Raw genomic sequence first — 55,563 nt, 5'->3', positions numbered from 1 at the left:
GGCCGCGACGATCAAAGACGCGCTTCGACCCAGCCCTTGACGCCCGCGAGCGCGCCCGGCAGGTTCGCCGGTTCCGTGCCGCCTGCCTGCGCCATGTCCGGACGGCCGCCGCCCTTGCCGCCGACCTGCTGCGCGACGAAGTTCACGAGCTCGCCGGCCTTGACCTTCTTGCTCGCGTCGGGCGTGACGCCCGCGATCAGGCTGACCTTGCCGCTTTCGACGGCCGCCAGCACGATCGCCGCGCTCTTCAGCTTGTCCTTCAGCTTATCGACCGTTTCGCGCAGCGTCTTCGCATCCGCGCCGTCGAGCGTCGCGGCCAGCACGTACACACCGCCGACTTCGACGGCCTGCTGGGCGAGCTCGTCGCCCTGGCTCGATGCGAGCTTCGACTTCAGCGCGCCCAGTTCCTTCTCGAGCGACTTCACCTGATCCTGCACCTGCGCGATACGCTGCGCGAGTTCCGACGGCTGAGCCTTCAGCGCGGCGGCCGCTTCGTTCACGCGCGCGTCGAGTTCCTGCACGTAGCGCACCGCGTTGTCGCCGGTGATCGCCTCGATACGGCGGATGCCGGCCGCGACGCCGCCTTCGACGACGATCTTGAAGAAGCCGATGTCGCCGGTGCGATGCACGTGCGTGCCGCCGCACAGTTCGCGCGAGAAGCCGAGATCGAGCACGCGCACTTCGTCGCCGTACTTCTCGCCGAACAGCGCCATCGCGCCGCCCTTCACCGCTTCGTCGTACGGCATCACGCGCACGATGCCCGGCGCGTTCGCGAGGATTTCGTCGTTGACGATCTGCTCGACGCGACGGATTTCGTCGTCGGTCATCGGTGCGTTGTGCGCGAAGTCGAAGCGGGTTTTCTCCGCGTCGACGAGCGAGCCCTTCTGCTGCACGTGCGCGCCCAGCACCTCGCGCAGCGCCTTGTGCATCAGGTGGGTCGCCGAATGGTTGCGCTGCGTGCGGGCGCGGCGGTGCGCGTCGATTTCCGCGCGCAGCACGTCGCCGAGCTTCAGCGTGCCCTGCTCCAGCGTGCCGTGATGGCCGATCACGTCGGCCTGCACCTTCAGCGTGTCGGCCACCGCGAAGCGCGTCGCGGCGTTCGCGAGCACGCCCTGGTCGCCGACCTGGCCGCCCGACTCCGCATAGAACGGCGTGTGGTCGAGCACGACGACCGCATTCTGGCCGGCCTTCACTTCGTTGACCGACGCGCCGTCGACGTACAGCGCGACGACCTTCGCGTCGTCGAACGCGATTTCCTCGTAACCGTGGAAGGTGGTCTTCGCGCCCGTGTATTCGAGGCCCTGCGCGGCCTTGAACTTGCCGGCCGCGCGCGCCTGCTCGCGCTGACGCGCCATCGCGTCGTCGAACGCCGGCTCGTCGACCGTCATCCCGCGCTCACGGCACACGTCGGCCGTCAGATCCAGCGGGAAGCCGTACGTGTCGTGCAGCTTGAACGCGAGCTCGCCGTCGAGCACCTTGCCGCCCTTCGCCTCGACGTCGGCCAGCGCGGCTTCGAGGATCGACATCCCGTGCTCGATCGTCTCGAAGAAGCGCTCTTCTTCCTGGCGCAGCACGTCGGTCACGCGTTGTTCGGCTTCCTTCAGTTCCGGGTACGCCGCGCCCATCTCGGCGACGAGATCGGCCACCAGCTTGTGGAAGAACGAACCCTTGCGGCCGAGCTTGTAGCCGTGGCGGATCGCGCGGCGCACGATGCGGCGCAACACGTAGCCGCGGCCTTCATTGCCGGGGATCACGCCGTCGACGATCAGGAACGAGCATGCGCGGATGTGATCGGCGATCACCTTCAGCGAGTTGTTCGTGAGGTCGCTGATCTCGGTCACGCGCGCGGCGGCCTTGATCAGGTTCTGGAACAGGTCGATCTCGTAGTTGCTGTGCACGTGCTGCAGCACCGCGGCCAGGCGCTCGAGGCCCATGCCGGTGTCGACCGACTGCTTCGGCAGGCGCGTCATGTTGCCCTGCGCGTCGCGGTTGAACTGCATGAACACGAGGTTCCAGATCTCGATGTAGCGATCGCCGTCTTCCTCGGCAGATCCCGGCGGGCCGCCCCACACTTCCGGGCCGTGGTCGTAGAAGATTTCGGTACACGGGCCGCACGGGCCGGTATCGCCCATCGTCCAGAAGTTGTCCGACGCGTAGCGCGCGCCCTTGTTGTCGCCGATCCGGATGATCCGCTCGGTCGGCACGCCGACTTCCTTCGCCCAGATGTCGTACGCTTCGTCGTCTTCCTGGTAGACGGTGACCCACAGCTTTTCCTTCGGCAGCTGGTAGACCGTGGTCAGCAGTTCCCACGCGAAGCGGATCGCGTCGTGCTTGAAGTAGTCGCCGAACGAGAAGTTGCCGAGCATCTCGAAGAACGTGTGGTGGCGCGCCGTATAGCCGACGTTCTCGAGGTCGTTGTGCTTGCCGCCCGCGCGCACGCTGCGCTGCGCCGTGGTGGCGCGCGAGTACGGACGCGGGTCCGTGCCGAGGAACACGTCCTTGAACTGGACCATGCCCGAGTTCGTGAACATCAGCGTGGGGTCGTTACCGGGCACGAGGCTCGACGAGCGGACGATCGTGTGGCCCTTCGATTCGAAGAATTTAAGGAATTTCTCGCGGATTTCGGCAGCTTTCATGGCGTGCGGGGAATGTCTGGCTGAGCGGCTTCAAACGCCGGCCGTCCTCGCGGACGCACGGCGGGCAAATATCGTAAACGATCGATTATACGATAGAGACTGCCGCCCCAGACGGCAGCGGCCCGCCCGGCCGGACGAGCGGCCTGGGCCACCTGCGCGGCCGATTCGCCTTAAGATGCTCGGCATGCCAATCCGCCCCGCTCCGGCCGGGCGAGCCACGAAAGGAGACGATTCGACGATGGGTGCCCTGAGCCATATCCGCGTGCTGGACCTCACCCGCGTGCTCGCGGGCCCGTGGTGCGCGCAGACGCTTGCCGATTTCGGCGCCGACGTGATCAAGGTCGAGCGCCCCGGCGCCGGCGACGACACGCGCCACTGGGGGCCGCCGTACCTGAAGGACGCGGCGGGCGCCGATACGGCCGAGGCCGCGTACTACCTCGCCGCGAACCGCAACAAGCGCTCGGTGACGGTCGACATCGCGACGCCCGAGGGCCAGCAGATCGTGCGCGAACTCGCCGCGCAGAGCGACGTCGTGCTCGAGAACTACAAGGTCGGGCAACTGAAGAAGTACGGGCTCGATTACGAATCGCTGCGCGCGGTGAAGCCCGATCTCGTCTACTGCTCGGTCACGGGCTTCGGCCAGACCGGCCCGTACGCGCACCGCGCGGGCTACGACTTCATCGTGCAGGGGATCGGCGGCTTCATGAGCATCACCGGCGAGCGCGACAGCGAGCCGGGCGGCGGCCCGCAAAAGGCCGGCGTTGCGATCGCCGATCTCGCGACGGGCCTCTATTCGACGATCGCCGTGCTCGCCGCGCTCGCGCACCGCGACCGCACGGGCGAAGGCCAGTATATCGACATGGCGCTGCTCGACGTGCAGGTCGCGTTGCTCGCGAACATGAACACCAACTTCCTCGCGAGCGGCAAGGCGCCGGTGCGCTGGGGCAACGCGCATCCGAACATCGTGCCGTACCAGACGTTCCAGACGAGCGACGGGTGGATCATCGTCGCGGTCGGCAACGACGGGCAATTCCGCAAGTTCGTCGAAGCCGGCGGCCGCCCCGAGTTGGCGGACGACGAGCGGTTCGCGACGAACCCGGCGCGCGTGCGTCATCGCGACACGCTGGTGCCGATACTCGCGGCGATGGTGAAGACCCTCGGCAAGGCGCACTGGATCGCCGCCCTCGAAGCGGCCGGCGTGCCGTGCGGGCCGATCAACGCACTCGACGAGGTGTTCGACAACGAACAGGTGATTGCGCGCGGGATGCAGGTGTCGTTGCCGCACCCGTGCGGCGCGGACGTGAAGCTCGTACGCAATCCGATCCGGATGAGCGCGACGCCGCCCGACGCGCGCACCGCCCCGCCGCTGCTCGGCGCGCAGACGGAAGACGTGCTGCGCGACATGCTCGGCTACGACGATGCGCGGATCGCCGCGTTGAAGGCGAAGCAGGCAATCTGATCGCACCGGCACGGCAGCCGCGCGGCGCCTGTCGGGCACGCGCGGTGATGTGCGCGGACGTCGCCGGCGACGAGCGGACCGGTTTGCTGACTGGTCGACGCGAACTCACGCCGACTCGCCGACGCCGACTAATCGTGACGAATACCGACTTCCACAGGCTAACGCGCAAGCGCGTCGAGCCAGTCGCGCGCGGCCGGCCAGTCGCCGAGCCCGCTGTCCGCGTTGATGTGGCCGTGCGGGCCGAGGTCGCGGAAGGTGCTGCCCCAGGCATGCGCGCAGCCGCGCGCGAACGCGATCGAACCGTACGGATCGTCGCTGCTCGCGACGACGCAGGTCGGAAACGGCAGTCGTTCGTGCGGCACCGGCCCGAAGCCGTGCGCGTCGGTCGGAAACGCCGGCCCCGCAGGATCGGGCAACGCGACGAGCAGCGCGCCGCGCACCTTCGCGAGCGCGGCCGGCCGCGCATAGCGGGTCGCCCACCACGCGGCGGTCAGCGTGCCGAGGCTGTGCGCGGCGATCGTCACGGGCCCCGGTGCGGCTTGGACCGCGCGGTCGAGCGCGAGGCACCAGCCGTTGCGCGACGCATGGTCCCAGTCGGGCATCGCGACGCGCACGAAGCGCGCGTCGGCGCGCTCCCAGCGGCTTTGCCAGTGGAGCGGGCCGGAGTTGCCGTAGCCCGGCAGCACGAAAACGAGAGAATCGCTCATGGAAGATTCGTCGACCAAGGGTATCGTTATGTGAGGTCGACGAAGTGTCGCACACCCGCCCTCCCTGAGGCTGCCTGTCGAATCGCGGAAGAATCGCAGAATGGGTGTGCGGGGAATGAACGGGTCGCGATGGGCCGCAAACGCCATCACGACCGGCCGGCGCTCATGCGCGCCGGCTTCGGTCAGCGCACGCCGGCGCCGACCAGGCCGCCTGCTGCCGCGCCGGCGACCGTGCCGACCGGGCCGCCCGTGATCAGGTAGCCGAGCGCGCCGCCCGCGGCCGCGCCGATACCGGCATTACGCTGCGTATGCGTCATCGCGCATGCGCCGAGTTGCGACAAGGCCGCGACGATTACCGCGGTACGAACGAGAAAAGTGGTCTTCTTCATCATGATTGTTGGCTTCCTCCCGCCAGGCAAAAATTACGAATGGCGGCATTGAATCGGTAAGGCCATCATAGGAAAACCCGAACGGCGACGGCAATCCGATTTACGTCGTGTTACAGCCGACACACTATCGAGATATTGCGCCACACCTCCCCGCGCGGCTCGCGCCATGCCGCAACCCGCGCGGGACGGACCCCGGTCAGGTAGAATTGCAGGATTAAACCGGCGCGACGCGCCGACACAACCTGACGCCAACCGCATGAGCACCGAACGCAACGACGCCCCCGCGGCTTCCAACTTCATCCGCAACATCATCGACGACGACAACCGCACCGGCAAATGGGGCGGGCGTGTCGAGACGCGCTTCCCGCCCGAGCCGAACGGCTATCTGCACATCGGCCACGCGAAGAGCATCTGCCTGAACTTCAGCGTCGCGCGCGACTACGGCGGCGTGTGCCACCTGCGCTTCGACGACACGAACCCCGAAAAGGAAAGCGTCGAATACGTCGACTCGATCGTCGACGCGGTACGCTGGCTCGGCTTCGACTGGCGCAAGGACGCGGTCGATCACCAGTATTTCGCGAGCGACTACTACGACAAGCTGTACGAGTTCGCCGAGCTGCTGATCCAGCGCGGCAAGGCGTACGTCGACAGCCAGAGCGCCGAAGAAATGCGCGCGAACCGCGGCTCGCTGACCGAAGGCGGCAAGCCGTCACCGTTCCGCGAGCGCTCGCCCGAGGAAAACCTCGACCTGTTCCGCCGGATGAAGGCCGGCGAGTTCAAGGAAGGCGAACACGTGCTGCGCGCGAAGATCGACATGGCTTCGCCGAACATGAACATGCGCGACCCGGTGATCTACCGGATCCGCTACGCGCACCACTACCGCACCGGCGACGCGTGGTGCGTGTATCCGATGTACGACTACACGCACTGCATCTCGGATGCGCTCGAAGGCATCACGCATTCGCTGTGCACGCTCGAGTTCGAGGATCACCGCCCGCTGTACGACTGGGTGCTGAACGAGCTTGCGGAAGCCGGCATGTTCACGCGTCCGCTGCCGCAACAGATCGAATTCTCGCGACTGAACCTCACGTACGCGATCACCAGCAAGCGCAAGCTGCTGCAGCTCGTGACCGAAGGCCACGTCGAAGGCTGGGACGACCCGCGCATGCCGACGATCGTCGGGATCCGCCGCCGCGGCTTCACGCCGGAGAGCATCCATCTGTTCTGCGAGCGTATTGGCGTGACGAAGGTCGATTCGTGGATCGACATGAGCGTGTTCGAAGGCGCGCTGCGCGACGACCTCGACGACAAGGCCGCGCGCACGGTCGCCGTGCTCGATCCGCTGAAGCTCGTGATCGACAACTATCCGGAGGACCTCGAGGAAGCGTGCACGGCCCCCGTGCATCCGCACCATCCGGAGCGCGGCGTGCGCACGTTCCCGATCTCGCGCGAGCTGTGGATCGAGCGCGAGGACTTCGTCGAGAACCCGCCGAAGGGCTATTTCCGCCTGTTCCCGGGCAACAAGGTGCGTCTGCGCTACGGCTACGTGATCGAATGCACGGGCTTCGACAAGGACGCCGACGGCAACGTGACGGCCGTGCACTGCAACTACTTCCCGGACAGCAAATCGGGCACCGAAGGCGCGAACAACTACAAGGTCAAGGGCAACATCCACTGGGTCAGCGCGAAGCATGCGCAGGCGGCCGAAGTGCGAATCTACGACCGGCTGTTCAAGGAGCCGCATCCGGACGCGGGCGGCGCGAACTTCCTCGATGCGCTGAACCCGGACTCGAAGAAGGTCACGCAGGCCTATGTCGAACCGGGCGCCGGCGACATCGCACCGGAAACGCGTCTGCAGTTCGAGCGTCACGGCTATTTCGTCGCCGACCGCGTCGATTCGAAGCCAGGCAAGCCGGTGTTCAACCGGATCGTCGGGCTGCGCGACAGCTGGGGCAAGCCGGCCTGACGGCCTGCTCCGCGCGCGACGCGGGCCACGAGGCTCCCGGTGCGCGACAATAAGAAACCGGCCTGCGGGCCGGTTTTTTATTGCGTGCCGACGATCGCGGCGGCAGCGAGCATCCGGCGCTCAAGCGCCGGTCAACTGCCGATGCAACTCCGCGAGTGGCAACGTCGTACGAAACAGCCGCGCGAGGCTACGGCTCGCATACGCATCGACGTCGCCCGGCGCGGTCCAGCGATACGCGTCCATCTCCGGGATCAGCGAGCCGTCGCGACGGCTTGGAAACAGCGACGTGCATGTGCAGTGCGCAGGGTCGATTTCGTCGTCCGCGACCCGCACCGCGAACAGGTGCAGATCCTTGTCGTGACGATAGGCGAAGCGGCCGAGATCGAGCAGCCGCGCGGGCGCGAATTCGATGCCGGTTTCCTCGCGCAGCTCCCGTAGCGCGGCATCGACCGGCGCCTCGCCGGGCTCGCCCTGCCCCTTCGGGATGTCCCAGTGCGTGGTATCCGTCGCATGCGCGAGGAACACACGTCCGGCCGCATCGAGAATCACGACGCCGCACGATACCGTACGCGGCGTGCGCGGCGCACCGCTGCGCGTCATTGCACGTGCGCTCAGCGCTTCTGCAACTGCCACTTGCCCGCGGCGGTCTTGCAGAAGACCGGCTTGAGCGTCATCGTCTGGCCCTTCGCAGCGATTTCGGTGGCGATCTCGCGGCAGGTCTTGCCGTCGCTCTCGGACGTCGAGGGCGTGAGCTTCGCATCGATCTGCGTGCCGCGGCCGCTGCTCTGCCACGTCGTGGTCTCGCCGTCCTTGCCTTCGTCTCGCACCTGCGCGACGGCCTGGGTCAGCGACGCACGGTCGGTCTTGCTGAAGTACGTCAGGGGCGTGTCGTTCAGGAAGCCCAGGTTGCTTTGCGCATGAACGGGCAGCATCGCGGCTGCAAGCGCGGCGCCGGCCAGCACGCGCGTAACGACGGAAACGGATGCACGCATCGACATGTGTTGTTCTCCTTGGATGTTCGATCGAACGGCGTGGCGCACGGCCGGCGAACCGGGGGCCGGCCCTCCGGCACGCGCCACGCCTGTCAGCCAGCGAGCATAGCATGCGTGCCGCAAGGGCCGTGTTCTAGTGCGCAGCCGACGCGGCCGCCGGTTGATATCCGTCAGTCAGCGTGTCAAGGAACGCGATCACGTCCTTGATCTCGGCCGCATTCAGCGCGGGTGCATCGCCGCGCTTGCGGTCGAACGGCGGCTCGCGGTTGATGTTGGGCCAGTAGCGCTTCGGCAGGTCGTCGTAGATCTGCACCTTGCCGTGCACCACCGGATAGAACTTCTCCGGGTGGATATCGCGCTCGACGTAGAAGCGCATCACGTCCTCGAGCGAGTGATACACGCCGTTGTGGAAGAACGTCTTGCGCAGCGCGACATTGCGCAGCGACGGCGTGCGGAACAGCCCGCAGAATTCGTCGCGGCCCTTCAGGTCGGTACGCTCGGGGCCGCATGCGCCGAGATCGTGGAAGCGCGGATCGCGATTGACCGGCAATGCGCGGTTGCGTGGCACCGCAATCGCGATCAGGCCGAAGTCGCTGAACTGCGGCGGCGTGCCGTCGAGCGCGCGCTGGCTGATGTGGCAGCTCGCGCAATTGCCCTTCTTCTCGTCGTTGAAAAGCCGCAGCCCGCGCAATTCGGCCGGCGTGAGCGGTGCTCGGCCCGCGAGGTACGCGTCGTACTTGCTCGTATAGGGCGAGAACAGCTCGGGCGTCTGCTCGAACGTCTCGAGCGCGCGCAGCACGGCCTTGAACGTGCTGGCGTCGTCGTCGAGCACCTTCACGCCGAACACCGCGCGAAACTCGTCCGCATACGGCGCGGCCTTCACGGCCTGCGCGACCTTCGCGGGCGTGCTGTTCATCTCGAATGGCGATGTGAGCGGAATGCGCGCCTGCTCGGCGCCCGTGTCGACGCGGCCGTCCCACGTGAGGCCGCCGGTCGGGCCGGCATCGACGCTCTCGTCGCCTTCGTCGTCGGAGTCGTGGAAGTGCTCGGTGAATTGCGGCACGCCCTGCAGGTACTTGAGCGACGGCACCGCGCGGAAACCCGAACGCTTCATGTCGTCGCCGCCCAGTTGCACGGCCAGCCCGTTCGGCGGCCCGAACGCGTGCTCGGGGCTGTGACACGACGCGCATGCAAGCTTGCCGGAACCTGACAGCGTAGGGTCGAAGAAAAGTTGCTTGCCGAGCGCCGTCATCCGGCGCACGCCTTCGTAAACTTGCGCACGGGTCTGCGGCTGATTCACGGCGACCACCGGGCCGCTCGCATCGATCGTTGCGGACGCAACCGGTTGTACGGCACCCGATGCGCTGGATGCGCTCGCAACCGGTGCGGCCGGCGTGCCGGCACCCGGCTGCGCGTCACAGCCGGCAAGGGTTACGAGCGCGGTGGCCAGCACGAGCGCGCCGGTCAGATGCAGCCGCGAGCGCGCAAATGCGCCGGCTGCCGGTTGGCGAGGCTTCATCGATTCGAAGGAAAGTGGGTTCATGAGCGGCCGGAGTTTATGTCAGCCGCATGACCATTCCATGACGCCACACCGACAGCAAATCGAAAGGACGCCTACACTCGCCTGTCAAATCGCGCCCTCAAAATGCTTACAGCCGGACACGCGACGGTCATCTTCGAGAACCGGCCGCACACCGATGCTCCGGTCCCCCACGCGACAAGAGAGATGAGAGTACAACGCATGAAAACCCACGCCTGGATTCGCTTTACGCCGATCGCCGTTGCCGCGGCGGCGGCCCTCACCGCCTGCGGCGGCGACGACGTGCAGCCGCAAGGCCTGTCGACGGTGAAGAACGTCGTCGTGATCTATGCGGAAAACCGCAGCTTCGACAACCTGTACGGCAACTTCCCGGGCGCGAACGGCCTGCAGAACGTGACGGCTGCCAGCGCGCAGCAAAAAGACCGTAACGGCCAGCCGCTCGCGACGCTGCCGAAGGTCTGGGGCGGCCTGACCGCGAAGGGCGTGACGCCGGCCGTGACCGAAGCGATGACGGCCAACCTGCCGAACGCACCGTTCGCGATCGACGACCCGAACGGGTTCAACACGTCGATGAGCGTGACGACGCGCGACCTGTATCACCGCTTCTACGAGAACCAGATGCAGATCAACGGCGGCAAGAACGACATGTTCGCCGCATGGGCCGACTCCGGCGGCCTCGTGATGGGCCACTACACGCCCGACGCGACGAAGCTGCCACTGTGGAAGATCGCGCAGCAATACACGCTCGCCGACAACTTCTTCATGGGCGCGTTCGGCGGCTCGTTCCTGAACCACCAGTACCTGATCTGCGCGTGCGCGCCGTTCTATGCGAACGCCGACAAGAGCCCGGCGTCCGGCTCGATCTCGGCCGTCGCGGCAGACGGCAAGTCGCTGCAGCTCGCGAGCAATTCGCCGGCGTCCGCGCTCGACGGCATTCCGAAGTTCGTGAACTCGGGCAACCTGACGCCGGACTTCTACGCGATCAACACGATGCAGCCGCCGTACCAGCCGAGCGGCAACAAGGCCGCATCGGGCGGCGACCCGAACCTCGCCGACCCGTCGGCCGCGACGACGCTGCCGCCGCAGACGCAACAGAACATCGGCGACCTGCTGACCAATGCGGGCGTGTCGTGGGCATGGTACGGCGGCGCGTGGAACCAGGCGCTGCAGGCCGCGCAAAGCGGCACGGCGAACGTGATCTACGGCCCGAACATGACGGCGCCGAACTTCCAGCCGCACCACCAGCCGTTCAACTACTACGCGAACCAGGCGCCGGGCAGCACGAGCCGCGCGCAGCACCTGCTCGACGGCGGCACCGACGGCAGCGAATTCATCAAGGCGATCGACGCGGGCACGCTGCCGCAAGTCGCGTTCTACAAGCCGCAGGGCAACCTAAACGAACACCCGGGCTATACGGACGTCGCGAGCGGCGACCAGCACATCGCGACCGTGCTCGCGCACCTGCAGGCAAGCCCGCAGTGGAAGAACATGGTCGTGGTCGTCACCTACGACGAAAACGGCGGCTTCTGGGATCACGTGTCGCCGCCGAAGGGCGATCGCTGGGGCCCGGGCACACGGATTCCGGCGCTGATCGTGTCGCCGTACGCGAAGAAGGGCTTCGTCGACCACACGCAATACGACACGGCGTCGATCCTGCGCTTCATCACGCGCCGCTTCTCGCTGCCGCGCCTCGCGGGCCTGCAGCAGCGCGACGACGCGCTGAAGGCAAACGGCGCGCAACCGATGGGCGACCTGACGAACGCGCTCACGCTGTCGCCGAACCCGTAACGGTACGGCCAGGAACGGCCGGCGCGACGCCGGCCGCCAATGACGAAGGGCGGCTTGGGCCGCCCTTCGTTCGTTCTGCAAGCGCGCTTCACCCCGGCATGTTCGGCGTCGTGCCCGCGCCCCGCTCAGGCAGGCGCGAAGTCGGCGCCATCGAGTGCGACGGCCAGAATCATCGCGCCGGAATTCGGTGGCATCGGCCGTCCGCTCGGGCGGAACACGTCATCCCCGCATGCAATCCGCGCCCCCGTCAGCGCGCAGACACCCGCATGCCGCGCGCGTCCGGGCTTCCAGTGCTGCTCGCCGAAGTGCGCACGCCCCGGTTCGACCCAGCGCACGACCAGCAACTGCGCCGAGCGCTCCAGCACCTGCACCTGCGGACGCACCGTCGGCGCGCGCAGACTGCCGAGCGCCGCGGCCAGGATCATCGCATTCGGATCGACCGGCGCACGCCCGCGCGGGCTGAAGACGGCGTCGCCGCACACGATCTTTTCGCCGGACAGCGCGCAGTGGCCCGAACGGCATGCCCGCCCGGACGTCCAGCGCTGTTCCGCGCCGCCCGGCGCCAGCCAGCGCACGATCAGCACCTCGTCAGAATAGGCGAGCACCTGCACGCGCGCATTCATCCGACACCCTGCATCGGGCGCGCATTCGACGGCGCACGCGCTGCGGCCCGCGCGCTACCACCCATACTTCAGCTCGACGCCCGCATAGTCGGCGTTGTGTCCGCCCGCCTGCCGGATCGCGTCGCCGACCTGGAAATGCACGGCCTCGATCGATCCGATCAGGTTCGCGGCGATGGTCCAGTCCGCGCGCAACTGCACGTACATGCCCGTCCACAGACCGCCCTTGCCCGCCGTGCCCGGGACCGGTATGTTCGGCTGCTGATAGACGGCATCGCCGGTCGTCTCGCGCCACTGGAAGCCCAGCGCGCCGAGCAGCGACAGGTTCGCCGACGGTTTCAGCGTCACGGACGGCTTCACGTGAATCAGGTTCGCGTAACTCGTATAGCCGGCGAGCGTGAAGTAGTAGCCGTTCGGGAACAGCGGGTTGAACGTGCCGACGCGGCCGTCTCCCGGGTGCCGGTCGCCCGACGCCGCATCGACCTGCAGCGCGATGTGCGGCGACCACGGCGCATCGAGCTTGTAGCCCGCGATCGAACCGACGGCCCACGCGCCGATCGTGCTGTTGCCGACGGTGCCGGACTGCAGCATCGTTTCGAGATCCCAGTCGAAGCGCCCCTGCGTGCCGCTGTAGCGCAGGTCCCATACGTCGCGACGCTCTGGGCCGCTCGCATCGAGGTAACGCGCGTTGGTGCGGTTGTAGCGCGACCAGTAGCCGGACAGGTCGCCGGGCCCGACCGACTGCCGCTCGAAGCGCAGGCCGCTGAACGTGAGATCGCGATTCGACACGTCGTCGAAATCGGACGCGTTGCGGTTCTGCACCGGCTGCGTCGCATAGCCGATGAAGCGCCATTTCCCGTATTCGTAGTCGGCCCAGACCGCATCGAACGCCTGCCGCACGTTCGGACCGTCGCGCGCGGCAATGAAGCGCTGCAGGTCGAACGCCATTTCCTGCCGGCCGACGCGGAACTTGACCGTGCCGCCGCCGAGCGCGCCCGTGTAGGCCGCGAACGCCTGTTCGAGATCGAGCGGGTTCCGGTCGACCGGCGACACCGTGTTCTTGCCGTAAGCACGCGCGTCCTGCAACTGCGCGAAGAACTGCCAGTGCTGGCCGAGATGCGCATCGGCATGCACTTCGACGCGCTGGATCAGATACGTATCCGATTGCGCGGAGCCGATCCCGAACAGCTGCGCGTTGTTGGTTTCCAGCCGCTCGCGCAGGTTCATGCCAAGCGACAGATAGGATGCCGGATCGTTGCCGAGCGGCATGTATTTCAGCCCGTCGAGCGGCTGGCGCGGCACGCACGGATTCGCGAGCGCCGACCAGTCTTCCTGCCAGCGGTTGAACAGCACGGTCGGCCGCCTGGCGGTGCAGGTCGAAACCGTGCCGTCGGCCGCGGATGCCGGTGTGGACGTCGATGTCGACGTTGCCACCGCTTGCGCGAACGCCGCGTCGGCGCCTGCGAACAGCAGCCCCACGACGATCGACAGGCCTGCGGCCCGATCGGCGTGGCGGCTGCGGTATCTTCCCTGTGTCAACGGGATCATGCGTGCTCCTGCTTGACGGTGCCGGCCGCTTGCGCCGCGCACGTCGCGAGCAGCGCAAGCGCGCCGACGGGCACGAGCAGCGCCCAGAATCCGACCTGACGAAACCCGAGTGCACCACCTGCCGCACCGAGCGCGAACGCGACGATGGCCGGCAGCATCTTGCCGAAGCGCGCGCGCGCGGCCGCACGCGCGCTGTCGGCCGTGCCGGCCGACAGCATGTCGACGACGTCGAGGATCGCCTGCGTCACGTTGCCGGTCATCACGGTGTTCGGCACGCCGGCACGCGGGATCACGCGCGGGTGCGCATTCTGCACGCCCATCGCGAACGTGCCGACGATGCCGGCCACGAGCGCCGGCAGGCTGTCGGGCTGCGTGACGGGCGACGCCCATACGCCGGCCGCGCAGAAACCGAGCAGCAGCACGGCCTGCACCGCGTGCAGCGCGCGCGTGCCCTGCCACGCCGGCCGCGCGGACATCGAGCGCGCGATCAGGCTGCTGGCGATCACGCCGCACACGAACGCCGGAAACACGCTCAGTTTCAGCACGACGCCCTGGCCGAACCCCGCGATGCCCGCGCCGATCAACACGAAGTTGCCGGTCACGTGCGCGGTGAACAGCCCGAACAGCGCGACGAAGCTCAGCGTGTCGACGAAGCCGGCCACCGCGGCAAGGAGCGTGTCCTCGTGCTTCATCGTGCCGCGCTCGCGTGGATCTCGGCGACGTAGCCCCCCGGGAACTGCACGAGCGCCGCTTCGCGGCCGTCCGACGCGAACGGCGGCACGAGCACGGTCACGCCCGCGGCTTCGGCCTGCTTCAGCGTCGCGGCGAGATCGGCCACTTCGTAGCCCGTCATCTCGCGGCCGAACGGGTAAGGCAGATGGCCGTCGGTCACGAGCACCGTCAGCTTGCCGAAGCCCGACTCGATGCGGATGCGGCGATACGTATCGTCCGGCCGGCCGATTTCGACGCCGGGCGCCTTGCGCGCGTCCGACACGACCTTGCCGTGCGAGAACGCGACGAAGTCGCGCACCAGCACGTCCGCGCGTTCCGGCGACACGTACACGCGGTTCTCCGGCACCGTCTGCAGCGCGTCGTAGTTCGGCGCCTGCGTATGCCAGTAGAGCTGCATGTTCACGCCGCCCGGCCAGCGGATGATCGCGTCGCGGCCGATCGGATCGGGAAACGTGTCGACGACCACGTCCGCGCCGTGCGCACGCGCCGACTTCATCGCGACGTCGAGGTCGGTGACGAGGTAGCCGGTGCGCTCCGAGCAGAACGGATACGGAATCGGCGTCTTGAAGCCGAACACCGACACCGTGCCGACCGGCGTGAGCACGAGCTGCGACATCGTCTGGCTCGGCGTCGGCGTGACCTGGAACACGCCCTGCTTCGACTTCTTGCCGCCGAACGTCGCGACGAAGCTGTCGGTGAAGCGGTCGAAATCTTCCGGCGCGACGCACACGTGCGTCGTGTCGTACTGCGGGCCGACCGCGATCGCGGGCGTCGCGACGGCCTTCGCGACCGGCGGCTTCGCGAAAGCCGCCGGCGCGACGGCGAGGCCGCCCGCGATCATCGCGGCAAGCAGCACTGAACGAATGGATTTCATCACGGGATTCCCTGGTTGTTGCATCGTCATCGAATGGAGCAGCCGTCGTCGGCCGCGTGCTGCGCATCGTCGAGCACGGTCGCCAGCACGAGTGCCGCGATCAGCCCGAGATGCTCGAAAAAGCTGTTAAGCGCCATGAAATGCCCGGCGCCCGAGCGATTCCAGAAATCATTTGCCACGACCATCGCGACGAGCGTCAGCATGCCGAGGCTGCCGGCGCCGAGCCACGTGAAGCGGCGAAACACTACGCAAAGCGAGCCGCCGATCTCGACCGCGATTGCGAGCACCGCCCACAGCGCGGCCGGATGCAGGCCGAAGTGCGCCTGCTCCGCAACCGCGCCGTCGAAATCGAGCGCCTTCGCGACGCCGCCGATCAGAAAGGCGGACACCAGCGCCAGGCGCGCGAGCGGCAAGGCCCACGGCTGCGACAGCAGCGCACGAACCCATGCCGGGTTGCCGTAGACGGTGCGCGTCGTCATGTCAGACCGCCCAGCACGAACAGCCGAACGCGCCCCAGAAGCCCTTCGCGTCCGAGGTCGGCAACGCGCGGCCCCACGCGCCCGCATGTGCGTGGCCGTGCACGTTGCACGCGCTTGCGCAGCCGCACATCGCGGCGGCCGCGGCCCGTTGGAGCGGTGCGCCGTCGCGTTGCGTCGCGCCCCAGCCGCCGTAACCGCCGTACGCGCGCACCGGCGACCAGTCCGGCATCGCGGGCGGAATCGGCGCGTCGTGCGACGAAAACGGCCCGGCGCCCCACACGATCCGGCCGCCCACGATCGTCAGCAATGCAGTCGTGTCGACGATATCGTCCTCCGCACATGTGAAGAAATCGCGATCCGGGACGACCAGGTCGGCGAGCTGCCCGACCGCGATGCGCCCTTTCTTGCCTTCCTCGTTCGAGAACCAGGTCACGTACTCGGTCCACATGCGCAACGCGGTTTCGCGATCGAGCAGGTTGCGCTGCGGATACATGCGCATCCCGCCGACCGTCTTGCCCGTCACGAGCCATGCGAGCGACACCCACGGGTTGTACGACGCGACGCGAGTCGCGTCGGTGCCGGCCGATACCTTGAGCCCCTTGCCGAGCATCTTCGCGACAGGCGGCGTCGCTTCCGCTGCCTGCGCGCCGTAGCGCTCGACGAAGTACTCGCCCTGGTACGCCATCCGGTGCTGCACCGCAACGCCGCCGCCGAGCGCGGCGATCCGGTCCATCGACTTCTCGGAGATCGTTTCCGCATGATCGAAGAACCAGTTCAGCCCGTCGAGCGGAATATCGCGGTTCACTTTCTCGAACACGTCGAGCGCGCGGCTGATCGTTTCGTCGTAGGTGGCATGCATGCGCCACGGCCAGCGGTTCTGCGCGAGCACGCGCACGACGCCTTCGAGATCGTCTTCCATCTGCGCGGGCAGGTCCGGACGCGCGACGCGGAAGTCCTCGAAATCGGCCGCGGAAAACACCAGCATCTCGCCCGCGCCGTTGTTGCGGAAATAGTCGGTGCCGTCGTGATACTTGACGCTCTTCGTCCAGTTCACGAAGTCTTCCTTCTCCGCGTTCGGCTTCTGCGTGAACAGGTTGTATGCGATGCGCACCGTCATCTCGCCCGCATCGTGCAGCTTGCGGATCACTTCGTAATCGTCGGGATAGTTCTGCGAGCCGCCGCCGGCGTCGATCACGCCGGTCACGCCGAGCCGGTTCAGCTCGCGCATGAAGTGACGCGTCGAGTTGTACTGATATTCGAACGGCAGCTTCGGCCCCTTCGCCAGCGTCGCATAGAGGATTGACGCGTTCGGGTTCGCGAGCAGCAGGCCCGTCGGGTTGCCCGTCTCGTCGCGCAGGATCGTGCCGCCCGGCGGCTCCGGCGTGTCCTTCGTATAGCCGACGACGCGCAGCGCGGCCGCGTTCAGCAGCGCACGGTCATACAGGTGCAGGATGAACACCGGCGTATCGGGCGCGACCGCATTGAGTTCGTCGATCGTCGGCAGGCGCTTCTCCGCGAACTGATGCTCGGCGAAGCCGCCGACCACGCGCACCCATTGCGGCGCCGGCGTGATCGCGACCTGCTGCTCGAGCATCTCCATCGCGACCGCGAGCGAGCGCACGCCGTCCCAGCGCAGCTCGAGGTTGTAGTTCAGCCCGCCGCGAATCACGTGCGTGTGGTTGTCGATCAGGCCCGGCAGCACCGGGCGCCCGTCGAGATCGATCACCTTCGTCGCGCGGCCCGCGAGCGGCATGATGTCGGTGTTGCTGCCGACCGCGACGAAGCGGCCGTCCTTGATCGCGACGGCAGTCGCGACGGGGTTCGCACGATCGAGCGTCGTGATGCGCCCGCTGTGCAGGATGAGATCCGGTTGAGTATCGGTTGCGTTCATGGTGTGTCCTCGATGTGGTCAGAAGCCGAGCCAGTGACGGACGGGGCCGATGGCCTGTGCGCCGATCAACATGCCGGCGAGGCCGATCAGCGCGATCAGCGGCGGCGCAGGCGAGCGCACCCTGATCACGCTGTACACGACGCCGATCAGCATGCCGGCGGACAGTGACAATAGATAAGATTCCATAACGATTTTTCCTCCCGGCCGGATTAGAATGATCCGCATCGCAACGGCTGCTCGATTCGCTGCCGCCACATTCACTTCGCATTCCTGCCACTCTGTCCGACCATGCAAACCCTTCCTGACCTCGAAGCCTGGGCCATCTTTGCGCGCGTCGCGGAGACGGGCTCGTTCGCGAAAGCCGCGGAACTGCTCGGCATATCGCAACCGACCGTATCGAAGGCGATCGCGCGCCTCGAAAAGCGCCTCGGCGCGATGCTGCTGTACCGCACGTCGCGCAAGCTGTCGCTCACGCCCACCGGCGAACTGCTGCGCGACCGCGCGATCCGCCTGCTCGCCGACGCCGAGCTGATCGAGAGCGAAGCGACCGCGCAAGCACTCGAACCGCACGGCCTCGTGCGCGTGAACGCGCCGATGTCGTTCGGGCTGCGCCATCTGTCGCCGCTGCTGCCCGCGTTTCTCGAGCGCTATCCGCGCGTCGACATCGACCTCGTGCTGACCGATCACATCGTCGACATCGTGTCCGGCGGCTTCGACGTCGCGATCCGCATCGCCGAGCTCAGCGATTCGTCGCTGCGCTCGCGCCGGCTGTGCGCGGTACGCCGCCCGCTCGTCGCGTCGCCCTCGTATCTCGACCGGCACGGCCGGCCCACGCATCCGCGCGACATCGAACAGCACGTTTGCCTCACCTACACGAACCTGCCGACGCCCGAACACTGGCGCTTTCGCCTCCCGGCCTCGGGCGAGGACTTCGGCGTGAACGTGCACGGACGCATCCGCACCAACAACGCCGACGTGATCGTCCCCGCGCTCGTCGCCGGCCACGGCCTCGCGCTGCAGCCCGAGTTCCTGGTGTGGGACGCGATGCAGCGCGGCGAACTCGAGGAAGTGATGCGTGACTGGAAGATCGCGGACATCAACGTCAACCTCGTCACGCCGCCCGGCATGCTGCGCGCCGCTCGCGTGACGGTGCTGCTCGACTTCCTCGCCGAACATTTCGCGCATGCACCATGGGCGCTGCCCGCGACCTGAGCGGGCGGCGGTCTTCGGATTCCGCAGTCCGTCGCGGACATCGATCGGGTCGATCGTTCGTTACTTCGCCGGAACCGCCGGAACCGACTCGTGCGGCGTCGCGGTACGTTGCGCGGCCTTGTGGACCATCGTGTACGCGTAGTCGACGCCCATCCCGTACGCGCCCGAGTGCTCCCTGACGACGTTCATCACTGCGTCGTACGTATCGCGGCGCGCCCAGTCGCGCTGCCATTCGAGGATGACCTGCTGCCAGGTGACAGGCACCGCGCCCGCCTGCACCATCCGCTGCATCGCGAAATCGTGCGCGGCCTGCGACGTGCCGCCCGATGCATCGGCCACCATGTAGATCTCGTAATCGCCTTCGAGCATTGCGCACAGTGCGAACGTCGTATTGCAGACCTCGGTCCACAGGCCCGACACGATCACCTTCTTGCGGCCGTTCGCGGCCAGCGCGTCGCGCACCTTCTGGTCGTCCCACGAGTTCATCGACGTGCGTTCGAGCGTCTTCTGGTTCGGGAACACGTCGAGCAATTCCGGATAGGTATGCCCCGAGAAACTCTCGGTCTCGACCGTCGTGATCGTGGTCGGCACGTTGAACGCCTTCGCGGCTTTCGCGAGACCGACGACGTTGTTCTTCAGCGTCTGGCGATCGATCGACTGCACACCGAATGCCATCTGCGGCTGCTGGTCGATGAAGATCAGCTGGCTGTTCTGCGGAGTAAGTACTTCAAGCTTCGGATTGCTCATGGCGCATCGCGTCCTGTGAACGAGAAAAAGAGGGCCTGCCTCGACCGTGAAAACGGAAGGAGCCGGAGATACGTCGCGCCGGATCGTCATCCGGCTCGAAATATTTAATCCTCAAACGCACGGCGCGAACACCCAAGAAATGGAATCGATGCAATTCCGGAAACGACGTCCGTTCGGGGCCGCCCGTGCTTTTTTTCTTCACGCAAACCCGATACGCTTTCAAGACTTTGACGGCGCCGTTGCGGTGCCGCTCGGCCATCACGAGGCGCTCGACCATGAAACCGTATATCTTCTCGCTGCTCGCCGGCATCCTCGCCGGCGTCGTCTACGGCGCGATCGGCGTGAACTCGCCCGCGCCGCCGGTCATCGCGCTCACCGGCCTGCTCGGTATGCTGGCCGGCGAACAGATCCTGCCCGTCGCACGGCGCATGCTCGCGGGGCATCGGCTGAATACGGCGTGGCGCGACGCGAAGTGCAGCCAGCACATGTTCGGCGCACTGCCGGGCGGCAGCACGAACGAACGCAAGCCGTCGTGATGCCGCGCGTCGCGAACCGCCGCGCATGAGCAATGTCGAGCTGTTCCATTACCTGCTGCTGTTGATCTGCGGCGCGGGTGCGCTCACGTGGCTCGCCGAACGGATCTCGATTCCGCCGGCCGTGGTGCTGCTGCTCGGCGGCTGCGCGGTGGCCGTCGCCGGCAAGCGCGTGCCGGACATGGACCCGGCGCTGCTGCTCGCGGCCGTGCTGCCGCCGCTGCTGATGTCGAGCGGTTTCTACACGGCGTGGAAGGAATTCCGGCGCGAGCTCGCGTCGATCACCTCGCTCGCGCTCGGCGCGGTGGCATTCACGACCGTCGCGGTCGCACTCGCCGTGCACGCGGTGAATCCCGCGCTGCCGTGGGCCGCCTGCTTCACGCTCGGCGCGATCGTGTCGCCGCCCGATGCGATCGCCGCGGAGGCGATCCTGAAACGTCATCCGCTGCCCGCACGGCTCGTCGCGGTGCTCGAAGGCGAAAGCCTCGTCAACGACGCGTCGGGTCTGCTGCTCTATCAGATGGCCGTATCGGCCGCGCTCGCGGTCACGATCACGACGGCCAGCGCCACCAGCCTGTTCTTCTCGCTCACGCTGATCGGCATCGCGGTCGGCCTCGCATGCAGTCATGCGATGTGCTGGGTACTGCAGCGCCTGCGCGAGCCGATGCTCGGCATTGTCGTGACCTTCGCGATGGCATGGGGCAGCTACGGGATCGCGGAAGCCGTGCACGGCTCGGGCGTGCTGTCGGTCGTCACCTGCGGGCTCGTGCTCGGCGTGCGCCAGCATCGCGTGTTCGGGGCCGACATGCGGATCAAGGCGAAGGCGACGTGGGAAGCGATCGTGTTCGTGCTCGACGCGCTCGTGTTCATCCTGATCGGCCTCGCGCTGCACGCGATCCTCGCGCGCGTGAACCACGAAGGCGCGGTGCTGATGGATGGCTTGCGCGTGGCGCTGCCGGCCACCGCCGCCGCGATCGCTGCGCGCGTCGTATGGGTGTTCGTCGCGATGTGGCTGCCGGGCCGCCTGCGCGCGGCGCGGGCGGGCCATCCGGCGTGGTCGTGGCGCGAGGCCGTCGTGCTCGGCTGGTCCGGCATGCGCGGCGTGGTGAGCCTCGCCGCCGCGATCGCGCTGCCGGGCAACTTCCCCGGCCGAGACCTGATCCTGTTCAGCACGTTCCTGCTGATCATCGCGACACTCGTCGTGCAGGGCGGCACGCTCGCGCCGCTGATCCGCGTGCTGAAACTGCAGCCGGCCGCGCGGCACACGATGTCCGAGCACGCGGCGCGCGCACACACGTTCGGCGCGGCGCTCGCCGAGCTCGACGCACGCGGGCAGCACGGCTCGGGCCTCGAGCGCGCATCGCTCGACCGGCTGCTGACCGAATACCGCAGCCGCGTCGCGTTCAACGAGCGCGCGCACCGGGATGGCGCCGAACCGGCGGACGTGCGCGCACGCATGCTGCGCGTGGAGCTCGAACTGGTCGGCGTGTCACGCGATGCGCTGCTCGGACTGCATCGCGATGGCCGGGTCGACGACGCGGTGCTGCACCGCATAGAATCCGAACTGGACTTCGAGGAACTGCGGCTGCAGCGCCTGCTCGAACCGTAACGACCGGCCGTGCCCGGACGGTCGCCGGCCCACCCCCTTCCCCACATGGAATTGCAATGAGCGAACTGTCCGTCGAAGCGAGCATCGGCTCGGTCGATTACCTGGTCCATTTCACCGACGGCGTCCATCAGTGGCGCGCCGACGAGCCGGCGTCGCTCGGCGGCGGCGACGCGGCACCGACACCCGTCGCGCTGCTGCTGTCGAGCCTCGGCGCATGCACCGCGATCACGCTGAAGATGTATGCGCAACGCAAGGGCTGGCCGCTCGCCGAAGTGCACGTGAAGCTCGCGCACGAATCGGGCAGCGCGGGCAGTACGATCGTGCGCCGCATCACGCTCGACGGCGACCTGTCCGACGAGCAGCGCGAGCGCCTGCTGCAGATCGCGAACGCGTGCCCGGTGCACAAGATCCTCTCGCACCCGATCGCGATCGACACCGCGATCGCCTGACGCGCCGCCCCCCCGAACCCGAAGCCCTCACCATGTCCGCATCGATCAAGACCCTGCTCACGCCGCGCGAGAGCGACATCGGCAACCTCGTCGTGCGCCGCGTGCTGCCCGCGCGCGCCGCGCGCCTCGTCGGCCCGTTCATCTTCTTCGACGAGATGGGGCCGGCCGTGCTGCCGGCCGGCAGCGGCATCGACGTGCTGCCACATCCGCACATCGGTCTCGCAACCGTCACCTACCTGTTCGACGGCACGCTGATGCATCACGACAGCCTCGGCTTCCGGCAGAAGATCGTGCCCGGCGACGTGAACTGGATGACGGCCGGACGCGGCATCGTGCACTCGGAGCGTTCGCCCGACGAAGACCGGCCGCTCGCGCAGCCGGTCCACGGGATCCAGACCTGGGTTGCGCTGCCGGTCGAGCACGAGGACACCGAGCCCGCATTCGCGCATCACGCGGCCGACACGCTGCCGTCGTTCACGCGCGACGGCACGAACGTGCGCGTGATCGCAGGCACGGCGTTCGGGCTCACGTCGCCAGTCGAGGTGTTCTCGCCGACGCTCTATGCGTACGCGGCATTCACGGTGGGCGGAACCCTTGCGCTCGACGCGGAACACGACGAGCGCGGCGTGTATCTCGTCGACGGCGACCTCACGATCGACGGCACGCCGCTCGCCCCCGCGACGATGGCCGTGCTCGAACCCGGCACGGGCGTCGCACTCGCGAGCGCGAACGGCGCGCGCGTGATGCTGCTCGGCGGCGCTCATCTGCCGGGCGAGCGGTTCATCGAATGGAATTTCGTGTCGAGCGCGCGCGCGAAGATCGAAGCGGCCCGCAACGCGTGGGCCGCGCAGACCTTCGGCAAGGTACCCGGCGAAGAAGACCAGTGGACGCGCCAGCCGGAACGCAAGGCGCACTGACACTTCATCGGTCGATCGACGCAACGCGGCCGGCATTCACGCCGGCCGCGTTGCGTTTACCGCGTCAATCCCATCAGCTTCGCAAGTACCGGCCAGCGCTCGAGCGATTCGACGAACGCGCGCCGCGCCTGCTCGTCGACATAGTGGGCCGGGTCCAGCGCGGGTAGGTGCCGCGCGAGGCCGAGCACGTCGTTCGGTTGCGACAGGCGGCCCTCGTCGCCTTCGCCGATGTTTATTGTTCGTCGATCCATACGCCGTCCGGAGTCTTGACCGCATAGCCCGCGGGCGTCTGCATCGTCACCGTGCCCTCGTTCTCGCCGACCATCCGCGTGCGCGGCAGATCGGCCGCATATTGCGCGAGGGTCACGCCGGGCTTGAACGGACTGTTCGACACGAGGTTCGACAGGAGTTGCGCGAGCGCGAGGAAGCTCGTCGGCTGGTCGATCACGGTGGTCGTGCCGTGATTGCCGGTGAAACCGACGAGCCGAACGCCGACCGGCCCGTGAATGATGCGCGGCGTCGGAATCTCGCGCAGGCCCGCGACCTGGTTCTTGTCGCCGCGCAGCGCGGCGCCGTGCTCGGGCACGAACACGATCACCGCGCGCCGGCCCGACTGCGCGACCAGATCGGCGAGCCGGTCGAAGTCGTCCATCAGCTTGGTCGCGCGCTGCGGATACGAGTCGATGCTGTTCAGCGAACTGCCGATCACGCGGTTGCCGTCGTGCATGCTGATCGTGTTGTAGTACAGCGCGACCGGCCCCGGCACCGATGCGCGCTGCGCGTACCAGTTCGCGAGCGTCTGGTAGTCGTCCTTGATCGCCGAGCCGTCGAACGCGTGCATCGCGACAGGTGCGGCCGCGTTCGAGATCATCGGCGCGTCGGGCACGCCGAGGTTGTCGTGCACGACCTGCAGGAAGTTGTCGAAGTGGCCGTCGTGGTTCAGCAGCGACTGCACCGTGTAGCCGGCGGCCGCCAGCTGCGAGAACAGGTAGCACTGCTGCGGCGCGGGCTTGTACAGGTCCGCGTGCGCTTCCTGGCCGCAGGTCGCGCGCAGCACGCGGATCGCGGCCGGGCCGCTGTAGCTCGCGGCCGTGCTGAAGTTGTTGAACAGGTAATCGAAGTGGCTCAGCATCGGGTGGTTGCGCACCTTCGCGGCGTCGAGGTCGTCCCACGACAGCGAGCAGATATGCAGCACGATCACGTCGAACTGCGTGGACGGATCGTTGCCGAGATGGCCGAACGTGACCTGCCGCTGCGACTCCTGCGCGCGGAACGTCGCGAGCGCCGCGTTGTGATCCTCGGGCTGGTCGGAGCGCCCGCCGTTGCCGTTGGCGAGCTGCTGCGCGGGCGGTGCGACGACGCGCGCCATCAGTCCGTTGCCGGCCTGCCATAGCGGCATCACGATCAGCACGGCGAGCACGAAGGTCGCGACGCGCAGCCAGCGGTTCACGATGAAATAGACGATCAGCGCGCCCGCCACCGTCAGCACCAGCATCGGCGGCAGCAGGCGCGGCAGCAGTTCCATCCAGTAGTCGAGGCGGAACGTGCTGACCTCGCGCGCGGCTTCGGCGAGACGCGCGAGCGGCGGCGCATGCAGCTCGCGCGCGAGCAGCGGCACCGCGATCGCGATCGCCACGATCTGCCGCACGATGCGCCACACGCGCTGCCGGATCGGCGCGCTCGCGACGAGCGCCAGCGCGAACGCGAGGTTCGCGAGCCACATCGGCTGCAGGTGGCCGGTCGCGAACAGCGCGAACTTCAGGATGAAATACAGATTCCAGAACGTCATCTAAACCACTCCGTCATGAGCGCCGCGTCAGTCGCGCGCCCGATCGAGCTTCGGCGCCAGCATGGTCTGCACGCTGCGCGCCGCGCCCTTCCACATCCGTACGTACCCGTCGACGCCCACCTGCAGCACTTCCTTCAGCCCGCGCAGCGGCGTGTCGGGGCGCGAGCCCGCGTGCCAGTCGAGCCACGCGTCCGCGCGGCCGAACGTGCACTGCACGAGCTGGCGCTCCTGTTCGAGCGTGAGCGCCTCGAAGCTCACGCCGACGTGGGTCGGCGTCACGCGGCTCACACGCACCGGAAACGGGAACGGCCGGTCGCCGCGTGTCACGCACACCGTCAGCGTGTCGCCGACCGCAAGCGGCAGCCCCGGCACCGCTTCGAGACCGAGCCCGCCTGTCGAGTAGTCGCTCGTGAAGCAGGCGGCCGTCGAGCCGTCGGCGAGCAGCAGCGTCGCCGGCACCCGCATCGCGATCCGGTGCGTGACGCGTACCTGCTTCGTCTCGCGCGCAACCGCCAGCGCCGCGCCGAGCATCGCGAGGTTGTAGACGGTCCAGCCGAGCGTGATCAGGATCGTCGCCGCCTCGTCGCCCTGCTCGGCCACGAGCCGCCAGAGCCCCGCGACGACCGCGAGCACATTCAGCGCGAACAGCACGAGGTACGGCTTCGACGTCGACCAGTCGACGTAGCCTTCGTCGATCTTGCCGCCCTTGTCGGTCACGTTGAACTTGCCGTGCTTCGGGCTGAAGAACGCGACGGTGGTCGGCAGTGCGATGTACCACGCGAGCACCGATTCGTAGACCTCGGCCCAGAACGAATGGCGGTAACGCCCCTGCATCCGCGAGTTCGCGACGTTCGCGAGCACCAGGTACGGAATCACGTAGCTCGCGAGCGCGACCGACGATGCATTGATGAAGTACAGGTGGAAGAACAGGTACGCGAGCGGGATCGTCAGGAACACGAGCCGCGGAATCCCGTAGAAAAAATGCAGCATCGCGTTGCCGTAGCAGATCCGCTGCACGAAGCCGAGCCCGCGCCCGAGGAACGGGTTGTCGATGCGGAAGATCTGCGCCATTCCGCGCGCCCAGCGCGTGCGCTGCTTCACGTGGCCCGCAAGGCTTTCCGTCGCGAGGCCGGCTGCCTGCACGGTCGGCAGGTACGCCGACGTGTAGCCGCGGCGATGCAGCTTGAGCGCCGTGTGCGCGTCCTCGGTCACGGTTTCGACCGCGACGCCGCCCACCTCCTCCAGCGCGCTGCGCTTGAGCACAGCGCACGATCCGCAGAAGAACGTCGCGTTCCACAGGTCGTTGCCCGACTGCACGAGCCCGTAGAACAGGTTGCCCTCGTTCGGAATCTCGCGGAACGTGCCGAGGTTGCGTTCGAACGGATCGGGCGAGAAGAAATGGTGCGGCGTCTGCACCAGCGCGCACTTCGGGTCGCGCAGGAACACGCCCATCGTGGTCTGCAGGAACGAGCGCGTCGGCACGTGATCGCAGTCGAAGATCGCGATGTACTCGCCGTGCGTCTTCGGCAGCGCGCGGTTGATGTTGCCGGCCTTCGCGTGACGGTTGTCGTCGCGTGTCAGGTAGCCGATGCCCGCCTCTTTCGCGAACGCCTCGAACTCGGGACGCCGGCCGTCGTCGAGCAGGTACACGCGCAGTTTGTCGGTCGGCCAGTCGATGCTCTGCGCGGCGAACGCGGTCGGCTTCACGACCGACAGCGGTTCGTTGTAGGTCGGAATGTAGAGATCGACGCTCGGCCATTCGTCGGGATCGTCGGGCAGCGGCACGATCGGGCGATCGAGCGGCCACGCGGTCTGCACGAAGCCGAGCAGCAGGATCATCCACGTATAGGCTTCGGCGCCGTACAGGAGATAGCCGGCCACGGCCTCGACGGGGCTGCGGAAGTCGAGCGTCTGCGTCGTGCGCCACCACACGTAGCGCACCGTCGCGAGCAGCGCGAGCGATGCGAGCGCGAGGGTCGGCAGATGTCCGGGCAGGCGGCGCAGCGCGAGCGCGAGCATCGCGACGATCGCGAAGAACGCGAACTGCGCGTTGGGCATCAGCGGCGACATGCCGGCCGCGGCCCACAGCACCGCGCCGGCGATCAGCAGCAGAGGCGCCAGCCAGCGGTGCCGGCCGACGCCGTTCGCGCGCGCATCGAGCCAGCCGCCCCAGCGTGCCCACGGCAGGCGCTCGAACTGCATATTGACGCGCCGCGCGAGCGCGCGCGCCGCGACGTAGACGGGCACGACGAACGTGTCGAACCACGCAAGCGGATCGCGCGCGGGCCGGCCGTCGGCGCCGCGCGGCGCACGCACGATCGCGCGCCACAGCCATTCGCGCGGGCTCAACGGCTGCAGCACGCCCCAGTCGCGCGCGAGCCGCAGGAAGCCGGTGCGCGCCCAGCGGCGCACGGGGTCGGGCCGCCCGGGCGGCGGCGCATGGAAGAACAGCCGCACGAGCCAGTCGAGCAGCGTGCGCTGCACCGGCAGCCCGATGCCGCGCGCGCACCAGTCCGTCACGCGGCGGCGGGCCACGCGCCAGCGCGACGCGGATGCGCCCTTCATCGCGACGCTCCCGCACGGTCGGCCACGGCCGCCGGGAGCCACGTATCGACCCAGTTCGCGACGCCGTTCAGGTCGTGCGACGCCTGAGAATAAGGCGCGTCGTCGAAAATCCAGCTGCCCCGCGCAAGCGTTTCGGGCACGGCTGCATCGACGTGGATGCGTTGTTCGAGCATCGACGCCGGCCCCGCGACCGCGCGGAGCATCCCGAGCGCGTCGCGCTGCATGTCGCGCGCCGGGTTCAGCCGGTTCACGACGATCTGCAGCTCGCCGCCACCGGCGCGCAGCGCGTCCAGACGCGCGGCGAGCGTCGCGCATGCCGCCGGTTCGGGCGGCACGACGACGAGCGTCAGGTCCGCGCGGCGAATCGCTTGCTCGGCCTGTGGCGACGGATAGCGTGCGGTGTCGACCAGCACGACCCCGTCGGCCGGCAGCGCGATCTCGTCGAGCGCGCGCGACAACCAGGCGGAATCGGCCACGAGCCGCGCGTCGCACGCGGCGGCGCCCGCCGCGTCGACCTGCCCATACGGCACGAACAGCACGCCGTCTGCATTGCGCCATGTCTGCGCGTGCCACGGCGCGGCGTCGCCGAGCAGGCTGTGCGCGAGACCGTGTTCGGGCAGCGTGTCGAGCCCGAGCGACGCGCCCATCAGGTTCTGCGCGTCGAATTCGACGGCGACGACCGGCCGGCCGCGGCGCGCGAGCAGCACCGCGAGCGCGGCGGCGAGCGTCGTGCGGCCCGCGCCGCCCGTCGTCGACGTAATGGCGATCGTCTTCATCGCGACGCCTCGCCGGTGCGGCCCGCATCGGGCAGCAGGCGACCGCGCAGCGCCACCGGCACGAGTTCGCACGGCACCGCTTCGCGCCGGTTGATCCCGCGCGGCGCATGGAAACCGCGGCCGATGCCCAGGTGCTGAGCGACAATCCACACCGGCACCGCGATCGCGAGGCCGACGATGAAACCGATGACGAGTTCGGCGATCATGCGCCCTCCGGCTTGCGCAGCGGCATCGCACTGCGAATGGCGCCGCGCGCACGCGCGGCGGGAAATACGGAAACCTGCGCCGGCGCATCGGCGGCCGGCACGGCGTCGGCATCGGCCCGCGCGAGCGGCCGCGCCGCATCGATCGGCCTGTCGGCCGCGCCCGGCATATCGCTCGCGCCACCCGGTTCCGCGCGCCGTGCGACCTCGCCCGCGCGTCCGGCCGGCACCTGCGGCGCGGCAGCGGGTCGCGCCACTGCAAACAGGTCGCTGTAGTCGGCGATCGGCGCGCGCCGGTTCTCGGTCTTCAGCGCATCGAGTTCCTTGTCGATGCTTTCGTGCCCGAGACACACGACGCGATCCGACAGCGTATCGACCGGCACGTCGAAGATCCGCGCGAGTGCGTCGCTCGCATCGGCCGGCTCGCATGCGAACAGGAACACGTACAGGTGTCCGGCATCGGCCGTCACGACATCGCCCGCGCGGCGCGGCCGGCAGCGCCGCAACGCATCGACGTGCGACACGCCGGGCAGCAGCGCGATCTTCGCGAGCGTGTGCGGCAGCGACAGCACGGCGCCGCGATCGAGCACCGCGCGGATGCGCAGGCAGAACGCGCCGACCGGCAGGTAGCCGAGCACCGAATCGCCGAGCGCGGCCGCGAGCGCCGCACGATAGTCGGGCGCGACGGGCCGCGCATAGAGTTGCCCGCGCAGCGCGTGCACGGCGGCCTGCAGGCGCGACATTGGCAGGTCGCGCGCGACGACGCGATTCGCGCCGACGCTCAGCAGCAGCATCTCGAACTGCTGGCGCAGCACCTCGTCGCGTTCGACGATCGCGATCTTGAGTGCGCCACCGCACTGCCGGCGCAGCGCGTGAACCGCCGCGCACAGCGCTTCGAGCTGCGCATGCGAGCGGAATGCCAGCACCGCGGTCGCGGCCTGTGCGTGTGCGCAGGCGGTGACGACTGCCGCGTTGTCGTCGACGATCTCCCAGTCGGCGGGCACGCGGCTCGCGTCGTCGAGTATCGCGCGGCTGACGACGACACGGTCCTCGTCGGTCGCGAGCTTCATCCTGCGTGCGGGCTCGGTCGCGTCGCCGTCGGCGATCGCGGCGAGCCGGCCGCTCGGCGCAAAGCGCAGCGGCCGCACTTCGCCGGCCGCGAGCATGTCGCCCGCGCGCCAGAAATCGACGACCCACAGCAGCTCGCCGTGGGTGCGCTGCAACTGCGCGACACCGGAGCACACGCCGTGGAATTCGCCCCGCGGCGCGCGGCCCGCATCGCGCACGAGCGGCGGATCGTCGGTGGTCGAATCGGCATCGGCACGGGCGATCTCCGGATCGAGCAGCAACACGAGCGCGATCCGGTGCGTGCGGCACCAGTCGGCAAGCGCGTGCCCCTCTTCCGCGAGCGCGGACGGATCGTCCCAGCTTAACCAGCGCTGCGCGCCTTCGATGAAATACACCGAGCGCGCACGAAAACCGTAGCGCTTCATCGCACGCAAGCCGCCCGTGAGTCGCGCGAACGGTCCGGGCGCCGCGCGGCGCGGCGCGTCCGGTTCCGTCGCGGCGTCGCCGTCTGCCGGCCCGGTGGCCGGCGGCATCGCCAGCACGTTCAGGTTGCGCGGCCAGCCGGCCGGATGTGCGCCGCCCGCGAAGCCGCACGCCTGCATCCGCGCGGCGACGCGCGCGGCGTCCCGTGCGAGCACCACCGTCACGTCGCGCGTGCGCGACTGCCGTGCGCTTTCCCAGACGAGCGCGTCACAGGCCGGCGTGCCGGCGGCCGCATACACGGCATACAGGCCGCCCGCTTCGAGCGGCGTCCACGCATCGGGCAGCCCGTCGATCGCGAGCCGGCTCAGCGGGCCGGCGCGACCGCCGGCCGGGCCCGTGCGCAGCAGCAGGCGCAGGCGACCCAGCAGGCCGGCGGCGCCGAGCGCGGGACGAGTCGCATCGATTTCGGTATTCACGCGTTCCCCTAGTAATCCGAATAAAGCTGCACTGGCGTCGGCGTGACGAGCCAGTTGCGCTCGGCGCGCGCATCGAATGCGTAGCGCAGATACACGAGCGCCGAGCTCGGCGCATAGTCGTGCGAACGGTCCACATGCAGTTGCGCACCGACGCTCAGGTGTGGATTCACGCGGTACTCGACGATGCCGTTCACGCCGTACGAGAACGACACGCCACGCGTCGAGCTGCCCGCATAGACCAGGCCGGCCGCCTCCTGCGCGGCGCGCTGATCCGCAAAGGTCGGGTAGAACAGCGAGTCCTTCTCGTAGCTGTTCGAGATCCCGGCCGTGACGGTCAGGTCCCACGACAGCGCGTCGCGCCGCCCGGCCCATTCGATCGGCACGCCGAGCGACAGATAGCGCTGCGGGCTGTAGTAGCCGCCCTGCCCGTACGTGTAGTAGCGCAGGTTCTGCGCGTAGTGCCACGCATTGCCGACGAGCCCGGTGCTGACCTTCATCGTCGCGCGTTCGTACACGGGCACCGTGAAGCCCGAGCGCAGCGTGACTTCCGCGTTGCGCTCGACGTTGTTGCCCGACAGCACGCCCGCGCCGAGTTCCGCGAACAGGTTCACGCGGCCGATGTCGACCGACCCGCGCAGGTTCACGCCGTCGCGGCGCACGCCGCCCCACACCGCGCCGGTCCAAGGATCGCGCATTCCCGCATACGACAGCACGCTGCTCGTTTCCGGCCGCCGCGACGCATTCACGGTGAAGCTCGCCGGGCCTGCGTCGAAGCGATAGCGCACGCCGCCGACCAGGTAATGCACCGGGAACCCGAGCGGCGACGTGCCGAGATCGAAGCGCCACGCGTCGGTGCGATAGCCGGCGCCGATCGCGACGCCCGTCGTCGGCTGGTGCAGGTCGCCCTGCCGATTCGCGATCGCCCCGGCGGCCAGCAGATTCCACGGAAACATTGACGAGCCGGCCAGGGCCTTGAGCCCCCCGTAGGTCCCGAAGGTTTTCAGCGAATACGCGTCCGGGTCGCTCGTATCGAGCGTGCCGGCGTCCAGATGCACGGTGTCGAGCTGCAGGAACGCATGCCCGTCGTAACGCACCGGCATCTGCATGTAGACCGGCACCTGCTGCGCGCGGTACGCGGAAATCCCTTCGTCGCCCGACTTGTACGCGGGCAGCCAGCCGATCTCGATCTCCGGGTTGCGCCGCTGCTCGAGATCCGCGAAGGCGGCCTGCGCGGGCGTGCGGCCGTCGCGGCCCGGGCTCACGCCGCTCGTGCGTTCCTGCGACTGCGACAGCCGGTACAGCGACGCGGCATCGTCGTAGCGGCCCTGCGCTTCGGCCACGCGCCCGGCCGCGACCGTTACGTCGGCGCGCGCCGGGTAGGCGGCCTGCAACCGGTCGGTCACCTGCGCGGCTTCGTCCGGGCGGCGCAGCGCATTCAGGCGGCGCACGACCGACAGCCGCGTATCGACGTCGTCGTCCGGCGTGCGGCCAAGCACGGCCTGCACGCGTGCGAGCGCGGCCGCGCGATGGCCGCTGTCCTCGTCGATCCGCGCGAGCGCGAGCTGCGTATCGGCATCTTCCGGCATGCGCGCGACGACCGGCGCGAGCGCATCGCGCGCCGCATCGTAGTGGCCCTGCGCGCGTTCGAGATCGGCCAGTTCGAGCGCGTAGCGCTTGTCCTCGCGGCCAGCCGGGCTCGCGCGAGAAAGCAGCGTGCGGGCACGCGCATAGTCCTGTTGCGCGATCGCTTCGTCGGTCTGTCGCAGCACGAGACGCAGCGACTGATCCTCGATCCTCGCGGTCTGCGCGGGCGTCAGTCCGGGTTCGCGGCGCAGCGTGTCGAGCCACGCGGCGAGCGCATCGTCGCGCCCCGCGCTGCCGAGCAGGTCGCCGTAGCGCAATCGCACGTCCACATCGGCGTCCTTCGGATGCGCGGCGATCCAGTCGTGCAGCGGCGCAAGGCCGCGCCCGGGTTCGCCCGCGTCGATCCACTGCGCGCCGATCGCGGCGAGCATGTCGGGATCGTCCGGCGCGCTCGCCTGCGCATGCGCGAGCGACGCGGCGAACGCCGCGCGATCGCCGCGACCGAGCGCGCCGCGCGCGTCGGCCAGCGCACTTTCGGCGTCGAGCTTGCGCGCGAGCGCATGCATGCCGTCCGTGCGGTGCGGATCGTCGACGCCGGCAAGCGCCGCCCGTGCGCCGGCGACGTCGTCGATCGAATTGCGATACAGCGCGCTCGCATAATGCATCTCGGGCGTGTCGCCTTGCGCGAGCCCGTCGTCCATCACCGTGCCGCCGAGCTGCGGCAGCCCCATGTCGCGGTAGAGCCGCGCGAGCGCGAAGCGCGTCCACGCCGCGTCGGGCGCCGCGCGCACCGCCGCTTCGTAGCGCTGCGCGGCCGGCCCGCGTTCGCCCTTGTCCGCCAGGGCCTTCGCCTGGCTCGCGAGCAGATCGGCGCGCAGGCCGTCGAGCGCGTGGCGATCGTCGCGGCCCGTCACGCGGCCTTGCAGCGCATCGAGCAGCGGGCCGATGCGATCGGCACGGCCGGTGTTTTCATACAGCGTCGCGGTCCCGCGCACGGCCGACAGGCTCGGCGAGCGCGCGGCCAGCAATTCGCGCAGCAACGGCTCCGCACGCGCCCAGTCGCGCTGCGCGAGCAGCGCATCGGCGAGCTGCAGCTTCGCGTCCGGGCTGTCGGGCTGCATCGCGAGCGCGGCGCGCGCCGCCTGTTCGGCATCCTGCGCACGCCCTGCCGACGCCGCCGCGCGGCCTTGCGCGAGCAGCCCCCAGAACTGCGCGGTGCGCGCGAGGCTCTGCCATTTGCCGCGCTGGTCGGTCGCGAGCGTCGCCGCCCGCGCGAACAGCGCGCGCGCTTCGTCGTGCCGGCCTTCGCGCAGACGCAGCATGCCGAGGCCGCCCACCGCATCCGCGTCGTCGGAGCGCGCCCGCGCGGCGCGCGTGAGCAGCGGCTCGGCCGCCGCCAGATCGCCGCGCGCGAGCGCCTGCAGGCCGCGCTGCTGCGCGATGTAATCGGGATCGCGCTCGAGCCGGCGCTGCGCATCGCGCTGCCGGTCGAGTTCGGCGACGCGGTCGCGAAACTCGGTGTCGTCCGGTACTAGCGCGAGATACGCATGCAATGCGTCGGCATACGCGGGATCGATGCCGGCGGACTGCAGCACGTGCCGCCACACGGCCATCGCTTCGATATGGTCCGCGTCGACGCGCTTCGCGAGCGACCATGCGATCCGGTTCGCCTCCGGGCGCGTGTCGTCGCGCTGGTTCAGGAGCCGCGCAAGCGCCAGCGCCGCGCCGGTGTCCTGCTGGTCGGTCGCCACCGCACGGCGCAACGCGGCGATCGCGGGCTCGCGCCCGCCCGGCGCGTTCGCGACGATCTGGTAGTACTCGGCGCCGAGCGCACCGGAGGGCGCGCCGTTCGGAAACAGCGCGACGATACGCTTGGCCGCTTCGTCCGCGCGGCCGCTGCGCGCGAGCAGGCGGATCTGCGCCATCTCGCCGCGGCCGCTCGTCGCGACGCGGTACTCGTCGGCCGCGCGCCGCGTGTCCGGCGCACTCGGCGCACTCGCCTGCAGCCGCGCAAGCGCGGCCTGCGCGCCTTTCGCATCGCCGAGCCGCAACAGCACGCGCATCTGCTCCGCGAGCAGTTCAGGATCGTTCGGCGCGATCAGCAGCCCCTTGCGCACCGCATCGCGCGCGAGGTCGTCGCGATGCTTGACGCCCCACATGCGGGCGGTCGCGAGCTGGCGCTGCGCGTCGGTGAGATCGGCCGCGGCCGGCGCCGGCACCGGTACGGCATTCGGCACAACGGCTTTCGGCGCGACAGCGACCGCGGCCGGCGCGGCCACGCAGACCGACGACGCGAGCCATGCGAATCCGGCGACGCGCGGCGCGGCGCGCTTCATCGGGCCGCGCATGAACGGCCCTCCCAGCGCGCCTCGAGCGAACCGTCCGCGTCGAACCGGTAGCGGCCGTCGCGCCAGCCGAGGCCGAACAGCGTCAGCACGCTCGTGTAGTAGCCGGGCGCCGTCTGACGCGCGAGCGTATCGACCCGGGCGGCTTGCGCATCGGCGAGCGCGTGCTGGCCGCGGGCGTCGAGGAACGGCACGGCCGCCGCGGAAAAACCGCCGTTGCCGTCGTTCGGCCCCGCGACGCCGGTCGTCGTGTCGACCTTCTCGGGCGGCGCGCCATGGGCGGCGATGTAATCGGCGAACGGCGCGAACCGCGCGAGCATTGGCGCGGCGAGCGGATCGGTGCGGTCGAGCATGCCGGCCCACAGGTACACGCGGATCGCGTTGTACGCGCTTTCCGCGTGCGTCTGCGGATCGGGGCCGAAGCCCGTACCCGGCCGATACAGCGCCCAGTCCGGCGAAAAACCCTTCGGCGCGGTGTCGAGCAGCACGCGGCCGGTGCTGGCCGCAAGCGCCGCCCAGCGGCGGTCGTCGGGTAGCCGCGCGGCGAGCCCGCGGATCACTTGCGGCGGCGAATAGCTCGGGTTCACGCGGTACTGGCCGTCGGCCAGCTTGAAGCCGACCGGCCCGGGCAGCAGCGTGATGCCGAGGCCCGGCACGCTCGCCGTCTCGTCGTCGAGCACCCGCTTCGCCAGCAGCGCGCCGCGCGCGGTGTAGCTGCGCTCGCGCCACAGCCGCCCGGCCTCCAGGAGCGTGTAAGCGATCCACAGGTCGGCATCCGACGCCGCGTTCGCGTCGAGCACGCGCCACGTGCCGTCCGGCGCGCGGCCCCACAGCCACGCCGGCAGACGGGCGCTCAGGTCGCCTTGCGCGAGGTTGTTCTCGGTCCATGCGAGGATCGTGTCGAACGCGCGCCGGTCGTTCGCGACGAGCGCGAAGAACAGTCCATACGCCTGCCCCTCCGATACCGTGCGCGAATCGGCCGAGCCGACGTCGATCACGCGGCCGTCGGTCGACACGAAGTCGCGCTTGAACGCATCCCAGCGCGGCCACGCCGCGCTGCATTGCGCGTCGGCCGCGCCGCTTTGCACCGCCTGCGCGTCACCGGACGCGCAGGCGGCCGCGACGGCCAGCAGGAGCGCCGTGCCGACGCGGCGCGCCGGCTGCGTGGCCCGTCGCCTTGCGATTGCCCGCGCCATCCGTTACATCCCCCGTCGACGCGCGGCGATTCTCTGCAGCACGCTGAACACGCCGAGCGCGAGCAGCAGCCCCGCGACGACGCCGACCGCGCCGAGCACGAGCGGGTGCCGCGCCGCGTGCGTCCAGACGCGCGCATACCACGGCACGAAGCCGACCACGTACGGTTCGCCGACGCGCAGGCTGTCGACCTGCCCCGGTCTCACCAGCGCGAGGTCGCCCTGCAGTTGGGACACGAGGCCGGGCTTCTGGAACACATCGAGCAGATCGCCCAGGTGCGACTGGTCCGTCGCCGTCAGCGCGACGACGCTGCGACCGTGGCTGCCCGGCAGCTCGAAACCGGCGAGCGCCGCGAGCGGGCCCGACTGTTCGATGCGCGCGCCGCCGTTGGCCAGCCCGACGCCGTTGCGCCAGCTTTCCTTAACCGAGAACGCGACACGCGTCGCGCCCACGCCGGCCTGCTCGTCGATCGCGAGCGGCAACGACGCGCGCCACTGCGACAGCAGCGGCGACGCGGGCGAGCCGTCGATCACGAGCAGATCCTTGCGGCCGGCCAGCGCGGCGACGTCGCCGGGTCGCGCTACCTGCACGCGCAGCGCCGGGAAGCCCGTCCACTGCCCCATGTGGCCGAGCATCGTCAGATAGGCTTCGAGCTCCTGCGGCGACGGACGATCCGGTATCACGACGGCCGTCTGCGACAGGTCGGCGAAGCGCGTGAACGGGAAGCCGCTGTTCGCGAAGAACGCGAGGTTCGGCAATTGCGCGTAATGCACGAAGTGCGAGAAGTCGATCGTCGAATCAGGGTCGATCGCCGCGCGCTGCGGTTCGCTCGCGGAGCTCGAGCAAAGCCCCGTCTTCTGCGAATCGAGCGTGAAGCGGAACTGCAGCTGGTTGCCGCTGCCGACGCGGAACGCCGGAATGTCGACGTCGCTCGTCACGCGCCCTTCCGGCACCGACAGCAGCGGCAGCTGCATGCGCCCGCGCGCATCTTCCGCATGGGCCGGCCCGAGCCGGTACGACTTCACGAGCTGATCGTTGATCTCGACGGCGAGCGTCGAGTTGTCCTGCACGGTCGGCGCCGTATAGCGGTAACGCAGCGTAATCGGCACGCCCGAGCCGTTCCACGAATGGAGATCGGCCGGCACGCGCAGGTTCAGGCGGATCGCGTCGGGCGTCGTGCCGCGCACTTCGAGTTCGCGCGGGTCGGACACGAGTTCGCGGAACGTGATCGGCCGGTTCACCGGCAGCCAGCGCGGCGCGTCGTACGGCTTGCGCGGCGCGCCGAGATCGACGTGCGCGACCGTCGCCGCCGGCCCCGACAGGGCCGCGCGGCCGAGCACGAGCGTCGCGACTGCGTCGTCGACTTCGGCCGCCGTGCGGCCCGTCACCACCAGCAGCTTGCGGCCCGGCGCGGCCGGGTTGTCGGTGACGGCGAGCATCGGGCCGTTGACGGGCGGCAGCGCGAGGCCGGCCGGCAACGTCGCGGCCGTGCCGACCACCACCGCCTGGTCGTCGGCCGGCAGCGCCGAGCCGACCGGGAAACGCGCCTGCCGGTAGTCGGCCTGCGCGCCGAACCACGACGCGAGCACGCCGGCACTGCGCACCGTCGCCGAGTCGGGCGACGCGGGCAGCACGAACGGCAGCCGCAACAGCCCGTTGTCGCGCCGGTCGAAAAACGGCGCGGGCAGCAGCGCGAGATCGTTCGGCAGGCGCACCGGCGATTCGTCGAGCAGCAGTTCGCTCGTCGGGCTCACATCGGCCCACAGCGCCGAGTTCGACGGATCCTCGCAATGATCGAGCGTGTAATGCGCGATCAGGCGCAAGCCGATCTGGTTGAAATCGGAGAAGTAGCGCGGATCGATCGGGATGTCCTGAGTGACCGTGCGGCCCGCGTGCGGCGCGTCGAACGGCACGGTCGCGACCACCTCGCCGTTCACCGACACCTTCAGGTGCGACATCGGGAACACGAGCGACGGCGAGTACGCGTAGGTCAGGCGCAATCGCGCGCCGGTGACCACGCGATCGAGCCGCACGCCGGCGTTGATCGTGCGTGCGTCGTCGGCGCCGCGCAGGCGCAACGGATCGAACGCGCCGAGCGACGCGAACGGCAGGTGCACGGTCGTCACCGGCAGGCCGGCCGATGCGGCACCGGCCGCGCTGGCCGCCGCCGGCGCGGCCGCGAGCACCGGTGTATTCGCTGCGGCGGCAGACGCCCCGGCGGCGCCCCCCGCAGCGGACGCCGGCACCGCCGGCATCGGCGCGGCCGACAGCGCAGCCGCATGGAACGCGCCAAACGTGGCGACCGACAGGAGGAGCAACGACGCGGCGGGCCTCATGCGCGGCGCCCCATCGTCTCGATCACCCGGTCATCAAGCGCGTCGCAAGCCGCGCGCGCAAAGCAGCCATGCCCTTGAATGCACATCCCCACTGCTTCCCCTCAATTGTCTGGCCTGAATGCATTTATCGAAACGACGCGGCGAATTGCCCGATTGCCGATTCGCTCTGCTTCGTGCGCCTGGCACTGGCGCTCGCTCATTCGTCACACTATCTCAAAAATAGGACAAAACTTACCCCGATTCGCAACGACGAGGCGAAAAAAACTCAGTTCGGTCGGAAATACTGAACTCAGCGGATGAATGGTAAGAATTGCGTCGTTGCTGTCGGCCGGACCGACCGGCATACTGCCGGCGCGGATTGGGGCTGGCAGGACACCGGCGGCCCATTGCGGGTCGCCCGAAACGCGCTGCCGCCGAGCGGCGCGTATGCTACCGCAAGCGCACGCATCGCGCCGCCCTTTATTCATGGAAAACTGACTTGGATCAAATCATCGATACCGTCACCCCGTCCCCGGCCACGCTGCTGCGCATCATCGCCACGCAAACCGAGATCGCGAAACTCGGCCTCGACCTCGGCAGCGTGATGGCCTATGTGACCGAGCAGGTGCCCCACCTGACGGGCGCGAGCGGCGCGGCGGTCGAGTTCGCCGAAGGCGACGACATGGTGTACCGCGCCGCGTCGGGCTCCGCCGCCGGGATGCTCGGGCTGCGGCTGCGCCGCTCCGGCAGCCTGTCGGGCCTGTGCGTGACGCGCGGCGAATTGCTGCACTGCACGGATTCGGAAACCGACCCGCGCGTCGATCGCGACGCGTGCCGCCGCGTCGGGCTGCGCTCGATGCTCGTGATGCCGCTCACGCACGCGGACACGACGGTCGGCGTGCTGAAGGTGATGTCGCCGAACGTCGACGGATTCTCGGCCGCCGATGCCGGCGCGCTGCGGCTCACGGCCGAGCTGATCGCCGCCGCGATGTTCCACGCGGCACGCAACGAGGCGAACGAACTCTATCTGCGCGCGACGCACGACGCGCTCACCGGCCTGCCGAACCGCGCGCTGTTCTACGACCGTCTGCGCCAGTCGATGCACACCGCGCTGCGCGCGAACGGCCGGCTCGGCATCCTCAACATCGACATGGACGGGCTCAAGCCGATCAACGACGGCTACGGCCACCGCGCGGGCGACGCCGCGCTGCGCGAGATCGCCACGCGGATGCTCGGCGCGGTGCGGCGCGCCGACACGGTCGCGCGCGTCGGCGGCGACGAATTCGCGGTGATCCTGCCGAACGTCGGCGGCCGCGACGATGTGGACGCGCAGCGCGTGCGGCTCGCGCAGCAGGTCGGCGAACCGTTCGAATTCGAAGGACGTCCGCTTGCGCTCGGCGTCAGTGTCGGCGCCGCGCTGCTGCCCGACGACGGCACCGACATGAACGCACTGATCGAGCATGCGGACCGGGCGATGTACGAGGCGAAGCGGATGCGGGGGCCGCGCGCGGGGCGGGCGTGACCCATGACGCACGGCGCACGACACGCGGATAGCGGCCTGGCGCCGCAACCGCGTGCCCCGTACCTGTACCGCTAACCGACTTGCGGCAGCGCGATCGCGATCCCGACCGCGGTCCACTGCACGATCGCGATCAGCACGCCGGCCCGGCACAACCCGACCGCGCCGCGCACGCGCGCGTCCAGCGCCCGCCCCAACTTCCCTTCGTCGATCCAGCCGAGATCGGCAAGCGCGCGGTCGAGCGCGGCCAGCCCGTCGTCGACAGGCGCGTCGCCCGACGCCGCGCGTGCCAGCGCGGCGAACAGCCGCCGGTCGATCTCGATGCGCACCGCGTACCACAGCGCGGCAATCCCCGACCCGGTGCTGATCACGGCCAGCAATACGCGCGCGATCGTTGCCGGCGCCCAGCCCGACGCGATCCACCAGCCGGCGCCCGCCGCGGCCAGCGCGGCCGCGATCGCCCACGCGCCCGCATCGAGCGCGCCGCGTGCGGCGGCAATCCTGAAGGGTGAGGACGGATCGCGCATCACACGCCTCCCGTGACCCGGCGGCGATCGATCCAGTCCTGCAGCACGGCCACGCCGTCGTCCGACCAGACCGCATGCGGCCGCACCGCGCGCACCGCCGCAAGCGCTTCGCGCGCGTCGCCGAACCCGCGCCGTGCCGCGAGCCACGCGGCCGCGCACAGCACGCTGCGCCCATAGCCCAGCGCGCAACAAACCAGCACCTCGCGCCCTTCGCGATGCAGCCGTTCGAGCGCCGCGACGGCCGCCGCGAGTTGCGCCGCGCTCGGCGCGACGAGGTCGAGTTGCGGCACCGCCGCATACGCCAGCGAAGCGTCTGCCGCGACCCAGCGCGGCATCTCCGCCGTGAGGTCGACGAGCGCGGTGAAGCCATAGCGCCGCATGTCGCGCGTCGTCGGCGTACGGCCGATCGACACGCGCTCGTCGATCCGCGCCGGCACCGGCTGCCGGAAGGTCCACAGCCTCGAATTGACGAACGCGCCGGCGATCGTCGGCGCGAACAGCCAGCGGATGAACACCGGAAAGCGGCCCGCGTCGTCCTTCTGGAACGCACCGGGCGCCCCGCGCCGGTAGACCCACGCGACGCACGCGAGCCCCAGCGCGCCCCATCCCGCCGCCAGCGCCCAGCCCGGCGCATGCGACACGCAGTAAAGCGCGACGAGCGCGGCCAGTGCCGCACCGAGCGCATAGCGGCGCGCGAGCGCGCGAGCGGCGCCGGACGGCGAGCCTTCCGCGCCCGGCAGGCGGCCCGCGGCATCGCGCAACGGAAACAGGAACAGCGCGAAGCAGCCGACGGCCGCGCCGGTCGGCACGTCGATCGCATGATGCTGGTAGGTCGTGAGCACCGACACGCCGATCGCCGCGAACCACAGATGGAGCATGGCGCGCGCGGCCGTGCCGCGCAGATGCTTCGCGTAGACGGCCCACAGCACGACGAGCAGCCCGATATGCAGCGAAGGCGCCTGGTTGTACGGCTTGTCGAAGCCCATCAGCAGCGTGAACAGCGCACCGGCCACACCGCCCGCGCCGGGCCGCTCGAAGCCGAAGCGCAACGGCCACGCGATGAAGCACGCGACCGACACGAGCTGCACGGTCAGCAGCCGCTTCACGTGATCGAGAAGGTCGTCGCGCCGCGTCCAGAACAGGAACGACAGCGCGTACAGCAGGTCGATCGACCAGTACGGCACGATGGTCCACGGCACGAACGGAATCGCGTGCTCCCAGCCGAATGCGAACGTCGGCACCGCGGCGCGGTGCGCGGCGAGCCAGTTCGCGAAGCCGTACGTGGAGAAGAACACCGCGCCCATCGCCGCGAGCCAGCCGACGCGCAGCGCGAGCGATGCGTCGCGCGGGCCGGCCGCCGCCCCGACCATACCACCGCCCACGCCGCTCGTGCCGCCGCCGAGCGCGCTCATGATGCGTCGACCCGCTGCGCGAGACTCACCGTGAAAATGCCCATCTCGTCGATCCGCTGGTCGAGCTTGCGGAACCCGGCGCGCGCGACGAGTTCGTCCATCTCGGCCTGCGACCGGCGGCGCATCACCCACGTCGCGTCGCCGCGGTGATTGTTCAGCGCCCGCGCGATGAATTCGAGCTGCGGATGCCACGGCTGCCCGGTATAGACGAGATAGCCGCCGGGCGGCACCGCATGCGCGAGCCCGCGCAGCGAGCGCTCGATCAGCGCGTTCTCGCCGAACAGTTCATACAGCCCGGACACGATCGCGAGCGTCGGGCGCGGCTCGAGCGTCGCGAGCGACACTTCGTCGAATGCGTCGCCACGCTCGAAACGCGCGATCGGATCGAGGCCGCGCTGCGCGATCAGCACGCGCCCGGCCTCGACGTTCGGCGGGCTGTAGTCGCGCAGCGTGATGTCGTCGGGCGCCGCGCCGTCGCGCTCGGCAACCGTCGCGATCGCATCGAGCACATAGCGTCCGTGACCTGCCGCGATGTCGACGATCCGTACCGGCTCGCCCTGGCCGCGCAGCCGGCCGATCGCCGCACCGATCAGTTCCTGCAGATGCACCTTGCGCTGGCGGATGCCGACCCAGCCCGGCGAATCGAGATACGTGCGGTCGATCAGCGCGCCGACGCCGAGCCGCCCCTGCGCGCGGTTGCGGTACACGTAGTCGAGCGTCGAGCCCGAATCGAAGCCGAGCCGCAGCCCAAGCGCGATGCCGTCGGACAGCGCGCCACCGAGCTTCAGGCCAGCCCGCGTGATCGCCCAGTACGCACGCGCGAACGGGTTCGCGGGCGGCCGGCCGAGCGCCGAGTATTCGTCGTGGAACGCGCCGCGCCGGTCGGCATCGGCGAGCGACACGCGCGGGCTCGGCGTATCGAACTCGCGCAGCACGAAGGTGCGCAGCGGCGCGAGCGCCTGCGCGCGATCGCGCTCGCCCAGCGTGTCGTGATAGAAGCCCGGCAACACAATGCGCTCCTTGCGGGCGGCGCCGAGCCGCTCGAAGAAGCGGTCCTGCGGGCCACGATGCACGACCCAGTCGGCGCCCGAGATCAGCAACTGCGTCGGCACGGTGATCGCGGCCGCATCGGCGACGATCCGCTGCGCGGTGTCGTGCAGGTCGAGCAGCATGTTCACGGCGATCGGCCGCGTGATCAGCGGATCGGCCGCATAGCTCGCGATCCGTTCCGGGTCGTGCGTGAGGAATTTCGGCTTCACGTAGCTGTTCACGTAGAAGAGGCCGCGCAGCTTGTGCATCAGCCGCAGCCCCGGCCGCGCGAACGGTACGTACAGCTTGATGTGGAACGCCGGCGACGCGACGACGAGGCAGCGGATCGGCGGCGCGTAATCGTGCGCCCAGGTGGCCGCGAGCACCGCGCCGACGCTCTGGCCGATCACGGCCATGTCCTCGATCGCGATGCCGTGCGTGTCGCGGATATGCTCGACGAAGGTCTGCAGGTCGCGCACCGATGCGGCCGCGCTCGGGCTGTAGCCGCGCGCGCCGGGCGAGCGGCCGTGGCCGCGCGCATCCCATGCGAAAAATGAGAAATCCGGCAGGTCGAGTTCGTCGACGAGGTGCGCGACGCGCGCCGAATGTTCGTGGCCGCGATGCAGCAGCACGATCGCGCCGCGGCAGCGCGGGCCCGTCGCGGGCCAGTGACGATAGAACAGCGTTTCGCCGTCGTGCGTGATGAAGTCGGCCTCGCGGGCCATGCGTGCGCTCATGCGTTTCTCTCTCGTTTCGTTATTCGAATCATGCGGCGCCGCCCTCCGGCGCCGATCAGCCTGCCGCCGTCAACCGCCCGCTTCGGCGATGCCGGCCTGCACGCGCCGCACCGCCGTCACGATCGACAGCACGATCAGCAGCCGCCACAGCCACGCGGCGACGCTGCCGACCGGCAAACCGAAACCGATCCACAGCGCGAATGCGCCGAGCGCGAACGCGCGGTCGCTCTTGCCGAACGGGCCGTCGTAGCGGCGCGTCGCACCGACGAGCGGCCCGATCAGGCCCGCGCATTCGACGATGACCGCCGTCAGCGCGAACAGCCAGACGTCTGCCGGAGCGAACGCGGGAATCGCGAGGAACGGCAGCACGAGCGCGATATCGGACACGACGTCGCCGAGCTCGTTCAGGTACGCGCCCAGCGTGCTCTTCTGTCCGTGCTCGCGCGCGAGCATGCCGTCGATCGCGTTCAGCGCCATCCGTGCGAACAGCCAGATCGGAATCAGCAGGAACAGCACGCGCGCGAACACGCCGAGCCCGGCCAGCGCGCCGACGACGATCGAGCCGCCGGCTGCGAACAGCGTGACCTGATTGGCTGTGATGCCGCGCTCGGCGAGCGAATCCGCGAACGGACGAAGACGATTCTGGAATTTCGGTTTGAGTGCGTAGAGGCTCATCGTTTTATTGGTTCTGCACGTCCGGACACGTTTGCAACCGCCCTGCCCAGGGCAGCGCAACCGCCGGCGGCGGCTGTCGACAGGTGGTCGTATCGTCGCCGAGCGGCCCCGAAGCGTCAAGCCGCACGCCGGCCGTGCCGCGCCGGGCAATCTGGCGTTTTCGGCGGAAACTCGCGATAATCCGCTGGCGCCGTGAGCGCAGTCATCCGTTCGAACTGCACACGGGCGCTCGTGCAACAGCCGATTTTCACGCCGTCGACCGGCGCATTCGCCGCGAAGCAACGTCGCGCGAATCGTCCGATTATCGCGGCCCTGCGGCCCTGCGACAGGCAGCCACGAATTTGAAAAAACTTGAACAATGGCCGTCCGGCGCGCATCCAGCCGCGCCGGCATTCCGGGATTCCGCCTGCCGCGCCTGCGCGGCCGCGCGGGCATGCACGCAGGAGGCGCCGCGCCGATGAACATCCTGAACGTCTGGCAGCGCGATTTCCTGCTGTCCATCGTGCGACTCGTCGCCGGCGCGTATCCGGTCTGGCACCAGGCGCCGCCGTCGTCGACGCAGAAGATCTACTTCTCGAACCATACGAGCCACATCGACACGCTCGCGATCCTCGCCGCGCTGCCGCGCGACGTGCGCGCGGTCGTGCGGCCCGTCGCAGCGCGCGACTACTGGGACAGCAGCGACCTGAAGCGCCATATCGCGCAAAAGCTGCTGAACGTCGTGCTGATCGACCGTCACCGCGAAAACGGCGGCGACCCGCGGGGCGGCCATCCGCTGGAGCCGGTGCGCGATGCGCTGCGGCAAGGGCACTCGATCATCATCTTTCCGGAAGGCACGCGCGGCGCCGACATGTTGCCGCAGCCGTTCAAGAGCGGACTGTTCCATCTCGCAACCGAGTTTCCGAACGTCGCGCTGACACCCGTCTATCTCGAGAACCTGCAGCGCATCATGCCGAAGGGCGCGATCTGGCCCGTGCCGCTGATCTGCAAGGTGCACTTCGGCGCGGACGACGCGCTCGGTGCCGACGAAGACAAGCCGACCTTCCTCGCCCGCATGCGCGACGCGATCGTCGCGCTCGCGCCGCCGCAGCGGCCGGCCGGCTGAACGCGCGTCCCTCTCCCTTTTCCGGATATCCCCATGCGAACTCTCTTCTGGGAACTGGTCGCGGGCGTCACCGGCGTGCTGGTGATCGCGACCCTGATCGGCGCGATCCTCGGCGCACGCAGCGGCGGCACCAGCGCGACGATCGTCAACCTGAACCAGCGCATCCGCGCGTGGTGGGCCATGATCGCGATCATGGTCATCGCGATCGGCCTCGGCAACAACGTCACGTATCTGGTGTTCGCGCTGCTGTCGTACCTGACGCTGCGCGAGTTCATCACGCTCACGCCGACCACCGCGAGCGACCACACGACGCTCTTCATCGCATTCTTCGTCGCGATTCCGGTGCAGTATCTGCTGCTCGGTATCAACTGGTACGGGATGTACTCGATCTTCGTGCCAGTGCACCTGTTCTTCGCGATGTCGCTGGTGTCGGCGCTCACGCAGGACACGCGCGAATTCCTGAGCCGCAACGCGAAGATCAATTGGGCGTTGATGGTGTGCGTGTACGGGCTGAGCCACGCGCCGGCCGTGCTGATCCTCGACATTCCGCACTACGCCGGACAGAACGCCCTGCTGCTGTTCTTCTTCCTGTTCGTCGTGCAGATCAGCGACGTGCTGCAATACGTGGTCGGCAAGCTGTTCGGACGGCGCAAGATCGCGCCGCGCCTGTCGCCGTCGAAGACGGTCGAGGGCTTCATCGGCGGCGGCCTGCTCGCGACGCTGTGCGGCGCGTCGCTGTATCGCGTGACGCCGTTCAGCTTCGGCGCGGCGTTCGGGATCTCGCTCGCGATCGTGATCGCGGGCTTCGTCGGCGGACTCGTGCTGTCGGCCGTGAAGCGCTCGCTCGGCACGAAGGACTGGGGTTCGATGATCGCGGGCCACGGCGGAATGCTCGATCGCGTCGACTCGATCTGCTTCGCCGCGCCGGTGTTCTTCCACCTCGTGCGCTATCTGTACGTATGATGCGCGGCAAGGACGCATCGAGGGAAACCGGCCGGCGACGGCATCCACGCGGCGGTGCGGCCGGCTCCGCACTCACGTCGCGCGCCCGGGCCATGCCGCCCGTCCCCACGCCGCGCCGATCGGCCTGCGCCCCCGCTCAGTACCCTTCCCGCAGCGCCCTCGGCACCACGTAACGCCCGCGCGTCGCGTCGAACTTCACCGTGTAGCGCGCATGGATGTCCTTGCCGCCGCGCTCGCCCGTCTCCGTGACCGTCAGCGGATAGACGTCGCCCGTGCCCGCCGTGTCCGGCACGATCGCGAACGTGCGGCTCTCGCAATGCGACTTCGCGTTGCCGCAATCGAGCGACCCGCTGTTGTCCATCGTTTCGTTGATGCGCGGCGCGGCTTCGACGATCGCATTGCCGAGCGGCAGCCAGATCGACCGGCTCGCCTGCGTATAGCCCTGCAGCGTGATGCCCTCGCCGATCACGAAGCCGAACAGGTGCGGGCCGAGCCGCTCGATGCGCACGGTGCCGGGGTCGCCGCCCTTGCCCGACGCGATGTCCGTCTTCCTCACGACGGGCTCGAGCGTGGCGCCGTCCTGGGTCGGTTTCAGCACGTACAGGTCGATCGTGCCCGTCGTGCCTTCCGAATCCATGCCCGGCATCCCGTTCTGGACGGCCGCCTCGGTCTCGCCGCACATCGCGAGCAGCGTGCGCGGGCCGTCGGCCGTCGCGACGCGCAGCGAGCCGCACGACGCGTAGATGAAGTCGCCCGCATCCGACTGCCAGCCCTTGCGGTCGGCGCGCCACGTGCCGTACGTGTCGCGGATGAACTTTTGCAGCTGACGCTCGGGATGGACCGGCTCGGCCGCATGGACAGGCGACACCGCCGCGAGCGCAGTGAACACCGCGAGCGCGGACAGCACGGCGAGCGTGGCCGCGAATGGCGTGACGCGGGTTTTCGGGTTCGGGACGTTCATGAAGGCGTTCGATTCGAGGGAAAAGGTCATGCGGGAGTGCGATCAGGGTTGCCGCGGCGCGATGCCGGTGCCGTCGGGTTTCAGCCGCGCGCTCCGCACCCAGCCGTCGGCCGTGCCGTGCGTGCGCGGGTTCAGATACGTGACCGACGTGAACCGGCCGTATTCGGTCCGCGCGTCGACGTGATCGTACTCGACGATGAACAGGCCGTCGATCCGGCACGCGTCGTCCGGCGCGGAGAAGAGCGGCAACCGGCCCTTGCCCGTCACGACGCGCCCGGCGTCGCCGCCCGTCACGTAGTCGCCTCGTGCCTGCGCGCGGCGGTTCAGTGCGTCGCAATCGACGGCGCCGGGCGTGGCCGCGGCGGTGTTGGCGGGTGCGGCCGGCGGCGCGATGCATGCCGCCACATAGCGCGACAGCGCGTGCCGGTCGATCTTCAGCACGTCCGGCCGCTCGGGATCGCGCGTGATGTCGAGCGCGCGCAGCGCATGCGTGTCGAGCGTGACCCAGCCGATCGTCGCGTCGCGGTTTGGCGTGCCCCGACGGTCGGGCGTCACGAACAGCCGGACGCCCTCCACGCCTTCCGGTTGACCGGTCAGGGCCGCGGGTTCGGCATGGATCGCGCGCCGGTCGAACGCGGTGTGCCGCAGCGCCGGCACGACCAGCTGCGTGAGCCGTTCGTCGCACGCCCCGGACGATGCCGCGTGAGCCGCATGCATGGCGGCCGCTCCGGCACCCGCCAGCGCGACGCACACGGCAAGCGCCGCGAACCGGCGGCCGCGCACGGCCTCGCCATTCGCGCCGGCCGGCGTTACGATTTCGTTCTTCATTCCAGGATCCGGTCGATGCGCGCGGCCCGTGCCGCACGCGAGCCCGTAGCGTACACGCTCGGTGCGGCATCGCAAGCGCGCGGCGCGCCGGTCCGGCCCGACATGGACACACGCATGAACCTGAGCTTGCAGGACGTCGCCTGGCACCGGTCGGTCGGTCGGCTCGTCGAGTCGCTCGACCAGCCCGGTTTCTGGCTCGCGCTGATCCGGCTGATCGAGGAATACGTCGCGATCGACAGCTGGGTCGCGTTGATGTTCGGCGACGACCGCCCGCAGGTGTTCGCCGAATGTCCGTACGAAGGCGGGGGCCCCGACCCGCTCTTTCGCGGCTACGTGCAGGGGCTGTACCAGCTCGATCCGTTCTATATCGCGAACCGCGATGCCCCGAAAAGCGGCCTGTTCCGGCTGTCCGACGTCGCGCCCGAATGCTTTCGCGATACCGAGTACTACACGCTGTATTTCACGCACAACATCGTCGAAGACGAGGTGCAGTTCAACGTCGTGCTCGACGGCACGCGCACGCTGTGCCTGTCGCTGGGCAGCAAGCGGCGCTTCAGTCCCGAGCAGGTCGCACTGCTCGACCTGATCCGCCCGTGGGTCGCCGGCCTGATGCGTCAACGGCTCGCATTCGAACCGGAACCCGCCGAGCCCGCTGCGCCGCGCCGGGCCGGCAGCGCCGTGCGCGGCGGCTTCGAGCACGCGATGGCGCGGCTCGGCACGCCGCTCACCGCGCGCGAACTCGACGTGATCCGGCTGATCCTGAGCGGCCGCTCGAACAAGGAAGTCGCCAACAAGCTGGCGATCTCGGCGGAAACGGTCAAGGTGCACCGGCGCAACATCTATGCGAAGCTGGACATCAATTCGCAGTCGGAACTGTTCTCGTTGTTCCTGCACGCGCAGTCCCCCGCATGACGCACGGCCCGCGCCGCCCGGGCGTCAGCGCCGGCGCCAGCTCGGCCGCCGGCTTCATGTCAGGTCCGTCTTTGCACCCGCGATCAGCCGCCCGCTCCGGGAGCGGCGTTCGCAAATGCTGCGCAACCGGCGGCACCGCCACGAGATCAATACCCCGGACGGGTTAACGCGTCGGCGGGATGGGAAAACCGGCCGTTCAGCGCATACTCGGACATCCCGGCATCGATGCCGGTCCTTTCTGCGAAATCACTCATGAAACTGAAGCTCGACATCGTCCAGCTCGCCGGCCGCGACGGCGACACGCGCTACAACCTGCAACGCACGCTGGAAGCGATCGCGGCCTGCGCGCCCGGCACCGACATCGTGATGTTTCCGGAAGCGCAGCTCACCGGCTTTCTCGATCTATCGGAGCTCGAGCGCGTGGCCGAGCCGCTCGACGGCCCGAGCGTTGGCGCGGTGATCGCGGCCGCGCGGGCGCGCGACGTCGCGGTGGTGGTCGGGCTGATCGAGAACGACGGCGGGCGCTTTTACAACACAACCGTGTTCGTCACGCCGGACGGCATTGCGCTGCACTATCGCAAGACGCATCTGTGGGTGTCGGAGCGCGGCGTCGTACTGCCCGGCGACCGCTACGCGACCGTCGAATGGCGCGGTGCGCGGATCGGCCTGCTGATCTGCTACGACAGCGAATTCCCGGAAAGCGGCCGCGCGCTCGCGGCACTCGACGCGCAGCTGATCCTCGTCACCGACGGCAACATGGAGCCGTACCGCCAGGTCCACCGCACGTCGGTCTCGGCGCGCGCGATGGAAAACCAGGTGTTCGCGGTCGTCGCGAACCGCGTCGGCGGCGGCACGCACGACGTCGTGTTCGCGGGCGGCAGCCTCGCGGCCGATCCGTTCGGGAACCTGATGTTCGAAGCCGGCAACGGCGAATCGCGCCACACGGTCGAACTCGATCTCGAGCAGGTCGCCGCGTCGCGCGCGCTCTACGACTATCGCGCCGACCAGCGCCTGCACATCGGCGGCAAGCGCATCGAGCACGCGGACGGCCGGCGTGAACTGCTGATTCCGTGAATGCAGGCACGGCCGCGCCGCATCGTCATACCGGAGCCGGCACGTCGATCGCCAGCAGCGCCGAACTGACCGACTTGCCGTGCGCATCGAGCGCGAGCGAACGCGTGACGCCGCCGCCGAGCGCATCGCGCAACACGAAATTGAATGCGGCGAGCGCCGGCAACTCATAGCGCACGACATCGCCATGCACGATGCCCGCGAGCCAAGTCTTCACGGCCTGTGCATCGAGATGCGCGCGCAGATGGTCGTAATCACGCGGATCGCGGCAGATGACCGACACGTTCAGCGTATTGCCCTTGTCGCCAGTGCGCGCATGCGCCAGTTCACGCAGTTGCATCACGCCTCCACGAATGAAAACGACGGCGTCACGGCCGCGCGCGGCAACAGCACCGACTGTACGGCGATCACTTCGCGCGTCGACTTGAACGCGCCGCCGCCGCCGGCCGGCCCGTTCGTATAAAGCGTCTCGACTTCGTTGCCGATCCGTGCGGCCTCCGCCGCATTCTCCGCGCGGCCGGCCACCCGTATGCGGACCTCGGCCGGCTCGCCGCGCACCGCAGGCGTCGCCGTGCCATACAGCGAATCGACGCCGATCAGGTCGAAACGCAATTCGGTCGCGGCCACGCCGGTCAGCGCGAGCCGTTCACGCACGATCTCGAGCGCGAGACGCGCGCGCGCCAGCGCACCGGGCCCGCCGTACGAGATCTGCCCTTCGCCGATATGACCGTCGACGTACGCGACCGATACCTTCAGCGTGTCGGTGCGCGCCGTGCCGCGCCCGCCCGCCACGCGCACGCGGTCGGTCGCGTCCTCCTCGACGGTTACCCGCGTGAAATCCGCGACCACGTCGGGCTGCAGGTAACGCGCCGGATCGTGAATCTCGTACAACAGCTGTTCCTTGCAGGTCGCCGCGCTCACGCGGCCGCCCGCATGCGGCACCTTCGTGATCGTGACCGAGCCGTCGGCTTCGACCTCGCCGATCGGAAACCCGAGGCGCGCGAGATTCGGCACGTCCTTGTAACCGGGGTCCGCGAAATAGCCGCCCGTCACCTGCCCCGCGCATTCGAGCAAATGACCGACGACCGTGGCCTGTCCGAGCGTGTCCCAGTCGTCCATTTGCCACCCGAACGCGTGGATCAGCGGCGCGACGAACAGCGACGGATCGGCGACGCGCCCGGTCAGCACGACGTCCGCGCCGGCCGCGAGCGCGTCGACGATCGGCGCCGCGCCGAGATACGCGTTCGCGGACACGATGCGCTCGCGATACGCGGCAACCTCTTCGCCCGACTCCTCGAAACGGAACGCGCCGCGCAGCACGACGTCGAGCACGTCGTCGCCCTCGACCGCCGCGACCTTCAGCCCCGCGAGGCCGAGCGACTGCGCGATCTGCGCGGCGCGCCGCGCCGCCGCGCGCGGATTGGCCGCGCCCATGTTCGACACGATGCGTACGCCCCTGGCCGCGGCCACCGGCAGCACGGCGCGCATGCGCGCGTCGAGCAGCGGGTCGTAACCGAGCGCCGGGTCCTTGCGGCGCGCCTGCTGCGCGATCGCGATCGTGCGCTCGGCCAGGCATTCGAAGACGAGATAGTCGAGCCGACCGTGTTCGGCCAGTTCGACCGCGGGCTCGATCCGGTCGCCCGAGTAGCCGGCGCCCGCGCCGATGCGCACGCACGGTTGATGTGAAGGCTTTGCTGTCATGTTCGTACCGTCGTCCGGCGCACGCGCGCCGGCAAAAATCAAAAGATGCCCAGCACGACGCACGCGATCGTCATCACGATCGAGGCGCCGAACAGCAGCGGGAACGTGAACTTCTGGTGCTCGGCCAGCTCGATCCCGCACAGGCCGACGACGAGGAACGTCGCGGGCGTCAGCGGGCTGACCGGGAACCCGGTCGTCATCTGGCCGAGCAGCGCGGCCTGCCCGACGTGCACGGCCGGCACACCGAGCTGGCCGGCCACTTCGGCGATCACCGGCAGCACGCCGAAGTAGAACGAGTCCGGGTCGAACAGCATGCTGAGCGGCATCGACACGAGGCCGAGCGCGACCGGAATGTGGCCGGCCATCGACGGCGGCACGAAGCCGACCGCCGCCTGCGCCATCGCCTTCAGCATGCCGCTGCCCTGCATGATCCCGGTAAACACGCCGGCCGCGAACAGGATGCCGGCCATCATCAGCGCGGCCCGGGCATGCGCGTCGATGCGCTTGCGCTGCATGTCGACGTCCGGGTAGTTCACCATCAGCGCGACGCACAGCCCGACCATGAACATGATCGCCGGCGGAATCTTCTCGCCCATCACGACCATCGTGCCGAGCACGACGAGCGTCAGCACCAGGTTGAACCAGAACAGGTGCGGGCGGCGCAGCGCCTGCTCGTCGGGCGTCAGCTCGCGTTTCGGCAGCGGAATCGACGCGTCGTTGCGCGACAGGCCGAGCCGCTTCTCCTCGCGCCGCCCGAGCCAGTACGCGACGCCGAACACGAACGCGAGCCCGATCGCCTGCACCGGAATCAGCGGATTGAACAGCGCCGACACCGGCAGGTGCAGCGACGCCGAGGCGCGGATCATCGGCCCCGTCCACGGCAGGAAGTTGATCCCCGCGGCCATCGACACGGCCGCGGCCAGCACGCGGCGGTCCAGCTTCAGCCGGTCGTATAGCGGCAGCACCGCCGGAATCGTCACGAGAAAGCAGACGGCGCCCGAGCCGTCGAGGTGAATCAGCAGCGCGAGCAGCGTCGTCCCCATCACGATGCGCGTGGGCCGCGTGCCGACCGCGCGCAGGATGCGGTCGATGATCGGGTCCAGCATGCCGGCGTCGGTGATCGTCCCGAAATAAAGGATCGCGAACACGAACATCCCGACGACCGGCGCGAGACTCTTCAGCCCGTCGATCACGAACTTGCTCGTATGCAGCCCGAACCCGCCGATGAGCGACGCCGCGATCGGCACGACGATCAGCGCGACGAGCGGCGACATGCGTTTGGACAGAATCGCGGCCAGCAGCACGACGATCGTGCCCAGCCCGAGTAACGGCAGCATCGGTGTCTCCTACCTTGTCTTTTGTTGGAGACGAGCGTAAGGTCGGCGCAGCGATAGCACAATTGAAATGATTTGATCGCAGCAATCACGAATCGTTATGGATCTGAACCTTCGCGACATCCGCGCCTTCGTCACCGTCGCGCACGCCGGCAACTTCACGCGCGCGGCCGCGCGGCTGCATTTGTCGCAGCCGGCGCTGACCGTGCAGATCAGGCGGCTCGAGGAAATCGTCGGCGCGCGGCTGTTCGACCGCAACAGCCGCAGCGTCGCGCTCACGCAGACCGGGCGCGAACTGTTGCCGCTGCTGCAACGCTCGCTCGACGACATGGAGCGCGTGCTGCGCGATGCGCGCGCGCTCGGCGAAGGCGCGAGCGGCACGGTGCGGCTCGCCTGTCTGCCGACGTTCGCGTCGAGCCTGCTGCCGGATCTGATCCAGTCGTTCCGGCGCGACGTGCCGCGCGCGGGCTTCGAGATCCGCGACGGTGTAGCGAGCCTCGTCACCGCGCTGGTGCGCAACGAGGAAGCCGATCTCGGGTTGACCGGCGGCGATGCGTTCGATGCGTCGCTCGACGTACTGTATGCGGGCGCCGACCAGCTCGTCGCCGTGTGCCCGAAGGATCATCCGCTCGCGCGCAAGCGGCGCGTGCGCACCGCCGACGTCGCCGCCGTGCCGCTCGTGCTGACCGCGCAGGGCACGAGCGTGCGCAGCGTCGTCGATGCCGCGCTGGACACGGCCGGCTGCACGCCCGACATCGCGTGCGAGCCGACCTACATGATGACCGCCGTCGCGATGGTGCGCGGCGGCCTCGGCGTGACGATCCTGCCGGCGACCGCGCGCGAAGTGCGGGCCGAACCCGACCTCGTCGTGAAGCCGATCGACGACCCGGCGTTCGTGCGACCGATCGCGCTCGTCGCAAAGCGCGGGCGCACGCTGCCGCGCGTCGCGCAGGCGTTCGCGGAAGTCATGCTGGCGGAATTGGAAAAGCGCGCGTGAGCCGCGCGCTTCGGATGACGGAACGGTACCGCCGCAGCGCCTACTGCGGATCAGTCCGGTCCGGATCGACGTGCATCGATTCGCCGATCGCATAGAAGTTGCCGCCCGCGATGTAGTGCAGGCTGCGCAATGCCGGATCGGCCGATTCGAAGTACCAGTGGCCGTCGCGGAACACGCGCGTGTCCGACCACGCCCCCACCACTTCGCCGATGAACAGGTCGTAGGCCTGCTGGTTGTGCGGCTCCGGAATCAGCTTGCACGCGAGCCAGCCCGAGCAGCCGGTAACGAACGGCAGGTCGTGGCCTTCGACGTCGAACAACGTGACGCCCGCTTCACGCAGCTTGTCGGGCCGCTCGGCAAGGCTGTGACTGCCGACCGCATGCGTGAGCTTCAGTTGCGCGGCCGTCGGCACCTGGATCGCGAACGTGCCGCTGCGCTCGACGAGCTCGCGCGTCTTCGCGGACTTGTCGAGCACGACGGTGAGCTTCGGCGGCAGGAAATCGAGCGCGCATGCCCACGCGGCGGCCATCACGTTGTCGACGCCGTCGTGGCGGGCCGACACGAGCACGGTCGGGCCGTGATTGAGGAGACGATAGGCTTTCTTCAGCTCCACCGGAGCGATATGACTGTCCATACGAATTTCCTGGAAAGCGGCGCGAAGAAACGGCGCGGGGCGCGCCGGTCGAAGGCCGCATTCTCGCATTCAATGCCGGTCTTCGCTGGCCGTGCGCGCGGGCGCGGGCCGCGCACCGTCAGCGCCGCCCAGCCGCCCAGTCGATCGCCGCATCGAACAACGCGATGCCGGCCGGCGACAGGTTCGCGAACGTGTCGTTATCGAGGAAAAACATCACGCGGCGCGCCGGCGCGAGCGCTTCATAGTCCATCGTCGCGTCCTCCCCGTACGCGAAGATCGCGGCCTTGTCCGGCTGCCCGTACACGGTCGCGATCGTGATCGCGCCGAGCCCCGGCTTGCCCCGGCTCATCGGCGCCTGCTTGCCATACACGTTGGCCGCGCCCGCCGGCAGGCCGGCCGAGACCGGATGCGGCGCGTTGACGAGCCACAGATAGCGTTCCTTGCCCGTTTCGCCGAAATCGACGTCGTGGCGCTTGCCCGTCATCGCGAGATCGTCGAGCAGGTCGTTCTCCCACGTGACGAGCGGCTTGTCGAGCGTGCGCCAGCCGGGCCGCACGTTCGTCGACGATATCGTCGACGAGATCATGACGAGGTCGGCATCGCGTGCCGCGTCGGGCGTCGCGCTCTCGTCGATCAGGCGCACCGCGTAACCGCGCTCGCCGAGATGCTGGCCGATCCGTTCGTCGACCGTCAGGTTCGGTCCGCGCAACTGCACGAGCATCGCGACGCGCGTGACGGCCGGCGCTGCAACGGCGGTATCGGCGGCGAAGGCCGGGACGCTTGCCGACAGGGACAGGCCCGCGCACGGCGCGAGCGCAACGCGCGACGCCGCGTGCCGGCGGCCACGACGCGCACGGCGCCGGTCTTCATGTTCCGGTTCATCAGGTTCTTCTCCGAAGCCACGCGCCGTGATGCGCGACGCGCGGCGATTGCGTGAATCGCCCGCTCAGAACTGCAGCGTGGCCAGCAACGACACCTGCCGCGCATTGCCGACCGCGACGAAATAGCGGTTCACGCTCGACGGGTAGTACGTGCGGTTGAACAGGTTCTTCACGTTCAGCTGGAACGACAGTTTCCGCTTGCCGAGCCGCGTGTCGTACGTCGCGAACGCCCTCGCCCACGCTGGCGTGTCTCGCGCGACGCGCGCGATAACATGCCAGCCCCGTATCGCGCGATTCGATTCATTAAATAATCAATTGATCAATCGACGACGAATGTGCCGCCTCCGAAATTCGGCCGAAAATCGCGCTGAATTATTACGAATCCGGCAATACGCCAATCCCGCAACCTCAAATACCAAATCGATTAATGCGCATTTATCAATAATACTAA

The 55,563-nt window shown here is 69.1% G+C and carries 49 protein-coding genes and 1 pseudogene; 14 read left to right on the top strand and 36 right to left on the bottom strand.

The window, feature by feature from the left end; genetic code table 11:
- Positions 1-11 precede the first annotated feature (11 nt).
- Positions 12-2,636, bottom strand: a complete 2,625-nt coding sequence (gene alaS, locus J7024_RS23805; RefSeq protein WP_124825919.1) for an alanine--tRNA ligase — start codon at positions 2,634-2,636, stop codon at positions 12-14.
- A gap of 238 nt (positions 2,637-2,874) precedes the next feature.
- Here alaS and J7024_RS23800 point away from each other — a divergent pair, with 238 nt between their 5' ends.
- Entirely contained in the window at positions 2,875-4,095 is a 1,221-nt protein-coding gene (locus J7024_RS23800; RefSeq protein WP_124825920.1) for a CaiB/BaiF CoA transferase family protein, read from the top strand.
- A gap of 158 nt (positions 4,096-4,253) precedes the next feature.
- On the opposite strand, the gene J7024_RS23795 is transcribed toward J7024_RS23800, so the two are convergent.
- Complete coding sequence (locus tag J7024_RS23795; protein ID WP_124825921.1) at positions 4,254-4,802, bottom strand: RBBP9/YdeN family alpha/beta hydrolase; 549 nt, start codon at positions 4,800-4,802, stop codon at positions 4,254-4,256.
- A gap of 182 nt (positions 4,803-4,984) precedes the next feature.
- Entirely contained in the window at positions 4,985-5,194 is a 210-nt protein-coding gene (locus tag J7024_RS23790) for an ornithine acetyltransferase (protein ID WP_006497729.1), read from the bottom strand.
- Positions 5,195-5,447: 253 nt separating this feature from the next.
- Here J7024_RS23790 and J7024_RS23785 point away from each other — a divergent pair, with 253 nt between their 5' ends.
- A complete protein-coding gene (locus J7024_RS23785; protein ID WP_175761584.1) occupies positions 5,448-7,157 on the top strand; it encodes a glutamine--tRNA ligase/YqeY domain fusion protein in 1,710 nt (569 codons plus the stop codon).
- Positions 7,158-7,277: 120 nt separating this feature from the next.
- On the opposite strand, the gene J7024_RS23780 is transcribed toward J7024_RS23785, so the two are convergent.
- The 3 genes from J7024_RS23780 to J7024_RS23770 all read right to left on the bottom strand — a co-directional run bounded on the left by J7024_RS23780 (position 7,278) and on the right by J7024_RS23770 (position 9,668).
- Positions 7,278-7,757: an NUDIX hydrolase gene (locus J7024_RS23780; RefSeq protein WP_124825923.1), complete on the bottom strand. Its 480-nt coding sequence runs from the start codon at positions 7,755-7,757 to the stop codon at positions 7,278-7,280.
- A gap of 11 nt (positions 7,758-7,768) precedes the next feature.
- Positions 7,769-8,155 (bottom strand): hypothetical protein, encoded by a 387-nt coding sequence (locus J7024_RS23775; protein WP_124825924.1) that lies wholly within the window; start codon positions 8,153-8,155, stop codon positions 7,769-7,771.
- A 127-nt stretch (positions 8,156-8,282) separates the two neighbouring features.
- On the bottom strand, positions 8,283-9,668 hold the full coding sequence (locus tag J7024_RS23770) for a cytochrome-c peroxidase (protein WP_124825925.1): 1,386 nt from the start codon (positions 9,666-9,668) through the stop codon (positions 8,283-8,285).
- 207 nt (positions 9,669-9,875) lie between these two features.
- On the opposite strand from J7024_RS23770, the gene J7024_RS23765 reads away from it, so the two are divergent.
- Positions 9,876-11,477, top strand: coding sequence for an acid phosphatase (locus J7024_RS23765; RefSeq protein WP_390679161.1), 1,602 nt, complete (start codon positions 9,876-9,878; stop codon positions 11,475-11,477).
- 125 nt (positions 11,478-11,602) lie between these two features.
- Here J7024_RS23765 and J7024_RS23760 read toward each other — a convergent pair whose 3' ends face one another.
- From J7024_RS23760 to J7024_RS23725, 8 genes and pseudogenes are all read right to left on the bottom strand, one after another.
- Positions 11,603-11,902 carry a DUF3331 domain-containing protein gene (locus tag J7024_RS23760; protein ID WP_233409971.1) on the bottom strand — a complete coding sequence of 100 codons (300 nt, stop codon included), beginning with the start codon at positions 11,900-11,902 and terminating at the stop codon, positions 11,603-11,605.
- Positions 11,897-12,100: pseudogene (locus J7024_RS23755) on the bottom strand (DUF3331 domain-containing protein); the annotation flags it as partial. The pseudogene J7024_RS23755 and the gene J7024_RS23760, both read right to left, overlap by 6 nt.
- 54 nt (positions 12,101-12,154) lie before the next feature.
- Positions 12,155-13,645, bottom strand: coding sequence for an alginate export family protein (locus J7024_RS23750; protein ID WP_175751180.1), 1,491 nt, complete (start codon positions 13,643-13,645; stop codon positions 12,155-12,157).
- Positions 13,642-14,337 carry a YoaK family protein gene (locus tag J7024_RS23745; protein ID WP_124825929.1) on the bottom strand — a complete coding sequence of 232 codons (696 nt, stop codon included), beginning with the start codon at positions 14,335-14,337 and terminating at the stop codon, positions 13,642-13,644. Before J7024_RS23745 ends, J7024_RS23750 begins: the two co-directional genes overlap by 4 nt.
- Positions 14,334-15,251 carry a VOC family protein gene (locus tag J7024_RS23740; protein ID WP_124825930.1) on the bottom strand — a complete coding sequence of 306 codons (918 nt, stop codon included), beginning with the start codon at positions 15,249-15,251 and terminating at the stop codon, positions 14,334-14,336. The genes J7024_RS23745 and J7024_RS23740 overlap by 4 nt, the downstream gene beginning before the upstream one ends.
- Before the next feature lie 26 nt (positions 15,252-15,277).
- Complete coding sequence (locus tag J7024_RS23735; RefSeq protein ID WP_175751181.1) at positions 15,278-15,730, bottom strand: DoxX family protein; 453 nt, start codon at positions 15,728-15,730, stop codon at positions 15,278-15,280.
- A gap of 1 nt (position 15,731) precedes the next feature.
- Positions 15,732-17,621 (bottom strand): amidohydrolase, encoded by a 1,890-nt coding sequence (locus tag J7024_RS23730; RefSeq protein WP_124825932.1) that lies wholly within the window; start codon positions 17,619-17,621, stop codon positions 15,732-15,734.
- An 18-nt stretch (positions 17,622-17,639) separates the two neighbouring features.
- Positions 17,640-17,807: a DUF1427 family protein gene (locus J7024_RS23725; protein WP_124825933.1), complete on the bottom strand. Its 168-nt coding sequence runs from the start codon at positions 17,805-17,807 to the stop codon at positions 17,640-17,642.
- A gap of 102 nt (positions 17,808-17,909) precedes the next feature.
- On the opposite strand from J7024_RS23725, the gene J7024_RS23720 reads away from it, so the two are divergent.
- Positions 17,910-18,833, top strand: coding sequence for a LysR family transcriptional regulator (locus tag J7024_RS23720; RefSeq protein ID WP_124825934.1), 924 nt, complete (start codon positions 17,910-17,912; stop codon positions 18,831-18,833).
- Between the two features lie 60 nt (positions 18,834-18,893).
- On the opposite strand, the gene J7024_RS23715 is transcribed toward J7024_RS23720, so the two are convergent.
- Together J7024_RS23715 and J7024_RS23710 are read right to left on the bottom strand one after the other, a co-directional pair.
- Complete coding sequence (locus tag J7024_RS23715) at positions 18,894-19,580, bottom strand: hydrolase (protein WP_124825935.1); 687 nt, start codon at positions 19,578-19,580, stop codon at positions 18,894-18,896.
- Complete coding sequence (locus J7024_RS23710; RefSeq protein ID WP_124825936.1) at positions 19,561-19,857, bottom strand: hypothetical protein; 297 nt, start codon at positions 19,855-19,857, stop codon at positions 19,561-19,563. The genes J7024_RS23715 and J7024_RS23710 overlap by 20 nt, the downstream gene beginning before the upstream one ends.
- On the opposite strand from J7024_RS23710, the gene J7024_RS23705 reads away from it, so the two are divergent.
- The 4 genes from J7024_RS23705 to J7024_RS23690 are packed head-to-tail and all read left to right on the top strand — an operon-like array spanning position 19,856 to position 23,088.
- Positions 19,856-20,116: a XapX domain-containing protein gene (locus J7024_RS23705; RefSeq protein ID WP_124825937.1), complete on the top strand. Its 261-nt coding sequence runs from the start codon at positions 19,856-19,858 to the stop codon at positions 20,114-20,116. The two genes, J7024_RS23710 and J7024_RS23705, sit on opposite strands and share 2 nt — an antisense overlap.
- Before the next feature lie 25 nt (positions 20,117-20,141).
- Entirely contained in the window at positions 20,142-21,722 is a 1,581-nt protein-coding gene (locus tag J7024_RS23700) for a cation:proton antiporter (protein WP_124825938.1), read from the top strand.
- A 56-nt stretch (positions 21,723-21,778) separates the two neighbouring features.
- Positions 21,779-22,171 carry an OsmC family protein gene (locus tag J7024_RS23695; RefSeq protein WP_124825939.1) on the top strand — a complete coding sequence of 131 codons (393 nt, stop codon included), beginning with the start codon at positions 21,779-21,781 and terminating at the stop codon, positions 22,169-22,171.
- Between the two features lie 32 nt (positions 22,172-22,203).
- Positions 22,204-23,088, top strand: a complete 885-nt coding sequence (locus J7024_RS23690) for a pirin family protein (protein WP_124825940.1) — start codon at positions 22,204-22,206, stop codon at positions 23,086-23,088.
- 56 nt (positions 23,089-23,144) lie between these two features.
- On the opposite strand, the gene J7024_RS23685 is transcribed toward J7024_RS23690, so the two are convergent.
- The 9 genes from J7024_RS23685 to bcsB are packed head-to-tail and all read right to left on the bottom strand — an operon-like array spanning position 23,145 to position 37,847.
- Positions 23,145-23,339 carry a hypothetical protein gene (locus J7024_RS23685; RefSeq protein ID WP_124825941.1) on the bottom strand — a complete coding sequence of 65 codons (195 nt, stop codon included), beginning with the start codon at positions 23,337-23,339 and terminating at the stop codon, positions 23,145-23,147.
- Positions 23,321-24,877: a cellulose biosynthesis protein BcsG gene (gene bcsG / locus J7024_RS23680; RefSeq protein WP_124825942.1), complete on the bottom strand. Its 1,557-nt coding sequence runs from the start codon at positions 24,875-24,877 to the stop codon at positions 23,321-23,323. The genes J7024_RS23685 and bcsG overlap by 19 nt, the downstream gene beginning before the upstream one ends.
- 27 nt (positions 24,878-24,904) lie before the next feature.
- Complete coding sequence (gene bcsA, locus J7024_RS23675) at positions 24,905-27,442, bottom strand: UDP-forming cellulose synthase catalytic subunit (RefSeq protein WP_124825943.1); 2,538 nt, start codon at positions 27,440-27,442, stop codon at positions 24,905-24,907.
- The gene (gene bcsQ, locus J7024_RS23670) at positions 27,439-28,218 is read right to left on the bottom strand and encodes a cellulose biosynthesis protein BcsQ (protein ID WP_124825944.1); all 780 of its coding nucleotides are present in this window, start codon (positions 28,216-28,218) and stop codon (positions 27,439-27,441) included. Before bcsQ ends, bcsA begins: the two co-directional genes overlap by 4 nt.
- Entirely contained in the window at positions 28,215-28,424 is a 210-nt protein-coding gene (locus J7024_RS23665; protein ID WP_124825945.1) for a hypothetical protein, read from the bottom strand. The genes bcsQ and J7024_RS23665 overlap by 4 nt, the downstream gene beginning before the upstream one ends.
- A complete protein-coding gene (gene bcsE / locus J7024_RS23660) occupies positions 28,421-30,388 on the bottom strand; it encodes a cellulose biosynthesis protein BcsE (protein ID WP_124825946.1) in 1,968 nt (655 codons plus the stop codon). Before bcsE ends, J7024_RS23665 begins: the two co-directional genes overlap by 4 nt.
- A gap of 8 nt (positions 30,389-30,396) precedes the next feature.
- Positions 30,397-34,320 (bottom strand): cellulose synthase subunit BcsC-related outer membrane protein, encoded by a 3,924-nt coding sequence (locus J7024_RS23655; protein ID WP_124825947.1) that lies wholly within the window; start codon positions 34,318-34,320, stop codon positions 30,397-30,399.
- Positions 34,305-35,513: a cellulose synthase complex periplasmic endoglucanase BcsZ gene (gene bcsZ, locus J7024_RS23650; RefSeq protein WP_124825948.1), complete on the bottom strand. Its 1,209-nt coding sequence runs from the start codon at positions 35,511-35,513 to the stop codon at positions 34,305-34,307. Before bcsZ ends, J7024_RS23655 begins: the two co-directional genes overlap by 16 nt.
- A 3-nt stretch (positions 35,514-35,516) precedes the next feature.
- Positions 35,517-37,847, bottom strand: coding sequence for a cellulose biosynthesis cyclic di-GMP-binding regulatory protein BcsB (bcsB, locus tag J7024_RS23645; RefSeq protein WP_124825949.1), 2,331 nt, complete (start codon positions 37,845-37,847; stop codon positions 35,517-35,519).
- Positions 37,848-38,325: 478 nt separating this feature from the next.
- On the opposite strand from bcsB, the gene J7024_RS23640 reads away from it, so the two are divergent.
- Entirely contained in the window at positions 38,326-39,348 is a 1,023-nt protein-coding gene (locus J7024_RS23640; protein WP_124825950.1) for a sensor domain-containing diguanylate cyclase, read from the top strand.
- 71 nt (positions 39,349-39,419) lie between these two features.
- On the opposite strand, the gene J7024_RS23635 is transcribed toward J7024_RS23640, so the two are convergent.
- The 4 genes from J7024_RS23635 to J7024_RS23620 all read right to left on the bottom strand — a co-directional run bounded on the left by J7024_RS23635 (position 39,420) and on the right by J7024_RS23620 (position 43,725).
- Positions 39,420-39,872, bottom strand: a complete 453-nt coding sequence (locus J7024_RS23635; RefSeq protein WP_175787236.1) for a hypothetical protein — start codon at positions 39,870-39,872, stop codon at positions 39,420-39,422.
- Positions 39,872-41,284 (bottom strand): phosphatase PAP2/dual specificity phosphatase family protein, encoded by a 1,413-nt coding sequence (locus tag J7024_RS23630; protein ID WP_124825952.1) that lies wholly within the window; start codon positions 41,282-41,284, stop codon positions 39,872-39,874. The genes J7024_RS23635 and J7024_RS23630 overlap by 1 nt, the downstream gene beginning before the upstream one ends.
- Positions 41,281-43,050, bottom strand: coding sequence for a bifunctional alpha/beta hydrolase/class I SAM-dependent methyltransferase (locus J7024_RS23625; RefSeq protein WP_124825953.1), 1,770 nt, complete (start codon positions 43,048-43,050; stop codon positions 41,281-41,283). The genes J7024_RS23630 and J7024_RS23625 overlap by 4 nt, the downstream gene beginning before the upstream one ends.
- 69 nt (positions 43,051-43,119) lie before the next feature.
- Entirely contained in the window at positions 43,120-43,725 is a 606-nt protein-coding gene (locus tag J7024_RS23620; protein WP_124825954.1) for a CDP-alcohol phosphatidyltransferase family protein, read from the bottom strand.
- A 457-nt stretch (positions 43,726-44,182) separates the two neighbouring features.
- Between J7024_RS23620 and J7024_RS23615 the strand changes: the two genes are divergently transcribed.
- Both J7024_RS23615 and J7024_RS23610 read left to right on the top strand, forming a co-directional pair.
- Positions 44,183-44,830, top strand: coding sequence for a lysophospholipid acyltransferase family protein (locus J7024_RS23615; protein WP_124825955.1), 648 nt, complete (start codon positions 44,183-44,185; stop codon positions 44,828-44,830).
- 33 nt (positions 44,831-44,863) lie between these two features.
- Positions 44,864-45,793: a phosphatidate cytidylyltransferase gene (locus J7024_RS23610; protein WP_098549107.1), complete on the top strand. Its 930-nt coding sequence runs from the start codon at positions 44,864-44,866 to the stop codon at positions 45,791-45,793.
- Between the two features lie 136 nt (positions 45,794-45,929).
- Here J7024_RS23610 and J7024_RS23605 read toward each other — a convergent pair whose 3' ends face one another.
- Positions 45,930-46,754 (bottom strand): topoisomerase IV, encoded by an 825-nt coding sequence (locus J7024_RS23605; RefSeq protein WP_175751204.1) that lies wholly within the window; start codon positions 46,752-46,754, stop codon positions 45,930-45,932.
- 42 nt (positions 46,755-46,796) lie between these two features.
- On the bottom strand, positions 46,797-47,582 hold the full coding sequence (locus J7024_RS23600; RefSeq protein WP_234745540.1) for a hypothetical protein: 786 nt from the start codon (positions 47,580-47,582) through the stop codon (positions 46,797-46,799).
- A 15-nt stretch (positions 47,583-47,597) separates the two neighbouring features.
- On the opposite strand from J7024_RS23600, the gene J7024_RS23595 reads away from it, so the two are divergent.
- Together J7024_RS23595 and J7024_RS23590 are read left to right on the top strand one after the other, a co-directional pair.
- Positions 47,598-48,494 carry a helix-turn-helix domain-containing protein gene (locus J7024_RS23595; RefSeq protein WP_233409961.1) on the top strand — a complete coding sequence of 299 codons (897 nt, stop codon included), beginning with the start codon at positions 47,598-47,600 and terminating at the stop codon, positions 48,492-48,494.
- Between the two features lie 252 nt (positions 48,495-48,746).
- Positions 48,747-49,568 (top strand): carbon-nitrogen hydrolase family protein, encoded by an 822-nt coding sequence (locus tag J7024_RS23590; RefSeq protein WP_124825956.1) that lies wholly within the window; start codon positions 48,747-48,749, stop codon positions 49,566-49,568.
- Positions 49,569-49,593: 25 nt separating this feature from the next.
- Here the strand turns inward: J7024_RS23590 and J7024_RS23585 are convergent, their stop codons facing one another.
- Genes J7024_RS23585 through J7024_RS23575 form a run of 3 tightly spaced genes read right to left on the bottom strand, consistent with a single transcriptional unit; the run spans position 49,594 to position 52,603 of the window.
- On the bottom strand, positions 49,594-49,905 hold the full coding sequence (locus J7024_RS23585) for an AtuA-related protein (RefSeq protein ID WP_124825957.1): 312 nt from the start codon (positions 49,903-49,905) through the stop codon (positions 49,594-49,596).
- The gene (locus J7024_RS23580; RefSeq protein ID WP_175796521.1) at positions 49,905-51,266 is read right to left on the bottom strand and encodes an acyclic terpene utilization AtuA family protein; all 1,362 of its coding nucleotides are present in this window, start codon (positions 51,264-51,266) and stop codon (positions 49,905-49,907) included. Before J7024_RS23580 ends, J7024_RS23585 begins: the two co-directional genes overlap by 1 nt.
- 38 nt (positions 51,267-51,304) lie before the next feature.
- Positions 51,305-52,603 carry a CitMHS family transporter gene (locus tag J7024_RS23575; RefSeq protein ID WP_124825959.1) on the bottom strand — a complete coding sequence of 433 codons (1,299 nt, stop codon included), beginning with the start codon at positions 52,601-52,603 and terminating at the stop codon, positions 51,305-51,307.
- 97 nt (positions 52,604-52,700) lie between these two features.
- Here J7024_RS23575 and J7024_RS23570 point away from each other — a divergent pair, with 97 nt between their 5' ends.
- On the top strand, positions 52,701-53,597 hold the full coding sequence (locus J7024_RS23570) for a LysR family transcriptional regulator (protein WP_175796522.1): 897 nt from the start codon (positions 52,701-52,703) through the stop codon (positions 53,595-53,597).
- A 40-nt stretch (positions 53,598-53,637) separates the two neighbouring features.
- Here J7024_RS23570 and J7024_RS23565 read toward each other — a convergent pair whose 3' ends face one another.
- Both J7024_RS23565 and J7024_RS23560 read right to left on the bottom strand, forming a co-directional pair.
- Positions 53,638-54,231 carry a flavin reductase family protein gene (locus J7024_RS23565; RefSeq protein WP_124825961.1) on the bottom strand — a complete coding sequence of 198 codons (594 nt, stop codon included), beginning with the start codon at positions 54,229-54,231 and terminating at the stop codon, positions 53,638-53,640.
- Positions 54,232-54,349: 118 nt separating this feature from the next.
- On the bottom strand, positions 54,350-55,144 hold the full coding sequence (locus tag J7024_RS23560; protein ID WP_390679185.1) for a hypothetical protein: 795 nt from the start codon (positions 55,142-55,144) through the stop codon (positions 54,350-54,352).
- Between the last annotated feature and the right edge of the window lie 419 nt (positions 55,145-55,563).

Source organism: Burkholderia sp. WTPI3 (assembly GCF_021483755.1).
Classification (GTDB): Bacteria; Pseudomonadota; Gammaproteobacteria; order Burkholderiales; family Burkholderiaceae; genus Burkholderia.
The sequence above is the reverse complement of the archived record's forward strand: the minus strand, read 5'-3'. Positions and strand labels throughout refer to the sequence as shown.

Coding starts and splice junctions, on each gene's coding strand:
- J7024_RS23600 (WP_234745540.1), bottom strand. CDS start 47,582: ATGAAGAACGAAATCGTAACGCCGGCCGGCGCGAATGGCGAGGCCGTG.
- J7024_RS23585 (WP_124825957.1), bottom strand. CDS start 49,905: ATGCAACTGCGTGAACTGGCGCATGCGCGCACTGGCGACAAGGGCAAT.
- J7024_RS23575 (WP_124825959.1), bottom strand. CDS start 52,603: ATGCTGCCGTTACTCGGGCTGGGCACGATCGTCGTGCTGCTGGCCGCG.
- alaS (WP_124825919.1), bottom strand. CDS start 2,636: ATGAAAGCTGCCGAAATCCGCGAGAAATTCCTTAAATTCTTCGAATCG.
- J7024_RS23775 (WP_124825924.1), bottom strand. CDS start 8,155: ATGTCGATGCGTGCATCCGTTTCCGTCGTTACGCGCGTGCTGGCCGGC.
- J7024_RS23785 (WP_175761584.1), top strand. CDS start 5,448: ATGAGCACCGAACGCAACGACGCCCCCGCGGCTTCCAACTTCATCCGC.
- J7024_RS23635 (WP_175787236.1), bottom strand. CDS start 39,872: ATGCGCGATCCGTCCTCACCCTTCAGGATTGCCGCCGCACGCGGCGCG.
- J7024_RS23705 (WP_124825937.1), top strand. CDS start 19,856: ATGAAACCGTATATCTTCTCGCTGCTCGCCGGCATCCTCGCCGGCGTC.
- J7024_RS23570 (WP_175796522.1), top strand. CDS start 52,701: ATGGATCTGAACCTTCGCGACATCCGCGCCTTCGTCACCGTCGCGCAC.
- J7024_RS23750 (WP_175751180.1), bottom strand. CDS start 13,645: ATGATCCCGTTGACACAGGGAAGATACCGCAGCCGCCACGCCGATCGG.
- bcsG (WP_124825942.1), bottom strand. CDS start 24,877: ATGACGTTCTGGAATCTGTATTTCATCCTGAAGTTCGCGCTGTTCGCG.
- bcsB (WP_124825949.1), bottom strand. CDS start 37,847: ATGAGGCCCGCCGCGTCGTTGCTCCTCCTGTCGGTCGCCACGTTTGGC.
- J7024_RS23735 (WP_175751181.1), bottom strand. CDS start 15,730: ATGACGACGCGCACCGTCTACGGCAACCCGGCATGGGTTCGTGCGCTG.
- J7024_RS23790 (WP_006497729.1), bottom strand. CDS start 5,194: ATGATGAAGAAGACCACTTTTCTCGTTCGTACCGCGGTAATCGTCGCG.
- J7024_RS23665 (WP_124825945.1), bottom strand. CDS start 28,424: ATGATCGCCGAACTCGTCATCGGTTTCATCGTCGGCCTCGCGATCGCG.
- J7024_RS23725 (WP_124825933.1), bottom strand. CDS start 17,807: ATGGAATCTTATCTATTGTCACTGTCCGCCGGCATGCTGATCGGCGTC.
- J7024_RS23795 (WP_124825921.1), bottom strand. CDS start 4,802: ATGAGCGATTCTCTCGTTTTCGTGCTGCCGGGCTACGGCAACTCCGGC.
- J7024_RS23690 (WP_124825940.1), top strand. CDS start 22,204: ATGTCCGCATCGATCAAGACCCTGCTCACGCCGCGCGAGAGCGACATC.
- J7024_RS23605 (WP_175751204.1), bottom strand. CDS start 46,754: ATGAACGTCCCGAACCCGAAAACCCGCGTCACGCCATTCGCGGCCACG.
- J7024_RS23720 (WP_124825934.1), top strand. CDS start 17,910: ATGCAAACCCTTCCTGACCTCGAAGCCTGGGCCATCTTTGCGCGCGTC.
- J7024_RS23625 (WP_124825953.1), bottom strand. CDS start 43,050: ATGAGCGCACGCATGGCCCGCGAGGCCGACTTCATCACGCACGACGGC.
- J7024_RS23655 (WP_124825947.1), bottom strand. CDS start 34,320: ATGCGCGGCCCGATGAAGCGCGCCGCGCCGCGCGTCGCCGGATTCGCA.
- J7024_RS23700 (WP_124825938.1), top strand. CDS start 20,142: ATGAGCAATGTCGAGCTGTTCCATTACCTGCTGCTGTTGATCTGCGGC.
- J7024_RS23620 (WP_124825954.1), bottom strand. CDS start 43,725: ATGAGCCTCTACGCACTCAAACCGAAATTCCAGAATCGTCTTCGTCCG.
- J7024_RS23710 (WP_124825936.1), bottom strand. CDS start 19,857: ATGGTCGAGCGCCTCGTGATGGCCGAGCGGCACCGCAACGGCGCCGTC.
- J7024_RS23590 (WP_124825956.1), top strand. CDS start 48,747: ATGAAACTGAAGCTCGACATCGTCCAGCTCGCCGGCCGCGACGGCGAC.
- J7024_RS23740 (WP_124825930.1), bottom strand. CDS start 15,251: ATGAAATCCATTCGTTCAGTGCTGCTTGCCGCGATGATCGCGGGCGGC.
- J7024_RS23595 (WP_233409961.1), top strand. CDS start 47,598: ATGCGCGCGGCCCGTGCCGCACGCGAGCCCGTAGCGTACACGCTCGGT.
- J7024_RS23715 (WP_124825935.1), bottom strand. CDS start 19,580: ATGAGCAATCCGAAGCTTGAAGTACTTACTCCGCAGAACAGCCAGCTG.
- bcsQ (WP_124825944.1), bottom strand. CDS start 28,218: ATGAAGACGATCGCCATTACGTCGACGACGGGCGGCGCGGGCCGCACG.
- J7024_RS23765 (WP_390679161.1), top strand. CDS start 9,876: ATGAGAGTACAACGCATGAAAACCCACGCCTGGATTCGCTTTACGCCG.
- J7024_RS23760 (WP_233409971.1), bottom strand. CDS start 11,902: ATGATCCTGGCCGCGGCGCTCGGCAGTCTGCGCGCGCCGACGGTGCGT.
- J7024_RS23770 (WP_124825925.1), bottom strand. CDS start 9,668: ATGAAGCCTCGCCAACCGGCAGCCGGCGCATTTGCGCGCTCGCGGCTG.
- J7024_RS23695 (WP_124825939.1), top strand. CDS start 21,779: ATGAGCGAACTGTCCGTCGAAGCGAGCATCGGCTCGGTCGATTACCTG.
- J7024_RS23800 (WP_124825920.1), top strand. CDS start 2,875: ATGGGTGCCCTGAGCCATATCCGCGTGCTGGACCTCACCCGCGTGCTC.
- bcsA (WP_124825943.1), bottom strand. CDS start 27,442: ATGAAGGGCGCATCCGCGTCGCGCTGGCGCGTGGCCCGCCGCCGCGTG.
- J7024_RS23580 (WP_175796521.1), bottom strand. CDS start 51,266: ATGACAGCAAAGCCTTCACATCAACCGTGCGTGCGCATCGGCGCGGGC.
- J7024_RS23780 (WP_124825923.1), bottom strand. CDS start 7,757: ATGACGCGCAGCGGTGCGCCGCGCACGCCGCGTACGGTATCGTGCGGC.
- J7024_RS23565 (WP_124825961.1), bottom strand. CDS start 54,231: ATGGACAGTCATATCGCTCCGGTGGAGCTGAAGAAAGCCTATCGTCTC.
- bcsZ (WP_124825948.1), bottom strand. CDS start 35,513: ATGGCGCGGGCAATCGCAAGGCGACGGGCCACGCAGCCGGCGCGCCGC.
- J7024_RS23685 (WP_124825941.1), bottom strand. CDS start 23,339: ATGGATCGACGAACAATAAACATCGGCGAAGGCGACGAGGGCCGCCTG.
- J7024_RS23615 (WP_124825955.1), top strand. CDS start 44,183: ATGAACATCCTGAACGTCTGGCAGCGCGATTTCCTGCTGTCCATCGTG.
- J7024_RS23630 (WP_124825952.1), bottom strand. CDS start 41,284: ATGAGCGCGCTCGGCGGCGGCACGAGCGGCGTGGGCGGTGGTATGGTC.
- J7024_RS23610 (WP_098549107.1), top strand. CDS start 44,864: ATGCGAACTCTCTTCTGGGAACTGGTCGCGGGCGTCACCGGCGTGCTG.
- J7024_RS23745 (WP_124825929.1), bottom strand. CDS start 14,337: ATGAAGCACGAGGACACGCTCCTTGCCGCGGTGGCCGGCTTCGTCGAC.
- J7024_RS23730 (WP_124825932.1), bottom strand. CDS start 17,621: ATGAACGCAACCGATACTCAACCGGATCTCATCCTGCACAGCGGGCGC.